45 protein-coding genes and 1 pseudogene (1 of these 46 running past the window's edge) are annotated in these 57,671 nt (G+C 62.5%); 12 read left to right on the forward strand and 34 right to left on the reverse strand.

Features of this window, described 5'->3' with window-relative positions; all coding sequences use genetic code 11:
* Positions 1–70 precede the first annotated feature (70 nt).
* The 11 genes from ureC to urtA all read right to left on the reverse strand — a co-directional run bounded on the left by ureC (position 71) and on the right by urtA (position 10,250).
* Positions 71–1,771 (reverse strand): urease subunit alpha, encoded by a 1,701-nt coding sequence (ureC, locus tag L8K08_RS17705; protein WP_145160240.1) that lies wholly within the window; start codon positions 1,769–1,771, stop codon positions 71–73.
* A gap of 118 nt (positions 1,772–1,889) precedes the next feature.
* Positions 1,890–2,195 (reverse strand): urease subunit beta, encoded by a 306-nt coding sequence (locus L8K08_RS17710; RefSeq protein WP_145160242.1) that lies wholly within the window; start codon positions 2,193–2,195, stop codon positions 1,890–1,892.
* On the reverse strand, positions 2,192–2,725 hold the full coding sequence (locus tag L8K08_RS17715) for a GNAT family N-acetyltransferase (RefSeq protein ID WP_145160245.1): 534 nt from the start codon (positions 2,723–2,725) through the stop codon (positions 2,192–2,194). Before L8K08_RS17715 ends, L8K08_RS17710 begins: the two co-directional genes overlap by 4 nt.
* Positions 2,726–2,730: 5 nt before the next feature.
* Positions 2,731–3,243: a GNAT family N-acetyltransferase gene (locus L8K08_RS17720; protein ID WP_242199021.1), complete on the reverse strand. Its 513-nt coding sequence runs from the start codon at positions 3,241–3,243 to the stop codon at positions 2,731–2,733.
* A gap of 8 nt (positions 3,244–3,251) precedes the next feature.
* Complete coding sequence (gene ureA / locus L8K08_RS17725; protein WP_003171437.1) at positions 3,252–3,554, reverse strand: urease subunit gamma; 303 nt, start codon at positions 3,552–3,554, stop codon at positions 3,252–3,254.
* A 91-nt stretch (positions 3,555–3,645) separates the two neighbouring features.
* A complete protein-coding gene (locus L8K08_RS17730) occupies positions 3,646–4,485 on the reverse strand; it encodes an urease accessory protein UreD (protein ID WP_242199024.1) in 840 nt (279 codons plus the stop codon).
* A gap of 31 nt (positions 4,486–4,516) precedes the next feature.
* Positions 4,517–5,215, reverse strand: a complete 699-nt coding sequence (gene urtE, locus L8K08_RS17735) for an urea ABC transporter ATP-binding subunit UrtE (protein WP_242199025.1) — start codon at positions 5,213–5,215, stop codon at positions 4,517–4,519.
* Positions 5,216–5,378: 163 nt separating this feature from the next.
* Positions 5,379–6,239 carry an urea ABC transporter ATP-binding protein UrtD gene (gene urtD, locus L8K08_RS17740; protein WP_145160253.1) on the reverse strand — a complete coding sequence of 287 codons (861 nt, stop codon included), beginning with the start codon at positions 6,237–6,239 and terminating at the stop codon, positions 5,379–5,381.
* Positions 6,236–7,315, reverse strand: a complete 1,080-nt coding sequence (gene urtC / locus L8K08_RS17745) for an urea ABC transporter permease subunit UrtC (protein ID WP_106577673.1) — start codon at positions 7,313–7,315, stop codon at positions 6,236–6,238. Before urtC ends, urtD begins: the two co-directional genes overlap by 4 nt.
* On the reverse strand, positions 7,315–8,817 hold the full coding sequence (urtB, locus tag L8K08_RS17750; RefSeq protein WP_242199026.1) for an urea ABC transporter permease subunit UrtB: 1,503 nt from the start codon (positions 8,815–8,817) through the stop codon (positions 7,315–7,317). Before urtB ends, urtC begins: the two co-directional genes overlap by 1 nt.
* A gap of 167 nt (positions 8,818–8,984) precedes the next feature.
* A complete protein-coding gene (gene urtA / locus L8K08_RS17755) occupies positions 8,985–10,250 on the reverse strand; it encodes an urea ABC transporter substrate-binding protein (RefSeq protein WP_145160259.1) in 1,266 nt (421 codons plus the stop codon).
* A 259-nt stretch (positions 10,251–10,509) separates the two neighbouring features.
* Between urtA and L8K08_RS17760 the strand changes: the two genes are divergently transcribed.
* The gene (locus tag L8K08_RS17760) at positions 10,510–15,084 is read left to right on the forward strand and encodes a DUF4329 domain-containing protein (RefSeq protein ID WP_242199028.1); all 4,575 of its coding nucleotides are present in this window, start codon (positions 10,510–10,512) and stop codon (positions 15,082–15,084) included.
* A gap of 7 nt (positions 15,085–15,091) precedes the next feature.
* Here the strand turns inward: L8K08_RS17760 and L8K08_RS17765 are convergent.
* The 8 genes and pseudogenes from L8K08_RS17765 to cbiE form a co-directional block, all read right to left on the reverse strand.
* Positions 15,092–15,424, reverse strand: a pseudogene (locus tag L8K08_RS17765) (iron chelate uptake ABC transporter family permease subunit); the annotation flags it as partial.
* 128 nt (positions 15,425–15,552) lie between these two features.
* Positions 15,553–16,935, reverse strand: a complete 1,383-nt coding sequence (locus tag L8K08_RS17770; RefSeq protein WP_242199030.1) for a PepSY domain-containing protein — start codon at positions 16,933–16,935, stop codon at positions 15,553–15,555.
* A gap of 116 nt (positions 16,936–17,051) precedes the next feature.
* Complete coding sequence (locus L8K08_RS17775) at positions 17,052–19,112, reverse strand: TonB-dependent copper receptor (RefSeq protein WP_242199032.1); 2,061 nt, start codon at positions 19,110–19,112, stop codon at positions 17,052–17,054.
* Positions 19,113–19,205: 93 nt separating this feature from the next.
* Positions 19,206–19,568 carry a DUF2946 domain-containing protein gene (locus L8K08_RS17780; protein ID WP_242199135.1) on the reverse strand — a complete coding sequence of 121 codons (363 nt, stop codon included), beginning with the start codon at positions 19,566–19,568 and terminating at the stop codon, positions 19,206–19,208.
* Positions 19,569–19,632: 64 nt separating this feature from the next.
* Positions 19,633–20,115, reverse strand: coding sequence for a copper chaperone PCu(A)C (locus L8K08_RS17785; RefSeq protein WP_145160267.1), 483 nt, complete (start codon positions 20,113–20,115; stop codon positions 19,633–19,635).
* Positions 20,116–20,161: 46 nt separating this feature from the next.
* Positions 20,162–20,557 carry a DUF2946 domain-containing protein gene (locus tag L8K08_RS17790; RefSeq protein ID WP_106577683.1) on the reverse strand — a complete coding sequence of 132 codons (396 nt, stop codon included), beginning with the start codon at positions 20,555–20,557 and terminating at the stop codon, positions 20,162–20,164.
* A gap of 244 nt (positions 20,558–20,801) precedes the next feature.
* Positions 20,802–21,521, reverse strand: coding sequence for a cobalt-precorrin-6A reductase (locus tag L8K08_RS17795; protein WP_242199034.1), 720 nt, complete (start codon positions 21,519–21,521; stop codon positions 20,802–20,804).
* A complete protein-coding gene (cbiE, locus tag L8K08_RS17800; RefSeq protein WP_242199036.1) occupies positions 21,518–22,723 on the reverse strand; it encodes a precorrin-6y C5,15-methyltransferase (decarboxylating) subunit CbiE in 1,206 nt (401 codons plus the stop codon). Before cbiE ends, L8K08_RS17795 begins: the two co-directional genes overlap by 4 nt.
* 38 nt (positions 22,724–22,761) lie before the next feature.
* On the opposite strand from cbiE, the gene cobG reads away from it, so the two are divergent.
* The 5 genes from cobG (at position 22,762) to L8K08_RS17825 (ending at position 28,112) form a co-directional block, all read left to right on the forward strand.
* Entirely contained in the window at positions 22,762–24,108 is a 1,347-nt protein-coding gene (cobG, locus tag L8K08_RS17805) for a precorrin-3B synthase (RefSeq protein WP_242199039.1), read from the forward strand.
* Complete coding sequence (locus L8K08_RS17810) at positions 24,101–24,727, forward strand: precorrin-8X methylmutase (RefSeq protein ID WP_242199042.1); 627 nt, start codon at positions 24,101–24,103, stop codon at positions 24,725–24,727. Before cobG ends, L8K08_RS17810 begins: the two co-directional genes overlap by 8 nt.
* Entirely contained in the window at positions 24,727–25,458 is a 732-nt protein-coding gene (locus L8K08_RS17815) for a precorrin-2 C(20)-methyltransferase (protein WP_145160278.1), read from the forward strand. The genes L8K08_RS17810 and L8K08_RS17815 overlap by 1 nt, the downstream gene beginning before the upstream one ends.
* Positions 25,458–27,095, forward strand: coding sequence for a precorrin-3B C(17)-methyltransferase (gene cobJ / locus L8K08_RS17820; protein WP_242199045.1), 1,638 nt, complete (start codon positions 25,458–25,460; stop codon positions 27,093–27,095). The genes L8K08_RS17815 and cobJ overlap by 1 nt, the downstream gene beginning before the upstream one ends.
* A 237-nt stretch (positions 27,096–27,332) precedes the next feature.
* Positions 27,333–28,112, forward strand: coding sequence for a hypothetical protein (locus L8K08_RS17825; protein ID WP_145160283.1), 780 nt, complete (start codon positions 27,333–27,335; stop codon positions 28,110–28,112).
* Here L8K08_RS17825 and L8K08_RS17830 read toward each other — a convergent pair.
* From L8K08_RS17830 to L8K08_RS17890, 13 genes are all read right to left on the reverse strand, one after another.
* Positions 28,109–28,705: a MarC family protein gene (locus L8K08_RS17830; protein ID WP_017253590.1), complete on the reverse strand. Its 597-nt coding sequence runs from the start codon at positions 28,703–28,705 to the stop codon at positions 28,109–28,111. The two genes, L8K08_RS17825 and L8K08_RS17830, sit on opposite strands and share 4 nt — an antisense overlap.
* Positions 28,706–28,869: 164 nt before the next feature.
* Positions 28,870–31,641: a hybrid sensor histidine kinase/response regulator gene (locus L8K08_RS17835; protein WP_242199049.1), complete on the reverse strand. Its 2,772-nt coding sequence runs from the start codon at positions 31,639–31,641 to the stop codon at positions 28,870–28,872.
* Positions 31,642–31,757: 116 nt separating this feature from the next.
* Positions 31,758–33,050, reverse strand: coding sequence for a phosphoribosylamine--glycine ligase (gene purD / locus L8K08_RS17840; protein ID WP_242199052.1), 1,293 nt, complete (start codon positions 33,048–33,050; stop codon positions 31,758–31,760).
* A gap of 169 nt (positions 33,051–33,219) precedes the next feature.
* Positions 33,220–34,827 carry a bifunctional phosphoribosylaminoimidazolecarboxamide formyltransferase/IMP cyclohydrolase gene (purH, locus tag L8K08_RS17845; RefSeq protein ID WP_242199054.1) on the reverse strand — a complete coding sequence of 536 codons (1,608 nt, stop codon included), beginning with the start codon at positions 34,825–34,827 and terminating at the stop codon, positions 33,220–33,222.
* 81 nt (positions 34,828–34,908) lie between these two features.
* On the reverse strand, positions 34,909–35,229 hold the full coding sequence (fis, locus tag L8K08_RS17850) for a DNA-binding transcriptional regulator Fis (RefSeq protein WP_002555375.1): 321 nt from the start codon (positions 35,227–35,229) through the stop codon (positions 34,909–34,911).
* Positions 35,226–36,239: a tRNA dihydrouridine synthase DusB gene (gene dusB, locus L8K08_RS17855; RefSeq protein WP_119737806.1), complete on the reverse strand. Its 1,014-nt coding sequence runs from the start codon at positions 36,237–36,239 to the stop codon at positions 35,226–35,228. Before dusB ends, fis begins: the two co-directional genes overlap by 4 nt.
* 185 nt (positions 36,240–36,424) lie before the next feature.
* Positions 36,425–37,684, reverse strand: coding sequence for a DUF3426 domain-containing protein (locus L8K08_RS17860; protein ID WP_242199057.1), 1,260 nt, complete (start codon positions 37,682–37,684; stop codon positions 36,425–36,427).
* Between the two features lie 30 nt (positions 37,685–37,714).
* A complete protein-coding gene (prmA, locus tag L8K08_RS17865) occupies positions 37,715–38,593 on the reverse strand; it encodes a 50S ribosomal protein L11 methyltransferase (protein ID WP_106577697.1) in 879 nt (292 codons plus the stop codon).
* A 277-nt stretch (positions 38,594–38,870) separates the two neighbouring features.
* Positions 38,871–40,232 carry an acetyl-CoA carboxylase biotin carboxylase subunit gene (accC, locus tag L8K08_RS17870; RefSeq protein ID WP_242199059.1) on the reverse strand — a complete coding sequence of 454 codons (1,362 nt, stop codon included), beginning with the start codon at positions 40,230–40,232 and terminating at the stop codon, positions 38,871–38,873.
* 17 nt (positions 40,233–40,249) lie between these two features.
* Complete coding sequence (accB, locus tag L8K08_RS17875) at positions 40,250–40,711, reverse strand: acetyl-CoA carboxylase biotin carboxyl carrier protein (RefSeq protein WP_017738537.1); 462 nt, start codon at positions 40,709–40,711, stop codon at positions 40,250–40,252.
* A 24-nt stretch (positions 40,712–40,735) separates the two neighbouring features.
* A complete protein-coding gene (gene aroQ / locus L8K08_RS17880) occupies positions 40,736–41,191 on the reverse strand; it encodes a type II 3-dehydroquinate dehydratase (protein ID WP_016972516.1) in 456 nt (151 codons plus the stop codon).
* Positions 41,192–41,488: 297 nt separating this feature from the next.
* Positions 41,489–43,450: a methyl-accepting chemotaxis protein gene (locus L8K08_RS17885; protein ID WP_242199061.1), complete on the reverse strand. Its 1,962-nt coding sequence runs from the start codon at positions 43,448–43,450 to the stop codon at positions 41,489–41,491.
* A 53-nt stretch (positions 43,451–43,503) separates the two neighbouring features.
* Positions 43,504–45,174 (reverse strand): PleD family two-component system response regulator, encoded by a 1,671-nt coding sequence (locus L8K08_RS17890; protein WP_242199063.1) that lies wholly within the window; start codon positions 45,172–45,174, stop codon positions 43,504–43,506.
* A 299-nt stretch (positions 45,175–45,473) separates the two neighbouring features.
* Here L8K08_RS17890 and L8K08_RS17895 point away from each other — a divergent pair, with 299 nt between their 5' ends.
* From L8K08_RS17895 to L8K08_RS17915, 5 genes are all read left to right on the forward strand, one after another.
* Complete coding sequence (locus tag L8K08_RS17895; RefSeq protein WP_242199065.1) at positions 45,474–46,541, forward strand: DUF2333 family protein; 1,068 nt, start codon at positions 45,474–45,476, stop codon at positions 46,539–46,541.
* A 2-nt stretch (positions 46,542–46,543) separates the two neighbouring features.
* The gene (locus L8K08_RS17900) at positions 46,544–47,080 is read left to right on the forward strand and encodes an NUDIX hydrolase (protein WP_145160305.1); all 537 of its coding nucleotides are present in this window, start codon (positions 46,544–46,546) and stop codon (positions 47,078–47,080) included.
* 182 nt (positions 47,081–47,262) lie between these two features.
* On the forward strand, positions 47,263–47,634 hold the full coding sequence (locus tag L8K08_RS17905) for a translation initiation factor Sui1 (RefSeq protein WP_005784408.1): 372 nt from the start codon (positions 47,263–47,265) through the stop codon (positions 47,632–47,634).
* A gap of 213 nt (positions 47,635–47,847) precedes the next feature.
* Positions 47,848–49,761, forward strand: coding sequence for an arginine decarboxylase (speA, locus tag L8K08_RS17910; RefSeq protein WP_145160307.1), 1,914 nt, complete (start codon positions 47,848–47,850; stop codon positions 49,759–49,761).
* Positions 49,762–49,914: 153 nt separating this feature from the next.
* Positions 49,915–50,808, forward strand: a complete 894-nt coding sequence (locus tag L8K08_RS17915) for an alpha/beta hydrolase (protein ID WP_242199067.1) — start codon at positions 49,915–49,917, stop codon at positions 50,806–50,808.
* Here L8K08_RS17915 and L8K08_RS17920 read toward each other — a convergent pair.
* On the reverse strand, positions 50,753–52,090 hold the full coding sequence (locus tag L8K08_RS17920) for an MATE family efflux transporter (RefSeq protein ID WP_242199069.1): 1,338 nt from the start codon (positions 52,088–52,090) through the stop codon (positions 50,753–50,755). The genes L8K08_RS17915 and L8K08_RS17920 overlap by 56 nt on opposite strands.
* 298 nt (positions 52,091–52,388) lie before the next feature.
* Here L8K08_RS17920 and L8K08_RS17925 point away from each other — a divergent pair, with 298 nt between their 5' ends.
* The gene (locus L8K08_RS17925) at positions 52,389–57,290 is read left to right on the forward strand and encodes an alpha-2-macroglobulin (protein ID WP_242199072.1); all 4,902 of its coding nucleotides are present in this window, start codon (positions 52,389–52,391) and stop codon (positions 57,288–57,290) included.
* Between the two features lie 138 nt (positions 57,291–57,428).
* Here the strand turns inward: L8K08_RS17925 and L8K08_RS17930 are convergent, their stop codons facing one another.
* A protein-coding gene (locus L8K08_RS17930) for a hypothetical protein (protein WP_145160315.1) crosses the window boundary here: on the reverse strand, positions 57,429–57,671 show its 3' portion. 48 nt of this gene lie beyond the right edge of the window; 243 of the gene's 291 nt are visible here — the last part of the coding sequence; its start codon lies off the right edge, out of view; it ends in the stop codon at positions 57,429–57,431.

Consider the following 57,671-nt stretch of genomic DNA (forward strand, 5'->3'; position numbering starts at 1 on the left):
TCTGTCCTCTGTCATTCCGCCGTCTCTGGCAAACGTCCACGCAGAACCCCATGACCTGGTCGCCAAGGCGTCAGAACAGGAAGTAACGCTGCGCCATTGGCAGCACGTCGGCGGGTTCGCACCACAGCAGAACGCCGTCGGCCTTGACCTGATAGGTCTGTGGGTCCACTTCGATATCCGGCAGGTAGTCGTTGTGGATCAGGTCGGTTTTCTGCACGTCGCGACACCCCTTGACCACCGCAATCTGCTTTTTCAGGCCCAGGGCTTCGGGCAATCCGGCTGCCTGCGCGGCCTGGCTGATAAAGGTCAGGCTGGTGGCATGCAACGAACTGCCGAAGCTGGCGAACATGGGGCGGTAGTGCACCGGCTGCGGCGTGGGAATTGACGCATTGGCGTCGCCCATCAGGCTTGAGGCAATCGCGCCGCCTTTGAGAATCAGGGTCGGTTTGATGCCAAAAAATGCGGGGCGCCACAGCACCAGGTCGGCCCACTTGCCGACTTCGATAGAGCCGACAATATGGCTGATGCCGTGGGTGATCGCCGGGTTGATGGTGTACTTGGCGATGTAGCGCTTGGCGCGGAAGTTGTCGTTGCCTTCGCCGTCACCCGGCAACGGGCCGCGCTGTTTTTTCATCTTGTCGGCGGTCTGCCAGGTGCGCGTGATGACTTCACCGACGCGGCCCATGGCCTGGCTGTCCGAGCTGATCATCGAGAACGCGCCGAGGTCGTGCAGGATGTCTTCGGCGGCGATGGTCTCGCGGCGGATGCGGCTTTCGGCGAAGGCCACGTCTTCGGCAATGCTGGGGTCCAGGTGATGGCAGACCATCAGCATGTCCAGGTGCTCGTCGATGGTATTGCGGGTGAACGGCCGGGTCGGGTTGGTGGAACTGGGCAGCACATTCGGGAAGCCGCAGGCCTTGATGATGTCTGGCGCGTGGCCGCCTCCGGCGCCTTCGGTGTGGTAGGTGTGAATGGTGCGGCCCTTGAGCGCGGCGAGCGTGGTTTCGACGAAGCCGGATTCATTGAGCGTGTCGCTGTGGATGGCGACCTGCACGTCATACTCGTCGGCCACGCTCAGGCAGTTATCGATGCTCGCAGGCGTGGTGCCCCAGTCTTCGTGCAGTTTCAAACCGATGGCGCCGGCCTTGACCTGTTCGATCAAGGGCTGCGGCAAACTGGCGTTGCCCTTGCCGGTGAAACCAATGTTCATCGGGAACGAGTCGCTGGCCTGAAGCATGCGCGCCAGGTGCCACGGCCCTGACGTACAGGTGGTGGCGTTGGTGCCGGTGGCCGGGCCGGTGCCGCCGCCAATCATGGTGGTGACGCCGCTGGTCAGTGCTTCTTCGATCTGCTGCGGGCAGATGAAATGCACGTGGGAGTCGATGCCGCCGGCGGTGAGGATCATGCCTTCACCGGCGATCACTTCGGTGCTGGCGCCGATGGCCATGGTCACGCCCGGCTGGATGTCCGGGTTGCCGGCTTTGCCGATCGCGTGGATGCGGCCATTCTTCAGGCCAACGTCGGCCTTGACGATGCCCCAGTGGTCGATGATCAGCGCGTTGGTGATCAGCGTGTCCACGACCTCATGGGCGAGCAACTGGCTCTGGCCCTGGCCGTCGCGGATGACTTTTCCGCCGCCGAACTTCACTTCCTCGCCATAAACAGTGAAGTCTTTTTCGACTTCGACGAACAGCTCGGTGTCCGCCAGGCGGACCTTGTCACCGACGGTGGGGCCGTACATGTCGGCGTAGGCTTGGCGGCTGATTTTCATGTGTGTGCCCTGAAATATTTGTGTTGAATGTGAAATTGCTATCGGGGGCAAGCCCCCTCCCACCTTTGATGTGTGAACGCGGTCAAAATGTGGGAGGGGGCTTGCCCCCGATGAGGCCCTAAAGGTCGCCCATGATCCGTCCGGCAAACCCAAACACCCGCCGCCCGCCGCTCAAATCCACCAACTCGATGTCGCGACTCTGCCCCGGCTCAAACCGCACCGCCGTCCCGGCCGGAATATTCAGGCGCATGCCACGGCTCGCCGCGCGGTCAAACGTCAGCGCGTCATTGGTCTCGAAAAAATGGTAATGCGAGCCCACCTGGATCGGCCGGTCGCCGCTGTTGGCCACGCTGAGGGTGACGGTACGCCGGCCGACATTCAGTTCGATATCGCCAGGCTGGATCTGATATTCACCAGGAATCATGCAGGTTGCCCCAGGGTCTTGAAGTAGATGGCGGTCGGGCTGTAGCGCCCGTCCGGGCTTTGGCAGTAGTCGGGCAATTCACCGATTTTGGTGTAGCGCAGCGACTGGTAGAAGGCTTCGGCACCGGAGCCGGCTTCGGTGTCCAGGTACAGCAGGCCGCGCTTGTGCTGGCGCGCGGCGAGTTCCAGAGTGTTCATCAATTGCTGGCCCAGGCCATGGCGGCGGGCGCTGCTGTGTACCAACAGTTTTTGCACTTCGGCGCGGTTGAGGCCATTGGCTTTCTGGCACAGCGCCAATTGCACGCTGGCGATCACCTGTTCATCGCGCACCACCACCCACAGCAGCAGGCTGGCGTCTTCGATACTGGCTTGTACGCCCTTCAGATAGTCGCGGGCCTGGGCTTCATCGAAGTCCGCCATGAAGCCGACCGACGCACCATGCTTCACCGCGTCCAGCAACAGCTCGATCAAGCCCAGGCGGTAATGGGCAAAACTTTCAGCATTCACTCGACGCAGTTGAGCCGTGTTCATCGATCTCACTCCTTGGGCGGTTCGGCGCCCGGATTCAATGTCAGTTGCATAAAGGTCAGGTCCAGCCAGCGGCCGAACTTGATGCCCACTTGCGGCATTTGCCCAGTGATGATGAAACCCTGGCGCTCGTGCAGGTGAACAGACGCCTGATTGCCGCTTTCGATGGCCGCGACCATCACGTGTTTGCCGGCGCTGCGGGCACGCTCGATCAGCGCTTGCATCAGGCGCTGGCCGAGGCCTTTGCCGCGCTGGTCATTGCGCACATACACCGAGTGCTCGACGCTGTAGCGAAAGCCTTCGAAGGGGCGCCAGTCGCCGAACGAGGCGTAGCCGGTGACTTCATCGTTTTCCACCGCCACCAGAATCGGGTACGCCTGGGCCTGACGCGCCGTGAACCAGGCCTGACGGTTGGCCAGGTCGACGGGTTGTTCGTTCCAGATCGCGGTGGTGTTGAGCACCGCGTCGTTGTAGATGGCTCGAATGGCCGGCAGGTCTTGCTCGGTTGCATCACGAATCATGATCGGCCTCACGCGATAGGCTGGTGGACGGTGACCAGCTTGGTGCCGTCGGGAAAGGTGGCTTCCACCTGGATATCCGGGATCATTTCCGGGATTCCTTCCATCACTTGCTCACGGCTGAGCAGGGTGGTGCCGTAGTGCATCAAATCGGCGACGGTGCGGCCATCGCGGGCACCTTCCATCAAGGCGGCGGAAATGTAGGCGATGGTTTCCGGGTAGTTAAGCTTCACGCCACGTGCCAGGCGGCGTTCGGCGACCAGGCCTGCGGTGAAGATCAGCAGTTTGTCTTTTTCCCGTGGGGTCAAATCCATGGTTCAAGGTCCTTCATAAACAACATTCTTAAAAACACTGAAGATCAATGTGGGAAAGGGCTTGTGTGGGAGCTGGTTCCACTTCAGATCTTCATGTGCTCCAGATTCTCGGTGAAACAGCTTCTCGCCCCAGCACCGCCGGGCGCAACAACCGCCATAAATCAATCAACCAGCCCCGTGCCAGCAGTGCTTCACTGGCCAGGCAGCGGGCCACCAGCAGCCCGGGCAGTTGGGTCAGGTCGCCGCGCACCGCATGGGGCAGGGCGCGGCAGCTTTCCAGTAACTCAGGCTCGATATCGCCAGTGAGCAACAGCGTGGCGAACACCGGTTGCCCGTCCAGCCCGATGGGCGAGTCGAGCAACCCATCGGCGCCTACAATGCGCTGGCGCTCATGCCAGAGCAACTGACCGTCGCGGCGGATATCCAGGTGCGATTGAAAGTGCCCGAGGTCGAAGCGCTCGCCACTGGCGGGGCGGCCGAGGGCGACGACATCCCAGTAGAACAGCCGGGCATCGCCTTGCAGGTCAATGCGGGTGGTGAGTTCGGCCTGGGCGGCGCTGAACACGATGGTTTCCTGGGGCAGCCATTCCAGCGTGGCGCCCGCTTCCACGGTCAATTCAAGCTGTTGAAAGGCCGGGCCGCTGGCGCGGTACCACTTGGCTGCGCCGGGGCTGGTCAATTGCGCCCAGGCACCGGCGCCAACATGGGCGCGGATGTCCAGGCGATCACCGCCGGCAATCCCGCCGGGCGGGTGCACGATGATGTGCTGGCACACCTGGGGGCCTTCGGCGTGCAGGTGCTTTTGCACGCGCAGCGGGCCGAGGTGGCGGCGCATCACCGGGCGCGTGGTGTCGCCGAAACGCGCGTAGCCGAGGTCCAGCTCGGCATGCCAGCTGGGGGTGAACAGGGCAGGGGAAACGGGCAGGTTCATGGTTGAGTGCTTATCGTCAGGACGCTACAGATTAGATGGTAACCAGCCCGCGTACACCTTCACTTTCCATATTTTCACCACGGCCTTGCTGGACGATTTCGCCGCGTGACATCACCAGGTACTGATCCGCCAGCTCGGCGGCGAAGTCATAGAACTGCTCCACCAGCAGGATCGCCATGTCGCCGCGGGCGGCGAGCTTCTTGATCACCATGCCGATTTCCTTGATCACCGACGGCTGGATGCCTTCGGTGGGTTCATCGAGGATCAACAAGCGTGGCCGGCTGGCCAGGGCGCGGCCGATTGCCAGCTGTTGCTGCTGGCCACCGGACAAATCGCCGCCACGCCGATGTTTCATTTGCAGCAAGACCGGGAACAATTCGTAGATAAATGCCGGCACTTCCTTGGCCTCGGAGCCGGGGAACCGCGACAGCCCCATCAACAGGTTTTCTTCCACGGTGAGCCGCCCGAAAATCTCGCGGCCCTGAGGCACATAGGCGATACCTGCGTGCACGCGTTGATGTGGCTTGAACCCGGTGATGGCCTTGCCTTCCCAGTTCACCGCGCCCTCTTTGGCCGGCAGCAAGCCCATCAGGCACTTGAGCAGCGTGGTCTTGCCCACACCGTTACGGCCAAGCAGGCAGGTGACTTCGCTGATCTTCACGTCAAAGGACAGCCCGCGCAGGATGTGGCTACCGCCGTAGTACTGATGCAGCGTGTCGACTTGCAGCATGTTCAAATTCTCCTCAATTCCCTTGTAGGTACCGGATCAACTGTGGGAGCTGGCTTGCCTGCGATGCAGGCAACTCGGTATGTCTGATGGCCCCGGGTGATGCCATGGCAGGCAAGCCAGCTCCCGCATTGATTCGGTTCCCACAGTAAGCGCTCTGTCTGGCTCAGCGACCGAGGTAAACCTCGATCACCCGCTCGTTTTCCTGCACCTGTGCCAGCGAGCCTTCAGCCAGCACGCTGCCCTGGTGCAGCACAGTGACGTGGTCGGCAATCGAGCCGACAAAGCCCATGTCGTGCTCTACCACCATCAGCGAATGTTTGCCCGCCAGGCGCTTGAACAGTTCGGCGGTGAATTCGGTTTCGGCATCAGTCATGCCCGCCACGGGTTCATCCAGCAGCAACAGCTGCGGGTCTTGCATGAGCAGCATGCCGATTTCCAGAAACTGCTTTTGCCCGTGTGACAGCAGGCCCGCCGGGCGCTGCGCCGAGGCGCTGAGGCGGAGGGTGTCGAGCACTTCATCGATGCGGTCTTTTTGCTCGCCACTCAAGCGGGCGCGCAGGCTGGCCCACACGGATTTATCGGTTTTCTGCGCCAGCTCCAGGTTTTCGAACACGCTGAGGGCTTCGAACACCGTGGGTTTCTGGAACTTGCGGCCGATGCCGGCCTGGGCGATCTGCACTTCGCTCATGCCTGTCAGGTCGAGGGTTTCGCCGAACCAGGCCTTGCCGTGGCTGGGGCGGGTCTTGCCAGTGATCACGTCCATCAGCGTGGTCTTACCCGCGCCGTTGGGGCCGATGATGCAGCGCAATTCGCCGACGCCGATGTAGAGGTTCAAGTCGTTGAGCGCCTTGAAACCGTCGAAGCTGACGCTGATGTCTTCCAGGGTCAGGATGGTGCCGTGGCGGGTGTTCAGGCCCTTGCCGGCGGCCTGGCCGAGGCCGATTGCATCGCGGCTGCTGCCCGCGTCTTTGTTTGGCTCAAGAATGGGTTCGAGCATAAATTCCGCCGTCGCTGTGACTCTCATTGTTCACCCCGTTTCTTCAACAGGCCGATCACGCCCTTGGGCAAATACAAGGTGACGAGGATGAACAGCGCCCCCAGAAAGAACAGCCAGTATTCCGGAAAGGCCACCGTGAACCAGCTCTTCATGCCGTTGACCACACCGGCGCCGAGCAATGGCCCGATCAGCGTGCCGCGCCCACCCAAGGCCACCCACACGGCGGCTTCGATGGAGTTGGTCGGCGACATTTCACTGGGATTGATGATGCCCACTTGCGGCACATACAACGCGCCTGCCAGGCCGCACAACACCGCGCTCAACACCCACACAAACAGCTTGAAGCCACGCGGGTCATAGCCGCAGAACATCAAGCGGTTCTCGGCATCGCGCAGGGCGGTCAGCACGCGGCCGAACTTGCTCTGCGCCAGGCGCCAGCCGGTATACAGGCTCGCGACCAGCAACACGACCGTGGCAAAAAATAGCACCGCCCGCGTGCCCGGCTCGGTAATCCCGAAGCCCAGAATGCTGCGGAAATTGGTGAAGCCGTTATTGCCACCAAACCCGGTCTCGTTGCGGAAAAACAGCAGCATCCCGGCGAAGGTCAGGGCCTGGGTCATGATTGAGAAATACACGCCCTTGATCCGCGAGCGGAAGGCGAAAAAGCCGAACACCAGCGCCAGCAACCCCGGCGCCAGCACCACCAGGCACATGGCCCAGAGGAAATGCTCGGTGCCGACCCAATACCAGGGCAGTTCGGTCCACGACAAAAAGGTCATGAACGCCGGCAGCTCATCGCCGGACGCCTGGCGCATCAGGTACATGCCCATCGCATAACCGCCGAGGGCAAAGAACAAACCGTGGCCGAGGGACAGCATCCCCGCATAGCCCCACACCAGGTCCAGGGCCAGTGCGACGATGGCGTAGCAGAGGATTTTGCCCACCAGCGTGAGGGTGTAGGCCGACACGTGCAGCGGGTTTTCCGGCGCCAGCAGCGAACACAAAGGCAACGCCAGCAGCAGGATCAGGATCACCGCGCCGACCGCTATCGTCAGCGTGGGGCCGGCCTTTTGCGTGGCCGTAAGCATCAATGGCTGGTTCATCAGTCGATCACCCGTCCTTTCAGTGCGAAGAGTCCTTGCGGGCGTTTCTGGATAAACAGAATGATCAGCGCGAGGATCAGGATCTTGCCGAGCACGGCGCCGATCTGCGGTTCGAGAATCTTGTTGGCGATGCCCAGCCCGAAGGCGGCCATCACGCTACCGGCCAACTGGCCGACACCGCCGAGCACCACCACCAGGAACGAGTCGATGATGTAGCTCTGGCCCAGGTCCGGGCCGACGTTGCCGATCTGGCTCAGGGCCACGCCACCCAGGCCGGCGATGCCGGAACCCAGGCCAAAGGCGAGCATGTCCACACGCCCGGTGGGCACGCCGCAGCAGGCGGCCATGTTGCGGTTCTGGGTAACGGCACGCACGTTGAGGCCCAGGCGCGTCTTGTTCAGCAGCAGCCAGGTCAGCACCACCACGCACAGCGCGAAGGCGATGATCACGATGCGGTTGTACGGCAGCACCAGGTTGGGCAGCACTTGAATGCCGCCCGACAGCCACTGCGGGTTGGAGACTTCGACGTTCTGCGCACCGAACACCAGGCGCACCAACTGGATCAGCATCAGGCTGATGCCCCAGGTGGCGAGCAGGGTTTCCAGCGGGCGGCCGTAGAGGTGACGAATCACTGTGCGTTCCAGGGCCATGCCGATGGCGGCGGTGACAAAAAACGCCACCGGCAGCGCGATCAGCGGGTAGAACTCGATGGCCGCAGGCACGTAGCGCTGCATCATCAGTTGCACTACGTAAGTCGAATAGGCGCCGAGCATCAGCATTTCGCCGTGGGCCATGTTGATCACGCCGAGCAGGCCGAAGGTGATCGCCAGGCCCAGGGCCGCGAGCAGCAGGATCGAGCCCAGGGACATGCCGCTGAAGGCCTGGCCGAGGATCTCGCCGACCATCAATTTGCGTTTGACCTGCGCCAGGCTGGTCTCGGCGGCGGTGTGCACGCCGGCGTCGGTTTCGACCCCAGGCGCCAGCAAGGCTTCGAGGCGCGTGCGCGCCAACGGGTCGCCGGTGCTGCCGAGCAAACGCACGGCAGCAAGGCGCACCACGGGGTCGCTGTCCACCAATTGCAGGTTGGCCAGGGCCAGGCTGAGGGCGGTGTGCACGTCCTCATTGGTTTCGGCGGCCACTTGCTGGTCGAGGAATTTAAGCTGCGCAGGCTGCGCGGTTTTTTGCAGGGTTTGCGCGGCACCCAGGCGTACCTTGGGGTCGGCGGCGAGCAACTGCTGACTGGCCTGCACGTTGTCGAGCAGGCCGCGCAGGCGGTTGTTCAGGCGCACGGTTTTGGTTTCGCCGTTGAGCGTGAGTTGACCGTGTTGCAGGGCGTCCACCAGCTCGATGCGCGCCGGGTCAGGCTGGGCGGCCCAGTCCTGCAGCAGCTTGGCTTGTTGCATCGGGTTGGCGTTGAGGAAGTCTTCGGCGTCGCTGGCGTGTGCGGCAAAAGGCAGCAACAGCAGCAAGGCCAGGAAATAGCGGTAGAGGGCAGTGGGCATAAACAAATGTCCTGATCATGCATGGACAGTGTGGGCGCGGGCTTTGTGTGGAGGCTGGCTTGCCTGCGATGGCGTCGCTGCGGTGTAACGGGTACACCGAGTTGTTGGCATCGCAGGCAAGCCAGCTCCCACACTGACCGCGCCCGACAGCTAATCTGTGGTGCGGCTTAGTTGCTCTTCACCGCGTAGTCCGGCTTCTTGTCATTGCCAGGGATGTACGGGCTCCACGGCTGCGCCCGAATTGGCTCTTCGGTCTGCCACACCACCGAGAACTGCCCGTCAGACTGAATCTCGCCGATCATCACCGGCTTGTGCAGGTGGTGGTTGGTTTTATCCATGGTCAGGGTGAAGCCCGACGGCGCGGCGAAGGTCTGGCCGGCCATGGCTTCGCGCACCTTGTCGACGTCGGTGGACTTGGCTTTCTCAACCGCCTGCGCCCACATATGGATACCGACGTAAGTGGCCTCCATCGGGTCGTTGGTCACCGCTTTATCCGCGCCCGGCAGGTTGTGGGCCTTGGCGTAAGCCTTCCAGTCCGCGACGAATTTCTTGTTCACCGGGTTCTCCACCGACTGGAAGTAGTTCCAGGCGGCGAGGTTGCCCACCAGTGGCTTGGTGTCGATGCCGCGCAGTTCTTCTTCACCCACGGAGAAGGCCACCACCGGTACGTCGGTGGCTTTCAAACCCTGGTTGGCCAGCTCTTTGTAGAACGGCACGTTGGAATCGCCATTCACGGTTGAGACCACCGCGGTCTTGCCGCCGGCGGAGAACTTCTTGATGTTGGCCACGATGGTCTGGTAATCGGCGTGGCCGAACGGGGTGTAGACCTCTTCGATATCTTTGTCGGCGACGCCTTTGGAATGCAGGAACGAGCGCAGGATTTTGTTGGTGGTGCGCGGGTACACGTAGTCGGTGCCGAGCAGGAAGAAGCGCTTGGCGCCGCCGCCTTCTTCGCTCATCAGGTATTCCACCGCCGGGATCGCCTGTTGGTTGGGCGCCGCACCGGTATAGAACACGTTCGGCGACATCTCTTCGCCTTCGTACTGCACGGGGTAGAACAGTAAACCGTTGAGTTCTTCGAACACCGGCAGCACGGATTTGCGCGACACCGAGGTCCAGCAGCCGAACACCACGGCGACTTTGTCCTGGGTCAGCAGCTGACGGCCTTTTTCAGCGAACAGCGGCCAGTTCGATGCAGGATCGACCACCACCGGCTCGAGCATCTTGCCGTTCACACCGCCCTTGGCGTTGATCTCGTCAATGGTCATCAACGCCATGTCTTTTAGCGAGGTCTCGGAGATGGCCATGGTCCCGGACAGCGAGTGCAGGATGCCGACCTTGATGGTCTCGGCGGCCTGCACGGTCCAGGTCAGCCCCATGGCGGCAATGGAGGCGGACAGGGTGAAAGCCTTGATCAAGCTGCGACGCTTCATGGTGCGATCTCCAGGAACTCAAGTTGTTATGAGGGCATTGCACAGGCTTTTGCAAAGGCTGTGCCGAGGTGCATGCGGGCGCTTGTTTGTGCGGCAGACGGACGCTGCCGGGCCGGTCGTGCGCACCAGATCGGCGCGCTGGCGGGGTGTGGGTGCACGGGGTGCGCTGAAGTGGTGCTGTGGTCGACAACTATCTAGCGCCGCCTGGAATCTCGTTGGTGCAACAGTGAGCGCTCCTCACTTTCCAAGGACTGAATGTATGCCACGTATCCCCCGAGTCGCTGCGCCGCAGCCGACCCTGCCGGTCTTGAGCCCGCCGTTTATCAGCGCGGACGATGCCGCGCGTTGGGCCTACGAACAGACCGATTACGCATCGGCCGACAAGGAATTCGGTGGCGCGATCCTCAAGCAGGGCCACCACTGGTTTGCCACAACGCCCATGGCCGACCAGCACGTCACCTTCGATCATCGGATCGTGCTGGCCACCGACGCCGACGATAATTTCATCGCCCCCGAGGGCTATACCTGCGAGGCGCTCTATCACTCCCACCCGCCGGACATGGCGCAGGTGAAGCTGCACAACCCCGGCATGAGCGATGAGCAGGCCTCGGTGTTCGTCAGTTTTTTCTCGCCTGCCGATCTGCGTTTTATCATCGAACACCGGCGTTCAGTGGCGGCGCACTATCTGTGCGGCCCCGAAGGCTCATTGCTCAAATACGTGAGCAGTGGCTCGGCGGCCGAAGTGCTATTGAGAAAGCGCATTGTCGGTGAGGAGCCATTCGCGCCCTCTGCGGACTTCGAGTCGTTGATCTGGCAGGCCGCGCAAGCCGGCGATCTGCGCGTGGTGGTGGCCAATGCTCACTGGGGAGGCGTGCGCGGACGGGTCAAGCACGGCTGGCGGATCAACACGGCCGTCACCCAGGTGACAGAGGAACAGCCGTTCTGCACGCCGGTCTTCGAGCGCGCAGAGCTGGCGCTGATGGCCGCGCGCGCGTTGTTCCCTGAAGGCTCAGCCCAGGGCTTTGTGCTGAAGCACACGCGCGGCGAAGCGTATGTGGCCACTTACCCCGAGGCCCTTGGCACGCCGTTGTTCTCTCCTGCTGCACGGTTCCCGTTGCGCGCCGATGGCCAGTTACGCCTGCCCTCCAACTTTCGACTGGAGGCTATCTACTACCGCGCCACGCCTTTGGCCGTTGACATTCCCGCACGTGAACCCTGGCTGTATTCCACTTTCTTTACCCCGGCCGAAGTGGCTGCCGCCATCACCCAGTCACGCGCGACCCTGGCGCTGCAGGACAAGACGCGTGGGCTGCATCTGTATCAGCAGGCGTCGGATGGCGCGCTGCTCAAGCTGCAAGTGCCCGGTTCTGCGACCGACCTGGCGGGCGCCGATGGTGACGACAACGGCGCCCAGGCCGCGCTGCTGGCCGGCACGCTGAGCCCGCGTGGCTATGTGCGCCGGGTGATTGCCTCAACGACGGTGTCGGTAGTGGCGGCGGGTTTGCTCTGGCGAACCCTCGGCCCGGTGGACAACCGTTCGGCGGTGCTGGACGGTTCATATCGGGCCGTGTTGAGCCGCGCCTTTATTTCGGCTCACGATGCAGCGGTGTATGCGCACGAGCAGATAGGGCGGCGACGCGAGCGTGCCTATGGCGGCTACGTGCTCAAAGACGATAAGGGACGTTTCTTTATCACCGAGCCTGAGGCAAGTGATGCCAACCCGTTTGCCCAGCTGCTGTTTTTTCCTGCGGATGGGCAAGGCCCGTTGATTGCGCCTGAGCCCTACCAGGTTTTTGGGCGTTACGGCTCGCACCCCGCGCTGTCGATGGTCGACCCCGGTTGGGTGGCGCAACGGCGCTGGAGCCGTGAAGACGCGCTGATCAACCTGCAGGTTTTTTCCGCCGATGAGATCCACGATGTGATCAGTCACGGGCAGCCGGCCTATCTGTCGGCCGCCGAGGATTGTTTACTGGCGTACACGCCCAGTTTTTCCAGCGCCGAGCAACGGCTGCTGACCCATACTGCGCCGCAACCGGGTGGCAGTTCCGCTCAGCAACGGCTGGACAGCGGGCAGGTCAAGCCTGCGCAATGGGTCATCGTGCTGGCCGAAGCCGGTGATTTGCGGGTGATCCTGGGCAACGCGTTGTGGGGCCCGCGCTCACCGGTCTATGACGACTGGACGGCGTATTTTGACTATGCGCCAAGAGTCGGCGCGCCTGACTACGCGACCTACGGCGCGCTGTTTGACAGCGCTGATGCGGCCGCTCGCAACCTTCACGCACGGGTTCATGGGCGCAACCTCGCCGAGCAGGCCTACTTCGGTTTTATTCTCAAGCACAAGGACACCGAGCAGTACCTGGCGAGCGAGGTTGCAGGCGTCGGCGACCAGAGTGCCCTGTTCAAGCTCAACCGTGTGTTTACCCCGATCGCGGGCGGCGATTTCCAGTTTCCGGACGGGTTCGTTCTGTGCGCATTGTTTCGTTCGCAGCAGTGGCAACCGGCGGGCGTGCCGGCCTCGACAGCCTGGCTGACCCGCTACTTCGTGATGCCCAAGGTGCTGTACGTCGCCCTCTATGACACCAAGCGTGCAGGCGAGAAATACAACAATGGCACCACCCTGCCGGTGTACTTCTCGACCCAGGAGGGCGCCTTGCTGCGGTACGTGTCGCTGCCGTTCAACGTGGGAAGTGGCGGCCCGGTGGACAGGCTCCTTGAGGATGATGAACGCCTGTTGGCCTCGGGCCAGAAAACGGCGCAAGCCTTTGTCCGGGACTGGGCCGACCGAGGTGAACTCAAGGTGATTCACACCAGCCAGTGCTGGGACACTCCGGGAGTGGTATCGCGTACCTGGGCCGGCTACGAGCACCTGGCTCGACGCCGATTGAGCCCGGCCTTCGCCGACGCGGATGATGCGGCGCGTTATGCCGCCGACATTATCGGCGAGGGACGCCGCCGCACCTATGGCGGGGTGCTGCTGCGGCAGGCGGATGGCATGTACGTGGCGACCGACCCATTGGCCGTGCCGCCCCAGGGTTTTGCGCTGAACTGGGTGTACCCCGATGTCGCCGTCACTGGCGGGCTTTATCCCCATGGCAGCACCATCGTTGCGCGCTACCGCTCGGTGCTTGGCGAGGAGACGCAAATGCTGGTGGCCGCCGACCAAAAGGCTATCTACCAGAGCATGCTGCCCACCGCAGTGCTGTCGAACCTGTTGCACCGTGATCCTCGAATACAGCGCGAATACCTGTTCGGGCCCCAAGGCACGATCCTGCGTTACCAGTTGACCGGCTCGGTGGAGGAAGCGGCGCTCAAAGCGCGTCTGGTGCCACTGAACCCACTGAACGGCAACCAAGTAGACACCGAGGTCGAACGCCAACTGCGCGCCGGTACCCTGCTGCCGGGTGACTTCGTCGGCCAGGTCGCCAAGGCCGGCGACCTGCGCGTCGTCAAGGGCAATGCGTTGTGGGGGTTTGCCCGGCGCTTGAGCGCGCCCTTCGTGGCGAATCTGGAGACACTGCCGGCCCTGGAGATCAAGCAGGTATTCGCCGATGCGCCGTGCAGCCCGATCTTTGCCCGCGCCGACGACGCCGTACGTTATGCACAACGATTGGCATCGCCCCGGCCAGAGGTACAGTTCGGTTACGTGCTCAAGTCCGTCAATAAAAATGCCTACATGACTACTCTGCCGCTGGTACGCGGGAATTACACGCGGCTAGAACAGGTTTTTGCCGACGGCTTGCTGCCCCAGGGCTATGGCTTGGATGGCCTGTATTTGTGCGCCTCTACCGTTGCGATTGCGCCGTCCAGCGATGCCATGGCCACCAGTTTCTTCACTCCCCAGGCGTTGGCCGGTGGCGTCGGCTTCGTCGGCAGTCTGTCCAGAAGCCGAGGCTTGCCGCTTTACCTGCTGTGTGCCGACGGTGCGCTGCTCAGCTATGTGGTCGATAAAAACGGCCGGCAATTGGCCTACGCAATGCTCAGCCAGGCGGGCGCCATCGGCCGGCGTCTGCTTGAGGGCGGCTCGACCGTCGCAAGTTTTGTCAAAGAGCTGGCTGCCAAGGGCGCGCTGGAGGTGCGAGTGCGCAGCACCGTGTGGGGCAAGGAGCAGACCGTGACGGCGCAGTGGGAGCCCAATGCCGAACCCTGGCCGTTCGAACACAACCCGCACTTGCTGTCGTTTTGCGGGCCGCTGTTCAGCCATGCCGATGACGCGGCGCGCTGGGCTCGCAAACAGGTGGGCCCATTCAAGGGCGTCGAATACCTGGGCGCGGTGCTGACCTGTCCCGGGATTACGGGGTTTGTGCCACTTGAACCCGTAGAGGACCGCCACGCCTGGCTGCAGGACACGATTGTGAAACTGTTCCGGTTCGAGCGCGCCGGGCTTGAGGTCACGGTCGCGCACCCTCTGTTCGGCTACGCCGTTAACGCCGTGCAGGCCTTCTACAAAGGCATGGCTGCTGTGCCGGACCTGCAAGCTCAGGAAGTGAAGCTGCTGAACAATTTTGTCTCCGGCAACGAGCTGAGGTCGTACCTGGATATCGTCAAGATCAACCGCCCGGTCGCCGAGAGTGTGTACTTGACGTGCCGGGGCGGCGCGCTGCTCAAGTATGTGCCCGGTTTCACGGCGGCCGAGACGCAATTGCTGAGTGCCGGTGCGTCGGTTCTGCCCAGCGCGCTGGTCAGCGGTTTGTGGGCGGCCGGCCAGCTGGCGGTGCTGGAAACCGACGCCTTCTGGACCCGCGCAGGGGTGCTGGGCAAGGCGTGGCAAGCCAACCTGCAGGCTGAACCTGATCCGCTGGACGTCGAGTACGGCCGGGACAAGGACGAACTCTGAGGTGTTATCAGCGCTTGCGCATCAGCCCGATAAAAAACAGCCCGCCAATCGCCGCCGTGGCCACGTCGACCCACACCAGGAGCACACTGCCCAGCAGCACGCACACCGGCAATAGACGCCGATGCTCGGCGCCGACCAAACGCCGGGCAATGTACGGCACCATCAGCCCGACAAAGCCGATGGAGCCGCTGATCGACACCAGCACTGCGGTCATCAACGAGGCGACCAGGAACACCTTCAACCGCACAGTGCGTGCGTTGAGGCCGAGGTTCATGGCGGTCTGTTCGCCGGCCATCAAGGCATTGAGCGGGCGCGCCATGCTCAGCAGCAACAACAGCCCTTTGCACCTAGGCAACTTGCGCTTGCATCTGCGCGATCAACGCGTTGGTGCGTCCTGCACGTCGAAGATCCTGCCCAGGTTGCGCAGGTCGTTGTAGGTGTCGTCCAGGGTGGCGCATCTCGCCTGCCTCATGCAGAACCTGAGGTGGATTCACGTTGGTTGAAAACGCGCGCCAACACCAGCCGATCCAAGGTCCACACCGCGATCAATGAAGCGCCGACCAAGGGGAAAATGATCGCCAGCGCGAGCATGATCACCATCGCGGTTTTCCACTTCGGCACGTCATGGCGCAGCGGCGGCACACCCAGGCCACCGGCAGGCCGGCGTTTCCACCAGATCACCACGCCACTCACCGCGCTGAGTAAAATCATCAGGCAGATCAGTAGCACGATGAGTTGGTTGACCCAACCGAACATCTTGCCTTCGTGCAGCATCACACCCGTTTCGGTGGCGCGCGCCAGCGTGTTGTAGTGTTCCCAGCGCACATCGGCGAGCACCTTGCCGGTGTATTGGTCCACGTGCAGGGTGGCGTCGTTGCGTGGGTCGTTGGCGAACACCGCGACGGTGAACACGCCGTCGGCGGTGCTCGGAAAGGTGATGCTGTAACCGGGCTCAACCTTGCGTGAATTGGCCAGATCGACCACCTGCTGCAAGCGCACGGTCGGCGCGGCCGGGCCCGACTGCATGGCACCGTGGTTCATGTGTTCGGCGTGGTCGCCGGACATCGGCATCGGCGTGTTTTCCATCGCCCACGGCACGGTTTGCTGGCTGGCGGTATTGAGGCTGCGCGCCTGCTGATCCGACTGCGGCACGTTGTTCCACATTGCCGCCGGAAAGCGATTCCACAACGCGGCGTATTGCTTGCCCCAGAAGCCGGTCCAGGTCATGCCGCTGAGCAGCATCACCAGTAAAAACGCCGCCCCCCAGAAACCGGCGACGGCGTGCATGTCGCGCCAGAACACGCGCCCACGCGCGTTGAACCGTGGCCACAACACCCCGGCCGACGACTTGCCGCGCGGCCACCACAGGTACAGGCCGGACACCACCAGCATCACGCCCCAACCGGCGGCGAGTTCCACCAGGCGGTCGCCGACGGTGCCGATCATCAGCTCACCGTGGAGTGCGCGGGCGATGGCTTGCAGGTTGTAGTTGGCATCCTGTTCGCCAAGCACAGTGCCGCGGTACGGGTCCACGAATACGGTCATTTCGCGGCCGTTGTCATGTATCACGAACTGCGCGCTGCTGGTGGCGTCGGCCGGTGGCAGGTATTTACTGATTTTGCCTTGGGGAAAGGCTGCCTGCGCTCGCTGTAATTGCTCGTCGGCACTCAGGGCGTGTTCGGCGCTTTGCACGGTGAGCAGCTCGCCGTACATCAGCGGGTCGAGCTGGGGTTTGAACAGGTAGATGATGCCGGTGAGGGCCAGCAGCACCATGAATGGCGCGACGAAAAGCCCGGCGTAAAAGTGCCAGCGCCAGGCCAGGTTGTAGAAGGAAATCTTTTGAGTGGTCATCGGGTGCTCCGCAAAGGATTTAAAAATTTTTGTCGGTTATGCCGCCTTCGCGAGCAAGCCCGCTCCCACATTTGAAATGCATTCCAAGTGTGGGAGCGGGCTTGCTCGCGAAGCTCTTAGAAGCTCATGTCCACCTTGGTCCAGAGCGTGCGCCCCGGTTCCTTGATGGCTTGCGGGTCGCTGGCCGGGTAGCCGAACCCGGCGTTGCCGGCCAGGTTCAAGTGCTCGGCGTAGGCCTTGCCGAACAGGTTGTCGACGCCGGTGCTGACCTTGAAGTGCTTATTGATGCGGTACGCCGCGTTCAGCGAGAACACGCCAAAGCCGCCGCTTTTGTCGAAGTCCTTGCCGACCACGTTGCCCTTGTTTTGGTCGATGCGGTTTTGCGCTGCAACCACGCGCCACAAGGCACCGGCGCTCCAGTCGTCTTCGCTGTAGGTCAGGCCGAAACGCGCGTCCAGCGGCGGCATTTGCGGCAGGGCCTTGCCGTCGCTGGTGTTCTTGCCCCAGGCATAGGCGAGGCTGGCATCGGCTTTCCAGTGGCGGGTCAACTTGTAGGCCGCGCCGAGTTCGCCGCCCATGATCCGTGCATCGACGTTACGCGCCTGGGAGGTGGTGCCCATCATGCCGGGCTTGTAGTCGAACAGGATGAAGTCGCGCACCTGGCCGACATAAGCCGAGGCCCAGGCTTCTACGTCAGCGGTTTTGTACTGCGCGCCGAAGTCGAGTTGGGTGGTCTTTTCCGGCTTCACACCCTCGAAGGCATTCACTGAACCGACCGCGCCGGTCTTAGGGGAAAACAGCTCCCAGTAATCCGGGAAACGTTCCGAATGGCCCAGCCCGGCGTAGACGGTGGTGGGGCTGTCGGCCAAGTCGTGCTCATAGCGCACAAAGCCCGACGGCAGCGTATCGGCGCGGGTGTCGTCGGCGGTCGGGTTGGGGCGGGACATCATTCCTGAACCGGTCCTCTGGCGAAAATCCTTGGCCGAGGCGCGGTCCAGGCGCGCGCCGGTGATCAGGCGATCACGGTCGGCGGCGTACCAGGTCAGTTCGCCGAACACGCCATAGTTGTGGAAGTTGGCGTCCTTGTTGCGCGGCAGGTCCTTGTAGGTGTCGATGCCCATGCTGCTGCGCTGGCGGTGTTCGTTGGTCTGCGCGTCCAGGCCGCTGATCAGTTGCACGTCGGCCCAACGCCAGGTGGCCTTGATCCGCGCGCCGAGGGTGCGGCGGTCGACGTTGGAGGCCATGGGACCTGCCATCATGCCGGTGCCGGACGGCGTGCGCAGGCTGTAGTTGTCCATCACATGGTCGGCGTAGTTGTAGTAGACCTGGGCTTCGACCTTATCCAGCACCTCGCCGATGTTGGATTTTTCGAAGCGCAGGCCCAGGCTTTCGCGCAGGAACTGCGAACCGTCCATGCCGCGCCCGGCGTAACGCGCTTCGCCATCGCCACGGCCGGCGGTGAGTTCCAGCAGGGTGTCGGCGTCGGGGGTAAAACCGACGGCGACGTCGCCGTTCCACTTGTCGTAGCGCGAGGCAACCGTGTCGTTGTTGCCGTCCTTGTAGTCATCGGCGTGTGCCTGGTTGCCGATCACGCGCACGTAGCCCAGCGGCCCGCCGGCGGCGGCATCGATGACTTTGTCGAAGCGCCCGTTGGAGCCGGCCAGCACGCTGGCGTTGACCCGCGTGCCCAGCTCGCCGAACTGCTCCGGCTCACGCTCGAACAGAATGGTGCTGGCCGACGCGCCCGGGCCCCAGAGCACGGTTTGCGGGCCTTTGATCACGGTGAGCTTGTCGTAGGTTTCCGGCGAAATGTAGGAGGTCGGTGCGTCCATCCGGCCTGGGCAGGCGCCGAGCATCATGCCGCCGTTGGTGAGGATATTCAGGCGCGAACCGAACATGCCGCGCAGCACCGGGTCGCCGTTGGTGCCGCCGTTGCGCACCAGCGCGAAGCCTGGGATGGTCTTGAGGTAGTCGCCGCCATCGCTGGCCGGCACCGGTTGGCGTGGGTCTTTGGGGTTGGTGATCACGGTCAGCGGCGAGCTGGGAGCAATCGCGGTGATCACCGTGGGGCTTAACTCATGATCATCGGCGTGTACCTGTGGCACCAACAGCGCGCCACACAGAACAGCGAAAACGGGGGTACATCCCATACGGGTGTCAGCAGAAAACCTGGACATGAAAAATTCCATCAATCATTCGTAAACAACACGGCCAGCAGCCTGCGGCTGTCTGTCTAAAGTCGGCCGGTGTGAAGTAACGCAGTGAAATGCTTACGCGGTGATGGGGGGCGCGCGGCTGCGCGCGCCGGGGAAAATGCTCTGCCGGGCATGACCCAGGCGTGGGGCGGGGGTGAGGGCGTTGGCCGGCGGCGCGGTGCCGAGGGTGACGTGAGACACGCTGCCGGGCAGGGCCGGGCAACTGAAAAGCAGGCTGCAATAGCCGCACTTTTCCCAAAGCACATGGTGCTCGTCAGGCGCTTTGCTGTGTTGCGGTGCATCGCCATGGCAGCTGGGCATGTCCATGGACATGTCCATCGACATACCGGCGTGATGATCCATCGGCATCGCTTGGGAAATCAGCGGACCGATAAAGATCATCAGCATGGCGAACAGGCTGATCCAGCTGGCGCGCATCAAACCCGGGGGCTTGCGGCGTTGCACGGATAACCTGGCGCGAGGGGCGCCCATCGAGGTTGGCCTATTGCGCGTGCATAGACTCGTGGCCAGCCGCTGGCGGCGTTTTCTGAACCGAAACTTCCACTTCAACCTTGCCGGCTTTTTCGAACGTCAGGGTCAGTGGGAATTGCTTGCCGTCGGCCAGCCGGCTGCGGTCTTTGAGGCCCAGCAGCATCACGTGATAGGCCATTGGCGCGAAGGTCAAATCCCCTTTGGCCGGCACGGCAACGCTGGGCACTTGTTGCATCTTCATCAAGTCGCCCTGCATCACATGCTCGTGCAGCTCGGCCTTATCCGCTACCGGCGTCTCGACGCCAAGTAAGCGGTCCGGCGTTTCGCCGGCGTTATGAATCACGAAATACGCAGCGACGGTCGGCGCATTCGGTGGCAGCTCCTGTGACCAGGGATCGCTGACCAGCAGGTCGCCGGCCTTGTAGTCATCGGCATTCGCAGCAACACACACCGGCAGCAACAACGCAGCCAGAAGCAGGGAAGATTTGAGCATGGCAGTTCTCCAGAACGGTTCTAAACGCAGTTCACTTGCGAAGAAATCAGACCGTTGGAGACGCGCGCGGGTTGAGGCTCGGCCATTGCTGGCGCGGGGTAGGGGCTTGCAATGAAGGCGGCGGCAGGCTCTGCGCCGCTGCAAAACGGGTGAGATACAACTGCGGCACATGCCCCGGCAAGGCCACCAAAGGCGGTGAGCCCGAGCAACACCAGCAGTGCTGCATGGTGGAGTGGTCGTCCTGCTGCGGCGCCGGAATGTCCAGCTTGCCCAGGGCAATGGTCTTCAGGCTGGCGCCATTGGAGGAGCAAAAACTGCCCCACAGCAATTGCTGAACAGGGTCGCTGGACTGTTGCATCGCACTCGCCATCGGCATGGCAAAGGCGTTGAACAGCACTGCAAAGCAGGCGATCCACACAATTGCAAAGCGTTGACGGGCCATGGCGGACAATCCGTAGGGTTAAGCGATCAGGTGCGTATTTAGCCTGATCGGTGGGGATAAGTAAAAAAGGCTGGTGTGGTTTGGTGTCGCAGTGGTTGCCTTCATGATAGTCGGGAACCACAGATTGCCAATCTTAACCCTGTGGGAGCGGGCTTGCTCGCGAAGGCGGTGTATCAGTAACGGCCAGGCTCACTGACCCACCGCCATCGCAGGCAAGCCAGCTCCCACATTGGAAAGGGGGTGTTTAGAGCGTGTTGACTGCCTGTAGCACCGCAGCCACGTCGGTGAACTCTCGATCTACCGCCGCCAACACTGGACGCTTCAAGACAAGCACCGGCATTCCCAGCTCCCGCGCCACTTCCAGCTTCGGCTCAGTGGCCGCACTGCCGCTGTTTTTGCTGATCAGCACATCAATCCCACGCCGCTCAAACAAGGCGCGCTCATCCTCAAGCAGAAACGGCCCACGGGCACCGATGACTTCGCAGCGTGCATTGCCGGGATACACATCCAGGGCGCGTAGCGTCCAGAACTGATCCGCGGGGATTTCATCGAGGTGCTGCAATGGCTCGCGCCCCAGCGTGAACAAAGGGCGCTTGAAGGGTTTCAACGCTGCCACCAGCTCGGCCCAATCACTGACTTCACGCCAGTCATCGCCTGCCTGCGGTTGCCACGCCGGGCGGCGTAACGCCCAGCAAGGGATGTCGCACAGCCGCGCCGCCTGCGCGGCGTTCCGGCTGATCTGAGCGGCATACGGATGGGTGGCGTCGAGGATCAAGCTGATATTTTCATCGCGAACAAACTGCGCCAGGCCTTCAGCCCCGCCATAACCACCGACGCGCACGTGACAGGGGAGATCGGTAGGCACGCGGCCCACACCGGCCAAACTGTAGATATGCTGCGGCCCCAGCGTGCGGGCGATGGCCAACGCTTCCGTCACGCCACCCAACAGCAGGATGCGTTTCATAGCGGCTTGACCACTTCCAACAGGGTTATTGGCAAGGCCTGGCGCCAGGTGTCGAATTCGCCCAGCGGCTGGGCCTGGGCCACGTGAATGCGGGTCAGCTCGCCGCCGTGCTCTGCGCGCCAGGCCATCAGGGTCATTTCGCTTTGCAGAGTCACGGCATTCGCCACCAAGCGGCCGCCCGGGCGCAGGTGCTGCCAGCACGTGTCGAGCACGCCATCACGGGTGACGCCGCCACCGATGAAGATTGCGTCCGGTGCTTCCAGTCCGTGCAGCACGTCCGGCGCCTTTCCACGAATCAATTGCAAACCGGGCACGCCAAGGGCGTCGCGGTTATGTTCGATCAGGCCTTGGCGGCCTGCGTCGGCTTCAATCGCCAGCGCGCGGCAGCTGGGATGGGCACGCATCCATTCGATGCCGATGGAGCCACTGCCCGCGCCTACGTCCCAGAGCAACTCGCCGGGCATCGGTGCGAGGCGGGCAAGCGTCATGGCGCGCACGTCACGCTTGGTCAGTTGGCCGTCGTGTTTGAAGGCTGAGTCCGGCAGGCCGGCGAGGCGCGACAGGCGCGGCGTGTTGGCGTCGGCCACGCAGTCAATGGCGACGAGATTCAAATCCGCAACCGAGGCGTGTGGCCAATCAACCGCCAGCCCGTCAATGCGCTGTTCATCCGCGCCGCCCACGTGTTCAAACACACTGACACGGCTGGCCCCAAACCCGGACTCAACCAACAGCGAAGCAATCGCCGCAGGGCTGCGGCCATCGTTGCTCAACACCAGCAACCGCACGCCGCTGGCCAGCTGCGCATGCAGCGCCGCCAACGGCCGCGCAACCACTGACAACGTCACCACGTCCTGCAATGGCCAGCCCAATCGCGCCGCCGCCAGCGACACCGACGACGGCGCCGGTAAAATCAGCAACTCTTCAGCCGCCACCTGCCGCGCCAGACTGGCGCCCACGCCATAGAACATCGGGTCGCCGCTGGCCAGCACGCACACAGGCTCGCCGCGTTGCGCCAACACGGGCGCCAGGGAAAACGGGCTCGGCCACAACTGCCGCTCACCACGAATACACACCGGCAACAGGTCCAACTGACGCTGGCCGCCTATAATCCGGGAGGCGCGCAACAGGGCGTGCCGGGCGTTTCTGCCCAGCCCCTTGAAGCCGTCTTCACCGATGCCTACTACCGTCAGCCAGGGCGACATATCAATTCCTTGAACGACATCCGACGGGCAGGCTTTTCATGCCGCCGGACAAAGCAGGCATAATACCGCGCCTTTACCCGTCAACCGGTAGCCCCGTGAACCCAACACCTGCTCTGAACACCTTGCGCCCCTCGGCTTGTCCGGGGTTGCTGCGTATTGTCCAGGCGTTGGATGGCGGCATTTGTCGGATCAAACTGGCCGGTGGCGCCATCACTGCCGCCCAGGCGATGGCCGTGGCGGATGCGGCCCAGGCCTACGCCGGTGGAGTGATCGAGGCCACCAACCGCGCCAATCTGCAGATTCGCGGGATTGGTGCCGAGCAGCAGGCCTTGATCGCCGCGCTGCTGGCCGCAGGCCTTGGCCCGAACAACGCGGCTGGCGATGATGTGCGCAACCTGATGCTCAGCCCCAGCGCCGGTATCGACACGCAGATGTTGATCGACACCCGACCGTTGGCCGGGCAGATCCTCGCCACCTTGCAAAACCATCCACGTTTCCATGAGTTGTCGGCCAAGTTCGCCGTGCAGCTCGATGGCGGTGAAGCCCTGGCGATGCTCGAGCATCACCACGACCTGTGGTTGTCGGCGTTTGAGCGCGATGGCGAAACATTATTGGCCTTCGGCCTGGCCGGTTGCCCTGGGTTGGATGCGCCATTGGCGGCCGTGCCCCTGGAGCAAGGTCATGCTCTGGTCGTTGCAGTGCTGGAGCTGTTTCTCGACGTGGCGACGCCCACGCAAACCCGTATGCGTCATCTGGCTGTGGATAACTTACTGGCCCGTCTGAGCCTGCCGCTGCTGCCGGTGGAGGGCTTCAAGCGCCCGGCCAGTGGGGCTTTACTGCACTTGGGCAGTTATCCACAGCGGCAAAAAGATCAATTCTACGTCGCCGCCGTTGCACCGCTGGGTCGCCTGGATTCAACCATGCTCAAAGGCGCCGCGCAGTTGGCCTTGGAGTTCGGCGACGGCACTTTACGTTTCACGCCATGGCAGGGCGTGCTGCTGCCCAACATTAACAGCCACGGCGCAGTGACTGAACGTCTGGCGCACCTGGGTTTTCTCTGCTCAGTCGACCAACCCCTGGCGCGCCTGATTGCCTGCACCGGCTCAAGCGGCTGTGGCAAAGGCCTGGCCGACACCAAGGCCGACGCCCTGCAATTGGCCGCGCTGCAACCTGGCGTTGAGGTGCACCTGTCCGGTTGCCCACGCTCCTGCGCGGCTGCGCACACCGCGCCGGTCACGTTGCTGGCAGTGAGCCCCGGCCACTACGACGTCTATTTTCGCGATGCAGCCCAGCCAGGTTTCGGCCGGCTGCACGCGCGCACTCTTTCCATTGAAGCGGCGGGCGCCCTGTTACGCGCACGCTCACGGAGCAACACCGATGATTGATTACATCCGCGACGGTCAGGAGATCTATCGCAACTCCTTCGCCATTATTCGCGCGGAAGCCAAGTTGGACCGCATCCCGGCTGATTTGGAAAAACTCGCGGTGCGGGTGATCCATGCCTGCGGCATGGTCGAGGCCATCGATGGCCTGCAGTTCTCCGAAGGCGCAGGCAAGGCCGGGCGCGATGCGCTGGCCGCCGGTGCGCCGATTCTGTGCGATGCGCGGATGGTCTCCGAAGGCGTAACCCGTGTGCGCCTGCCGGCCAACAATGAGGTGATCTGCACCCTGCGCGATGACAGCGTGCCGGACCTGGCGCGTGCGTTGGGCAACACCCGTTCCGCTGCCGCGCTGGAGCTGTGGCGCCCGCACCTGGAAGGCAGCGTGGTGGTGATCGGCAACGCGCCGACCGCGCTGTTCTACCTGCTGGAGATGCTCGATGCCGGCGCGCCAAAACCTGCATTGATCCTGGGCTTCCCGGTCGGGTTTGTCGGCGCTGCCGAGTCCAAGGCCATGCTGGCGGCCGACAGCCGTGGCGTGCCGTTCGTGATCATGCAAGGGCGTCTGGGCGGCAGTGCGATGGCGGCCGCTGCGGTCAACGCCTTGGCCACGGAGGTCGAGTAATGCAGGCACGTGGACGTTTGATCGGCCTGGGCGTGGGCCCCGGCGACCCGGAACTGATCACCCTCAAGGCCCTGCGCCTGCTGCGCGAATCGCCGGTGGTGGCCTACTTCGTGGCCAAGGGCAAGAAGGGCAATGCGTTCGGCATCATCGAAGACCACCTGGTCGCGCAGCAGACCCTGATGCCGCTGGTGTACCCGGTGACCACCGAAGTGTTGCCGGCGCCGCTGTCCTACGAGCAAGTCATCAGCGACTTCTACGACACGGCCAGCCTGGACGTGGCCGCGCACCTGGACGCCGGCCGCGACGTGGCGGTGATCTGCGAAGGTGACCCGTTCTTCTATGGGTCCTACATGTACCTGCACGATCGCCTGGCCGAGCGCTATGACGCCCAGGTGATTCCCGGCGTGTGTTCGATGCTCGGCGGCGCCTCGGTACTCGGCGCGCCGCTGGTGTATCGCAATCAGAGCCTGTCGGTGCTCTCGGGCGTGCTGCCCCATGACGACCTCAAGCGTCGCCTGGCGGATGCCGATGCGGCGGTAATCATGAAGCTGGGGCGTAACTTCCCCAAGGTGCGCCAGGTGCTGGAAGAACTCGGCCTGGCCGAGCGCGCGCTGTACGTAGAGCGCGCGACCATGGCCAACCAGAAAATCGTGCCGCTGGATCAGGTCGACCCGGCGTCTTCGCCGTACTTCTCGCTGATCATCGTGCCCGGCGAAAGGTGGCAAGGTTGATGCGCCCGGCGATTGTCATTCTGGGCCAGGGCAGCCTGGTCACGGCGCGCACGATTGCGCAGGTTTACCCCGGCGCGCTGATCCACGGCTTGGCCGGGCGCGTTGAAGGCGCCGACCAGACCTACAGCGAGTTCGGCGCTACCCTGCGCCAGCTGTATCAACAGGGCACGCCGCTGATTGCGCTGTGCGCTGCCGGCATCGTGATCCGCACCCTGGCGCCGCTGCTGCTGGAAAAGGGCGAGGAACCCGCCGTGCTGGCCGTGGCGGAAGACGGCAGCGCCGTGGTGCCGTTGCTCGGCGGCCTCGGTGGCGTGAACGTGATGGCGCGCGACATTGCCGCCGCGTTGGGCGTGCCTGCCGCGATCACCACCAGTGGCGAGTTGCGGTTCGGCACCTGCCTGCTCAACCCGCCGGCCGGTTATCAGCTGGCGGATCTGGAGCTGGGCAAGCGTTTTGTCTCGGACCTGCTGGCCGGCGAAAGCGTGCGCATCGAAGGCGCGGCGCCGTGGCTGGCTCAGGCCAATCTGCCGCAGGATCAGCAGGCGCGTCTGGCGATTCATGTGGGCAGCGCCGAGCGCGTGCCTGCCGCCAACGAATTGCTGATTTACTCGCAGAACGTGTGCGTCACCTGCAAGCCCGGCGCGCACTTGGCTGAGCGTGTGCGGGCGGTATTGCACGACGCAGGTATTGCCGTTCAATCCCTGGCCTGCGTGTTGGCCAGCGATACACAGATGGCCGAACCTTCGCTGCACGAGGCTGCGCTGGCGTTGAATGTGCCGCTGTTGTTTTCCGGCGTCACGCAAGAGGCGGAGATTGTCATCAGCGTCGCCGAGCAGCCCCTGGACCTGGCGCAAGTCGGGCGCCCGCGCGGCCGTCTGGCGGTGATTGGCCTGGGCCCTGGCGCCGCCGAGTTGATGGTGCCGGCGGTCAAGGCTGAACTGGCGCGCTGCACCGATGTGCTCGGTTACGAAACCTATGTGCGCATGGCCGGGCCATTTCGTGACGACCAAGTGCAGCACTGCACCGATAACCGCGAAGAAATGCAGCGTGCGCGCCATGCCTTCGAGTTGGCCGCGCAAGGGCGTTCAGTTGTGGTGGTATCGTCCGGTGACCCCGGCGTATTCGCCATGGCGGCTGCGGTGATCGAGGCCTTGCATGAGTCGAGTGACCCGGCCTGGCATCAGGTTGACCTGCAGATTCTGCCAGGCGTCTCGGCGTCGCTTGCCACCGCTGCGCAGGCGGGTGCGCCGCTGGGGCATGACTTTTGTGTGATGTCGCTGTCGGACAACCTCAAGCCCTGGTCGATCATCGAAAAGCGCCTGGACCTTGCGTCCCAGGCCGACTTGGCGCTGGCGTTCTACAACCCGATCTCGCGTTCGCGGCCGTGGCAATTGGGGCGCGCGCTGGAAATCGTTGCGCTGCACCGCACGCCTGAAACGCCGGTGGTGCTGGGGCGCGATATCGGTCGCCCAGGCCAGACACTGCGTGTCACCACGCTTGGGCAACTGACGCCCGAACAGGTGGATATGCGCACCATGGTGCTGATCGGCTCGTCCACCACGTGCGTATTCCCGCGCGCCGGTGGCGGCGCCTGGGTGTACACGCCGCGCTGGTATGGCGAAAAACCCGCCTCCTGAAAACGGCCTGTCGCACGCCGGAAAGCTCCGAGTAACGCTGGGTTAACGCCCGCCGTTATTCGGGGCTTTTTCTTTTTTTATCGACGAAATCCGGAAGGGCCCAAGGGCCGCCCAGCAATCGTTGGGTGGCGTAGCTCGCCGCATGCCGGCAAGTGATGTTTGTGGTCTGGAAAGCGCGCTCGCGGCTGGACTAGTGTGAACACACGCCCCATGTGGGGTGCCTGTGGAGAACTGAAAATGGAGCGACAGCACCGAAGGATCAACAGCGTAAAGAGACGCAAGTTGATTGCCGCCTACAAGTTGCCGGGAGCGCCGGGTGTACAGACCTCTGCGCCGATGGGCACGGACGATGACAGCAACGCGGCGGTGGTGAACAACGGCGTGATCTCGTTTATCGAGGGGATGTCCGCCCCGAATCGCGAATACGTTCGCAAGAGCTATTTGCTTGCGAGCAGCTACGTCAGCGATGTGTTGAAGGTTCAACGCGGCACCGAAGCCTGGTACGACGAATTTATCAAGGTGATGGTCAGTCTGGGCTGGCTGCCGGTGCGCAGCCGCTTCGAGCGGGTCACGCGCTCGGGCAAAGGCCTGACCGTGCAACTGGCGGCACTGAACATCATTGCGGCGATGCTGGCCTCGACGTCGCTGGCAGGACCTTTGCTCACCGCACTGCCCAAGCTGGCGGCGGATGCGTTAGAGGCGTTGAAGCAGCAACCCGCGACGTTCGACCTGTTCAAACGCAATAGCACGGTGCATCAGGGCGGTGATTTCGGCCTGGCCTCCTGCGCCGAAACCGAGGGAGAAGTGATGATGGTGCTGGTGACCTACAGCAGCCACGGTGTGAGCAAGCAGGTCGGCTTGCCCTTTCTGGAATGGGACAGCGCCTCGTTCGAGGCCTTCAGCGGGCAAACCTGCCTGGTGCTCAATACCGCGGTGGTCAACGAAACGACGCTCCAGCTGATGCGTGAGAGCGCCGGTGACAAGGTCCAGCTGGCCATCGCCAAGTACCGTATCTAGGGCACCAGATAACCGCGTACGCCGGTAAAGATGATCTGCGCGGCGAGGGCGCACACGAACAACCCCATCAACCGGCTGACAATCTGCAAGCCCTGGTCGCCCAGAATGCGTTCGATGCGGTTGGACAGGTACAGCACCACGCCCACCGTGAGGCTGGCCAGGGCAATGCTGAGGATGGCCATGATCTTGTCATCCCAGTGCGGCTGGCTCACGCCCATCACCAGCAGCGCACCGATGGTGCCCGGGCCGACGGTGAGCGGGATGGTCAGCGGCACGATGGTCACGTCCTGCTGCACGTTGTCGGTCTGTACCGCCGACTTGCCCTGGGCCATGCCCAGCGCCGAGATGAACAGCACGCTGCCGGCGCCGATGCGAAAAGCGTCCACGGTGATGCCGAACACGCTGAAAATCACCCGCCCGAACAGGTACAGCAACACGCTCGACACCAGCGTTGCCAGTGCTACTTTCCAGGCCAATCGCCGCCGCTCCTTGCTGGAATAACCACGGGTCAGGCTGATAAAACAGGACAGCACGAAGAACGGGCTGTAGAGCACCAGCATCTTCAGGTAAACGCTGAATAACACGTGGAGCATGAGGGCGGCTCGCGGGCGGGGAAAGTGGGCAGAGTCTATCAGGCGACACAGGTCAAATGTGGGAGCTGGCTTGCCGGCGATAGCGGTGGATCAGACAAAAAGTGTGTGATTGACACACCGCCATCGCCGGCAAGCCAGCTCCCACAGGAGACTGCATTTCACGGTCAGGAAGGCGCGTGTTCAGGTCGTTGCTGGCGCTGCGCCACCCAGAACTCCACCAGCTCGCGCAATTGCGACAACTCCACCGGTTTGGCCATATGCCCATCCATCCCGGCCTGGCGCGCGCGCTCTTTATGTTCCGAAAGGATATGCGCGGTCAGTGCGACCACCGGCGTTCGAATGCGTTGGTGGCTGACTTCCCACGCGCGCAATTGCTGGGTGGCGGAAAAACCATCGAGGATCGGCATTTCACAGTCCATCAGCACCAGGTCGTAACGCTGAGCCTTCATCGCCTCAAGGGCTTCTTCGCCATTGCTGGCGGTGTCCGGGTTGAGGTTGAGCTTGCCGAGCATGCCGCGGATCACTTTGGTGGAGATGCTGTTGTCTTCGGCCACCAGGATGCGGAAGTCGGCCGGCACGGTCACCGCTGCCGGCGCGCTGATGGCCGCGCGCGGCTGCACCACGCCCTTGCTGCGCTGAGTCAGTTCATCGGCCAGCGTGGTCTTGAGCGTGTAGCCGGCGACCGGCTTGGCGAGGATGCGCTTGATCCCGCAGTTGCGCGCGATGATCTTGCTCGGCGCGTTGCTGATACCGGTGAGCATGATCAGCAGGATGTCGTGGTTCAGGCTCGGGTCTTCCTTGATCTTGGCGGCCAGTTGCATACCGGTCATGCCGGGCATGTTCTGGTCCAGCAGGACCACGTCGAAGTAGTCGCGCAGGTGCGCCTTGGTGCGCAGCAACGCCAGGGCTTCTTTGCCGGACGGCACGGCGCTGACGTTCAAGCCCCAGGCCGTGCATTGCTGTACCAGCACTTTGCGGCAGGTGTCGTTGTCGTCGACCACCAGCACCCGTGCGCCTTTGAGCGGGCCGTCGAGGTCGGAGGTCGGGTGCTCCAGGCGTTCCGGGTCCAGCGGCAGGGTCAACCACAAGGTGCTGCCCTGATGGCTGCCGCTTTTGATGCCGAACTCGCCATTCATCAACAGGATCAGTTGTCGCGCGATCACCAGGCCCAGGTGGCCGCTCAAGCGCGTGGCCGAGAGGAAGTTCTTGCTGTGCAGTTCGCTGTGCAGCAACGCGTCGCGCTCGGCGGCTTCCATCGGCAGGCCGCTGTCTTGCACGGCGATGCGCAGGCGCGGCTTGGTGCTGCGTTCGTCGAGTGCAACGACGATCAGCACTTCACCTTCGTCGGTCTTTTGCAGGGCATTTTCCAGCAGGCTCAACAACGCCTGGCGCAGACGCGTCGGGTCACCGCTGATCACGCGTGGCACCTGAGGCTGGATAAAGCTGATCAGTTCGACGTTCTGTTGCTCGGCCTTGGCGCGGAAGATACTCAGGCAGTCTTCGATCAATGCGTTGAGGTCGAACTGCACGTCGTCCAGCTCGATCTGCCCGGACTCCAGCTTGGAGATGTCGAGGATCTCGTTGATCAACGTCAGCAGTTCGTTCCCGGCGCTGTGGATGGTCTGCACGTAGTCACGCTGCTTGACCGACAGCGGCGTGCCCAGCAGCAGCTCGGTCATGCCCAGCACGCCGTTCATGGGGGTGCGGATTTCGTGGCTGATCTTCGCCAGGAACTCGGCTTTGGCGGCGATCTCGGCATTGCTGGCCGCCAGGTCGCGGCTGAGGCTGAAGCGCGCTTCGACAATTGCGCGCTGGCGTTCGCCCAGGGCCAGGCTCATCAGCAGGCCGCTGAGGCAGATAAAACCGAGCAGCGTGACGATCAAGCCTTGCGGTGCCACCAGCGTCAGGCCGAGCAGGGCAGGCAGGATGATCAGTGTGCCGATGTTGAACACCACCATGCCCGCCACGAACAAACGTGCTGGCCGGTAGCCTTTCTGCCAGTGGTAGGCCGAGACAAACAGCATGCTCAGACCGGCCAGGGCCACCAGGGCGTAAGTGATGATGTTCAGCGGCAAGGTGTTGACGAACAGCAGCAGCAGGCCGCACAGCACGATCAGCAGGATGTCGGCCATCAACAGTTTGTTCAGCAGGTGCGGGCCCAGCGGCATGAAGAACCGATAGGCGAACATCAGCCCGCACGGCGCGGTCAGCAGCAGGGCGAGGTAGGCGCCCGGGGTCTGGACAGCATGCCAGTTCGGCAGCCACGGCCCCACCAGGTTGAGCAACAGTGCCAGGCTCAACATCAAGAGCAACTCGCAGGCCGCCAGCCACAGGCTGCTGCGCGAGCGGTGGTAGGCGAAGCGCGTGAGGTTGTGCAGGATCAGCATCAGCAGGCAGCCGAACAACAGGCCGTAGATCAGCGTCTGGTTCTGGTCGGCGGCAGCCAGTACGGCCGGTTCCAGGGTGATGTAGGGGCGCAGTTCGTGTTCCGACACCAGACGCAGGTACACCTCGAGGGGTTTCTGGCTCTGGGGCATCGGCAGCATGAAATCACTGCTGGGCAGCGGGCGTTCCGCCTGCGGCTGGTGGGTGCCGGTACTTTGTTGCTCCACCAGGGTGTCGCCGTCCAGTACATAGAGGCTCAGGTGGGACAGGTCGGGGGCAAATACCCGCAGCACTTGCTCGTGCTTGCCAGGTTGCAGCTTGAAACGTACCCACAACGCACCGTCCGGCTCGGCCGCGGTAATCCGGTCCAGTTCGATGGGGCTAAATTGATTGGTGTAACGGGCGGAGCGGATATCGCTCAGTTGCAGGTCGGCCTGTTCATCAAGCAATACTGCCCATCCACTGCCTTGCGCGGCGGCCTGGGCCGGGAACAAGCAGAGCAGGGTCAGCAGACTGACTGTGAAACCTATGGCGATCCTGAGCCAGCGCACGGCGAAATCCCTTCGTAGGTTGATTGCACGGGTTAACTATGCGCGGGGCGACGTGGGTACGGCAAGGGCCAAAGGCCCTTGCCTAACCGAACGGATAGCGACTGGAGGGCAGCTGCTTATTGGTTCTCGCCACGTTCACGGGCAATGGCGCGGTAGCCGATGTCCGTGCGGTAGAAGCAACCTTTCCAGTCGATTTTCGCGGCCAGCTTGTACGCCTGTTGCTGCGCGGCGTCGACACTGGCACCCATTGCGGTGGCGCACAATACACGGCCACCTGCGGTTACAACCTTGCCGTCCTTGAGCGCGGTGCCCGCATGGAACACCTTGCCTTCCAGCGTAGCAGCTGCGTCGAGGCCTTCAATCACGTCGCCCTTGGTGTAGTCGCCAGGGTAACCACCGGCCGCCAGCACAATGCCAACGCTCGGACGCGGGTCCCATTGCGCTTCAACCTTGTCCAGCGCCTGGGCCAGGGCCGCTTCCACCAGCAGCACCAGGCTCGATTGCAGACGCAGCATCACCGGTTGGGTTTCCGGATCACCAAAGCGGCAGTTGAACTCGATGACTTTCGGGTTACCGGCTTTGTCGATCATCAGGCCGGCGTACAGGAAGCCGGTGTATACATTGCCTTCGTCGGCCATGCCGCGCACGGTCGGCCAGATCACCAGGTCCATCACGCGCTTGTGTACCTCGGCGGTGACCACTGGGGCAGGGGAGTAAGCACCCATGCCGCCGGTGTTCGGGCCGCTATCGCCGTCGCCGACGCGTTTGTGGTCCTGGCTGGTGGCCATCGGCAGTACGTTCTTGCCGTCGACCATCACGATAAAGCTGGCTTCTTCGCCGTCGAGGAACTCCTCGATGACCACGCGCGAACCGGCGTCACCAAATGCGTTGCCGGCGAGCATGTCGCGCACCGCCTCTTCGGCTTCTTGCAGGGTCATCGCCACGATCACGCCTTTACCGGCGGCCAGGCCGTCGGCCTTGATGACGATCGGTGCACCTTTTTCACGCAGGTAAGCCAGGGCCGGCTCGATCTCGGTGAAGTTCTGGTAGTCGGCAGTCGGAATCTTGTGGCGTGCCAAAAAGTCCTTGGTGAAGGCTTTCGAGCCTTCCAGTTGGGCTGCGCCGGCGGTCGGGCCGAAGCAGTCCAAGCCGCGGCTGCGGAACAGGTCCACGACGCCGGCCACCAATGGCACTTCCGGACCGACGATGGTCAGGGACACGTTCTTCTCGGCGAAATCAGCCAGCTGCTCAAGGGCCAACACGTCGATGGCGACGTTTTCGCACTTGGCTTCAATGGCGGTGCCGGCGTTGCCGGGTGCGACGAATACTTTCTGGACGCGCGGGTCTTGGGCAACTTTCCAGGCCAGGGCGTGTTCACGGCCACCGCTGCCAATGATCAAAACATTCATTTCAAAAACCTCGGATGACGCAAATTCTGGGAGCACTGTGGGCCGCTTTTCTGTGGGAGCTGGCTTGCCTGCGATAGCATCACCTCGGTGTACTTGATACACCGAGGCGCCCGCATCGCAGGCAAGCCAGCTCCCACAGAGGGCCAGTGCCCGCTTGGGATCAAATCTGTCAGTGGCGGAAGTGGCGCATGCCGGTGAAGACCATGGCGATGCCAGCCTCATCAGCGGCGGCGATCACTTCGGCGTCACGCATCGAGCCGCCCGGTTGGATCACCGCGGTAACGCCAGCCTTGGCCGCATTGTCCAGGCCGTCACGGAACGGGAAGAACGCGTCGGAAGCCATCACCGAACCGGCTACCTGCAAGCCGGCGTGCTCAGCCTTGATCGCAGCGATACGCGCCGAGTTCACGCGGCTCATCTGGCCGGCGCCGACACCGATGGTCTGGCGGTTCTTGGCGTAGACAATGGCGTTGGATTTAACGTACTTGGCGACTTTCCAGGCAAAGATCAGGTCGTTGATTTCCTGCTCGGTCGGGGCGCGCTTGGTCACCACTTTGAGGTCGGCGCTGCCGATCATGCCGATGTCGCGGCTCTGTACCAGCAAGCCGCCGTTGACGCGTTTGTAGTCCCAGGCAGCAGCACGGTCAGCCGACCACTCGCCACAGGCCAGCAGGCGCACGTTGGCTTTGGCAGCGACGATGGCGCGGGCTTCTTCGCTCACGGACGGGGCGATGATCACTTCAACGAACTGACGCTCGACGATGGCTTTTGCGGTTTCAGCATCCAGCTCGCGGTTGAAGGCGATGATGCCGCCGAAGGCAGATTCGGTGTCGGTGGCGTAGGCCAGTTCGTACGCCTGGCGGATACCGCCTTCAGCGTCCGGGCTTACGGCCACGCCGCACGGGTTGGCGTGCTTGACGATCACGCAGGCCGGCTTGACGAAGCTCTTCACACATTCCAGCGCGGCGTCGGTGTCGGCCACGTTGTTGTAGGACAGCTCTTTGCCTTGCAGTTGGGTCGCGGTGGCGATGCCGACTTCAGCAGGTTTGGCCTCAACGTAGAACGCCGCGCTCTGGTGCGGGTTCTCGCCGTAGCGCATTTCCTGGGCCTTGATGAACTGGCTGTTGAAGGTGCGCGGGAACTGGCTGCGGCCCTCTGTGCTCAGGGTTTCGGCGGCCTGGTTCACGGTGCCCATGTAGTTGGCGATCATGCCGTCGTAGGCGGCGGTGTGTTCGAACGCCTTGAGCATCAGGTCGAAACGCTGGGCGTACGTCAGGCCGCCGGCTTTGAGGCTTTCCAACACGTTGGCGTAGTCGCTGGCGTTAACCACGATGGCCACGTCTTTGTGGTTCTTGGCTGCCGAGCGAACCATGGTCGGGCCGCCGATATCGATGTTTTCGATGGCGGTCGGCAGGTCGCAACCTGGCTTGTTGATGGTGGCTTCGAACGGATAAAGGTTAACGGCCACCAGGTCGATCGGCTTGATGCCGTGCTCGGTCATGATGGCGTCGTCGATACCGCGACGACCGAGGATCCCGCCGTGGATTTTCGGGTGCAGGGTCTTGACCCGACCGTCCATCATTTCTGCGAAACCGGTGTAGTCCGCGACTTCTACTGCGGCCACACCGTTGTCCTGCAGCAGTTTGAAGGTCCCGCCCGTGGAGAGGATTTCCACACCCAGGGCTTCCAGCTCCCGGGCAAATTCGAGGATCCCGGTCTTGTCGGAAACACTGATCAAGGCGCGGCGGATCGGCAGGCGGGTAGTCTGGTCGGTCATTTCAATTTCCATCAAAAGCAAAGGAGTCAGCAAAAAAGGCGACCGGTTTTACGCGGGCGCCTTTCTGGTTTGATTGAATGCTTACAGCAAATCGTACTGCTTGAGCTTTTTGCGCAAGGTGCCACGGTTGAGGCCCAGCAGCTCACTGGCTTTGGTCTGGTTGCCCTTGACGTAGTTCATCACGCTTTCGAGCAAGGGCGCCTCGACTTCGGAGAGCACCAGGTTGTACACGTCCGTGACGGAAGCGCCCTCTAGGTGGGCGAAATAATTGTGCAGCGCCTTCTCGACACTCCCGCGAAGGGTCTGGCCTTCTTCGCTCGGCGTGTTGAGGTGCTGTTTCAAATTGACGTTGTCGCTCACGGGTGTTGTTCCACTCACTAAAGTCTCGGTCATCATCGTCATGCGGCCACCCCCTCTCCGTCCCCTGTCCCCAGGCTCTTGTAACGCTCGCTGAAGAACTCACGAACGTTGGCGCACTGTGCTTCCGTATCATCCAAACGATTGAAGTGGGCGCGAAACTCCCTGGCGCCCGGCAAGGTTGCGAGATACCAGCCGACATGCTTGCGAGCAATGCGTACTCCCATCACGTCTCCATAGAAGGCGTGCAGGGCGGCCAGATGCTCTAGCAGAATACGTTCCACCTCGATCAGCTCCGGTGCCGGCATGACTTCGCCAGTACGCAGAAAGTGCTCGATCTCACGAAAAATCCATGGCCGCCCCTGGGCGGCCCGGCCAATCAACAAGCCATCGGCGCCGGTTGCGTGCAGCACGCGCCGGGCTTTCTCGGCTGAGTCGATGTCGCCATTGGCAAAGACCGGGATCGACACCGCCTGCTTGATCGCGGCAATGGTGTCGTACTCGGCTTCACCGGTGTAAAGGTCGGCGCGGGTGCGGCCATGCACCGCCAGCGCTGTAATGCCTGCCTGTTCGGCGATCTTCGCCACCGTCAGGCCGTTCTTGTTGTCCCGGTCCCAGCCGGTACGAATCTTCAGGGTGACCGGCACATCCACTGCGGCGACAACGGCCTGCAGGATCTCGGCTACCAATTGCTCATCTTTCAACAGGGCGGAACCGGCGGCCTTGTTGCAGACCTTCTTGGCCGGGCAGCCCATGTTGATGTCGATGATTTGTGCGCCCAACTCCACGTTGGCCCGGGCCGCGTCCGCGAGCATCTGTGCATCGCCACCGGCGATCTGTACCGAGCGCGGCTCGGGATCACCTTCGTGGATCATGCGCATCCGCGATTTGCGGGTGTTCCACAAGCTCATGTCGCTGGTGACCATTTCAGAGACTACTAGACCCGCGCCCAAACGCTTGCACAGCTGACGAAAGGGCTGGTCGGTGACGCCCGCCATTGGGGCGAGGATCAAGCCGTTTTGCAATGTATATGGGCCGATGCGTACCGCCGACATAGGACTTCCCTGTTGTGGGGCCGGATCATTAGAGTTCGAAAAAGGGTTGGCATGATACCCGCTCTCGATGACTGGATAAAGGCTGAATTGGATAAAATCTGAACAGTTATTTCTTTATCGCGGTCGGTTTGGTTGCGCAGCGCCCAGTCAATTATCTGCCGTCAAACCTCGGCGTGCGCGGCGCCTCACTCGGGCGAGTGGAAACTCAGGCTGTAATTCACGGCTTTATTGCCTGGATCGAGGATATCCAGGGAAATATGGATGGGTGTCTGCGAAGGCATTTCGCTCACCCCGGCCAGCTCACCACTGAGGTATTCGGCCGGTTTGAAGCGACGACTGGCAATCAGGCCGCCGTTCAAATCGGCAAAGCGCAGTTCCAGCAGCGGGAAGGGCTGCGAGAACGTCGCGCGGTTATAGATGATTGCGTCCACCACCAGCGCCCCGGCGAACTCGGGATTGCTGCGCACCACCAGGTTGCTGCTCTTGATGTGGGCAATATCGACCCGTGATGGCACGGTGCAACCGAGGGTTGGGCACAGTTGCTGGAACCACGGGCGATAGGCGTCCTGGCGAGCCAGGTCGTCGAATTGATAGGCGATGTACTGGCCCGCCAGGCCCGCGGCGGCCAGCAGCACGAGGAGTATCCAGAGGAGGCGACGGCCCCAGCTCGTCGGACGTTTCTGCGCATACAGGTGCAGCGGGTCGTCTTCCAGGTCCTGGAGTACATCGTCGTGAACGCTGGTTTCCGTGCGCGCACGCTTGCGCCGCGGTTGCGGGCGGTCTTCGGGTTCCGGCGCATCCGCCGCCGCCGTCAGCGGCGTGAACGGCGGGTCGAGGTCGTCATCGTCGTCGTCAGGTGGAGAACGCAGCGGTGGCTCATCGTCGATATCGTCGATGTTGAACGACATCGATGGCTCGGTGCGCTGCTTGGTCGCAGGCATCCTGGCCGGTTCAGGCGCGTCTTCGCTTGGTTGGGTGCGCTCTTCGGGCGGCTCGCTGAACAGGCTGGCGGCCCATTTTTCTTCTTCGGCCTTGACGGTGTCGCGGCTGGCGCTGAGGGCATCTTCCTTTTGCCGGCGCTCGCTGCTCGCCTGGCGACGCTCCGCGCCGGGCGGTTGCGTGTGTTGAATCTCGCGGCGTTCAAGCTTGGCCAGTTCTTCGTCCAGGTCCAGGTTGTCCAGGTCCAGCTCTTCGGCGGTCCACTGTTTCTGGCTGATGGCCCGCGGTGCCTGGGGCACTGGCTCAACGGCGTGTTCGGCGACGCCTGGCTGCTCGGGTTCCGGCGCCGAGGTGCTGGCGCGCTGCTCCAGCAATTGGCGCGCGGCATTGAACACTTGCAGGCACGAGCCGCAGCGAACCACGCCACGGGCCACACTCAATTGAGCGTGGCTGACGCGAAAGCGCGCTTGGCAATGCGGGCACTGGGTGACGAAACTGTCGGTCATGCGGCCATCCGATTCAGGCAAGCGCTCATTCTAGCGCCGACGACCGCTGATGCGTACCCAGCCATCACGGTTGGCGATCGGATCCAGATCGAAATCCGCGGCATAGGCCGCAGCCACGTCTTCACCTTGTTCGGCAAGAATGCCCGACAGCGCCAGGCGACCCCCTGGCTTGACCAGGCTCGACAGTTGCGGAGCCAGGGAAACCAAAGGGCCGGCGAGGATATTCGCCACCAGCACATCGGCCTGCACCTGGGGCAATTGCTCCGGCAGGTAGAGGGGGAATTTGCCTTCAGGGATGTTGTTGCGCCCGGCGTTATCGCGGGAGGCTTCCAGGGCTTGTACGTCGATGTCGGTGCCGACGGCTTCCTTGGCGCCCAGCAGCAGGGCGGCAATTGCCAGGATCCCCGAGCCGCAGCCGAAGTCCAGCACGTTGCAGTCGGTCAGGTCCTGGCCGTCCAGCCATTCCAGGCACAGGGCGGTGGTCGGGTGGGTGCCGGTGCCGAACGCCAGGCCCGGGTCGAGCAGCAGGTTGACGGCATCCGGCTCAGGTGCGGCGTGCCAGCTCGGTACGATCCACAGACGCTGGCCAAAGCGCATCGGCTGGAAGTTGTCCATCCAGCTGCGTTCCCAGTCCTGGTCTTCGATCACTTCGCTGTGGTGCTCGGGCAGCGGGCCGCCGGTGAGCAACTCCATATGGGCCAGCACGGCGGCGGCATCGGTGCCGTCTTCGAACAGGGCCAGCAAGTGGGTGTGCGACCACAGCGGCGTGGTGTTGAGTTCGGGTTCGAAGATCGGTTGGTCTTCGGCGTCCATGAACGTCACCGAGACGGCGCCGACTTCAAGAAAAGCGTCTTCGTAGGTTTCGGCTTGTTCTGGGCTGATGGCGAGACGGACTTGCAGCCAAGGCATGGCGGGCACCTTTGAAAAAAATGAGTGTGCGACGGCGGGGTCGCGAAAGCGCGCAAGTTTACGCGAGCGAACAGCAGAAGACGACTGTGCTGAATGAACACGGACCGAATGTGGGAGGGGGCTTGCCCCCGATTGCGGCGTGTCAGTCTCAGTATCTGTAACTGATCCACCGCTATCGGGGGCAAGCCCCCTCCCACATTTGGACTATGGGCATCTTCAGAATAGAGGGCTCAGAAACAACAAAGCCGCCCGAAGGCGGCTTTGTTGGGTGGAGCACTTACTGGTTGGCCAGTTTGTGTTCCAGGTAGTGAATGTTCACACCACCTTCGCAGAAGCCTTCATCACGCACCAGATCCCGATGCAGCGGGATGTTGGTCTTGATGCCGTCTACCACGATTTCGTCCAGGGCGTTACGCATGCGGGCCATGGCCTCGTCGCGAGTGGCGCCCCAGGTGATCAGCTTGCCGATCAGCGAGTCGTAGTTGGACGGAACCTTGTAGCCGCTGTACAGGTGCGAATCGACGCGAACGCCGTTGCCGCCCGGAGCATGGAAATGCTTGACCAGGCCTGGACTCGGGATAAAGGTTTTCGGGTCTTCGGCATTGATCCGGCACTCCAGGGAGTGGCCGTGGATCTTCACGTCGTCCTGGGTAAACGACAGCGTGTTGCCAGCGGCGATGCTCAGCATCTCCTTGACGATGTCGATACCGGTAACCATCTCCGACACCGGGTGCTCTACCTGCACACGAGTGTTCATCTCGATGAAGTAGAAGCGGCCGTTCTCGTAGAGGAACTCGAACGTACCGGCGCCACGGTAGTTGATGTCGATGCACGCCTTGACGCAACGAGCCAGTACTTCCTGGCGCGCGGTTTCATCCAGGCCGGGTGCAGGCGCTTCTTCCAGTACCTTTTGGTGACGGCGCTGCAGCGAGCAATCGCGGTCGCCCAGGTGGATGGCGTGGCCCTGGCCGTCGGACAGTACCTGCACTTCCACGTGACGTGGGTTGGTCAGGTACTTCTCCAGGTAGACCATCGGGTTGCCGAACCAGGCAGCCGCTTCGGAGCGGGTCTGCTTGGCGGCTTCGATCAGGTCTTCTTCCTTGTGCACCACGCGCATGCCGCGACCACCACCGCCACCGGCGGCCTTGATGATCACCGGGTAACCGACTTCGCGACCAATGCGCAGCGCGGTTGCCTCGTCTCCAGGCAGTGGGCCATCGGAGCCTGGAACGGTTGGCACGCCGGCAGCGATCATGGCGTCCTTGGCCGATACCTTGTCGCCCATCAGGCGAATGGTTTCGGCTTTCGGGCCAATGAAGGCAAACCCGGATTTTTCCACTTGTTCGGCGAAGTCGGCGTTTTCCGCAAGGAAGCCGTAGCCTGGGTGGATGCCATCAGCGCCGGTCACTTCAGCGGCCGCGATGATGTTGGAGACCTTCAGGTACGAGTTGGTCGCCAGTGGCGGGCCGATGCAGATGCTCTCGTCCGCCAGTTTCACGTGCATCAATTCGGTATCGGCCGTCGAGTAAACAGCGACGGTCTTGATGCCCTCTTCCTTACAGGCGCGCAGGATACGCAGCGCGATCTCGCCGCGGTTGGCGATCAGGACTTTTTGCAGTTTCTTCGCAGGTTTCAACATCGAAGGCGCTCCGCGGTTCAAACGATGGTGAACAGCGGCTGGTCGTACTCAACCGGCTGACCGTTTTCTACCAGGATGGATTCGATGACGCCGGCTTTTTCAGCGGTGATGTGGTTCATCATCTTCATCGCTTCAACGATGCAGATGGTGTCGCCCACTTTCACGGTTGCGCCGACTTCAACGAAGGCTGGCGAGGTCGGTGCCGGGGTGCGGTAGAACGTACCGACCATTGGCGACTTGACCACGAAGCCGTTCAGTACAGGCGCGGCAGGTGCGGCTGGAGCAGCGGCAGCAGGTGCGGCGGCTGGCGCAGCAGCGGCCGGAGCCGGTGCTTGCATCTGAGGTGCGTAGAACTGTTGAGCCGGGGTCTTGCTGTGACGGCTGATCCGTACGGACTCTTCGCCTTCCTTGATTTCCAGCTCGTCGATACCGGATTCTTCCAGCAGTTCGATCAGTTTCTTAACTTTACGGATATCCATGAATCATCAACTCCCAAGGGTCGGTCAGGGGCGCTTGGCCGGTTGTTCAATGTGTTCCAGGGCGGCCTCCAGGGCCAGTCGGTAACCGCTGGCGCCAAGGCCGCAGATCACGCCTACTGCTACGTCGGAGAAGTAGGAGTGATGGCGGAAAGCTTCGCGTTTGTGCACATTGGACAAATGCACTTCGATGAATGGGATGCTCACCGCCAGCAGCGCGTCACGTAATGCAACACTCGTGTGCGTAAAAGCGGCGGGATTGATCAGGATAAAGTCCACGCCTTCGCCGCGCGCGGCATGGATGCGATCAATCAATTCGTACTCGGCATTGCTTTGCAGGTAGAGCAAATGGTGGCCGGCCTCACGCGCCCGTCGTTCAAGATCGAGGTTGATCTGATCGAGGGTGACTGCCCCGTAGACGCCCGGTTCGCGGGTGCCGAGCAGGTTCAGGTTGGGTCCGTGAAGAACCAGTAAGGTCGCCATCGGCTGTTCCTTGTTATTGATGTGGGTACGTCAGAACCCGGCGACTATGCCGCAAAGCCTTTGTGACTGTCCAGTTCTATGCAGTAGGCAGCACGATTAGCGATGATTGCGCAAAATTTGTGACTGGGGTGCAGTATTCAGTCATTGGCAACACTGTCTTGAAGACTGTGGATGTCAAATGTGGGAGGGGGCTTACCCCCGATGCGCTGCATCAGGCAACACATGCAGTGAGTGACACACTGTCATCGGGGGCAAGCCCCCTCCCACTTTTTGCTCTCCATATGGCAGGAGATGGGCTCAAACCCGGAACGCCTGAACCGCCGTATTGAGCTGCCCACCCAGCACCAGCAGGTGTTCGCCCTGGCGGCGGCCCTGGCCGATGCGCAGCAGATTATCCTCCCCCAGCTGGTGAATCCGCTCGCTGTTGTCGCGAATCTCACTGACGGCGCCACTCTGCTGCGCGGTCACATCGGCGATGCGCACCGACGTGTCGGAAATGGTCTGGATTGCCCCGACGATTTCATCCAGCGCGCCATCCGCTGCCTGGGCTTGCTGGGCGGTGGCCTCGGCGTGCTCGACCTGAGTGCGCATGCCTTGCACCGACTGGTGGGCGGCGGTTTGCAGGCCGGCGATCAGGCTCTGGATTTCGGCCGTGGCGCCGGCGGTGCGTTGCGCCAGCGAGCGCACCTCATCGGCAACCACGGCAAACCCGCGTCCGGCCTCACCGGCCCGTGCAGCCTCGATGGCGGCATTGAGCGCGAGCAGGTTGGTCTGGTCGGCAATCGCGCGAATCACCGTCAGCACGCCACCGATGGTGGCAGACTCTTCGGCGAGTTTTTCGATCATCTGCGCGTTTTGCTGCACCTCGCCCACCAGGGCATGCAGCCCGGTCAGGCTCAGGCCGATCACCCGCTGGCCCTGTTCCACCGCCTGGCCCGCACTGCGGCTGGCGCCGGCCGCCTGACTGGCATCGCCGGCGACTTGCTGGATGGTCGCCTCCAGTTCACCCAGCGAATCACGGATCTGCGCCGTATCGCCGGCCTGGCGCTCGGCGCCGTCGTGCAGCCCGCTGCTCAGTTCGGCGAGGGCGCGGCTGCTGCCGGCGACTTCTTCGGCATTGCCGCGAATGGTGCCCACCAAGTCCACCAGGTAAGCGCGCAAGCGGTTAAGCGAGGCCTCGATGTCGTGCAGTTCGCGGTTGGTCTTGCCCAAGGCGATCGACTGGCTGAAGTCGCCTTCGGCCCAGGTGGACAAGGCTGGTGCGAGGTTGGTCAGTACCCTTGCCAGCCGTCGTTGCAGCGTGTCGATCAGCAGTGCGATGAGCAAAATCAGCCCGATCATCACACCTTGCATCAGGCGCACTTCGCCCTGGATTCTGGCGTGTTGCGCGCGAACAACAGGTTCCAGGCCGGCGATGGCTTGCTGCACGGCAGCAATCTTCACATGCGTGCTGTCGGCCAGTGCAGTGCGCAGCTGGATCTGATCGCGAGTGCGTTTGAGTTCGGCAGGGTAGCGGGTCAGCAGGCTGTTGAGTTCACGTTTGAGGTCCACGCCGGTGTCTTGCGCTTCGGCTTTTTCGCTGCTTTCCAGGCCCAGCATGGCGGAGAAATCATCCGCGCTGGACGCGGCGCTGGCCTTTACGCCCAGCAGCGGTAACTGCGCCAACAGGTCGGCCTGCGTGCGGATGCTGGCAACTTCGCGCTCCACCTCATCGGCCAGCTCTGCGCGCCCGCTGCTCACCAGCTTGTCGCGGGCCAGAGACAGTTTGCCCAAGTGTTGGGACGCGGCCAGCAGCGGCGGCAAGTAGCGTGCAGCGTCGGGTGAAGTGACGCCCGTGGCGTACTGGCTCAATTGCTCCAGGTTCGCGCCCAGCTCACGTTCGGCTTGCAGCAGCAGGGCTTGCGGGTCGCCGGCCAGTTTGCCGGCGGCCAGCAGGTCGGTTTTGCTGAACGTGTCCAGCTCGACCAGGCTGGGGCGCAGGTTCTGCGCGAGGTCCGCTGGCAGTTCGTCGAGGTGCTGCAGGAGGTTTTCCAGGCTCTGGCCGGCACTGCTCAAACGCAACGCGTCGCCGCTGGCCAGGTAGTCGTCGATATTGCGCGCGGCCTGATTCTGAAATGTCTGCGACAGGCCAAGGTAGCGCTCCATCAGCAAATAAGGCTGTTCCAGTGCCCGTTGCGACCACCATAGCGTCGCGCCAAGGGCCAGGCACACGGCCACCAGCAGAAGGGTATTCAAATTGGTCAGCAGCTTCAGGCGCATGCGTGGTTTCAACCGACAGCAAAAGATAAGTGCCTGAAGTTATTGCGTTTCCATTACAGAGTTATGACGGAATCGGTGGATTCCGGTGAAAAGATGGCACTTTGCTTTGATGTGCGCGCAGCGTGTACGCGGTTGCGTCCGGTGTCCTTGGCGCGGTACAGCGCCTCGTCTGCCTGAGCGGCCATCATCAAGCTGTCGGAACCGTCGCACAGCTCCACCAGCCCGGCGCTGAAGGTGCACCACAAATCCTGCGGCTGGGCCGGGTAGTGAATTTCGGCAAACCGCCCACGGATTTCATCCAGCACTTTGCGGGCCGATTCCAGGTCGGTGTCGGGCATCACGATGGCAAATTCTTCACCGCCGTAGCGGCCGATGTAGTCGGTCTTGCGCAAGCGCTGCTTGAGAAACAGCGCCAGGCTCTTGATCACGCGGTCGCCCATCGGGTGGCCGTGGCTGTCGTTGACCCGCTTGAAGTGGTCAATGTCGAGCATGGCAAAGCTCAGCGGCTTGTTCTCGCGGCGCGCGCGGAAGCTGCAGTCTTCGAGCAGTTGCAGAATATGGGTGTGGTTGTACAGCCCGGTCAGGCTGTCACGCACCATTCGTGCCTTGAGGTTGCGCGCGCGGGCAGCGCGGTTGCGCACGGTGGTGATCAGGTGGCGCGGCTTGATCGGCTTGGTGAGGAAGTCGTCGCCGCCTTCGCTCATGGCGTCCAGTTGCTTGTCCAGGTCGTCTTCGGCCGACAGGTAGATGATCGGCACGCTGACGTAACGGTCATTGTGGCGGATCACCTTGGCCAGTTCGGTACCGGTACAGGCGGGCATGTACATGTCGAGGATGATCAAATCCGGCTGGAAGTCCGCCAGTTCGGCCATCGCCTGGATCGGCTCGATCAAGGTGCGCGTGACCATGCCGGCGCTGTTGAGCAGGCGCTCGGTGTGCAGCGCCTGAGCGCGTGAGTCGTCGATGATCAGCACCTTATAGGGCTCGTACTGCGCGACGCAGGTCAGCACCTCGATCTTTTCCAAAAGGCTTGAGGCCTCAAGCGTGCCAGTGAGAAATTCCTGGCCGCCGGCGCGCACGGCGGCCAGGCGCGTCGGGGTGTCGGTTTCGTGCAGGCTGAAAAACAGCAGCGGCAGCTTTTGCTCCAGGCCTTCCTGGGCTTCGGCGGCGAGCTTGAGGCCCAGGCCGGCACCGCAGAAATCCACATCCATCACGATGGCCGACGGCAGGCGCTCGGCCAGGGACGCGCGAAAGGCTGCCACGCTGTCCAGCGACTGGGCGCTCATGCCAAAAAATTCAAGCTGCTTGGCCAGGCGCTCGGCGCGGTCGTGATCGGCCAGCATCACGTAGATCGGCTTGCGCATGGGGGGCAGGAAGGTTTGTTCCAGCTGGTCGCCCTGGCGCAGGCCGGTGCGGGACAGGCGCTGCATCAGGCGGTTGAGTTCGGTGATCACCTGGCTGCTCAGGCGGCCGCGATTTTCATCCACCGCCTTGAGGGACTCGCCAATTTGCCGCGCCAGCTGGCCGTGTTCCGGCTGCTCGAAACGCTCGGCAAAGCGCAGCAGGCGCAGGTTGGCTTCGCTGAGTTCGGATAAATCGGTGTTCGACCATTCGCTGCGTTGCAGGCGTTGCCAGATCTCAAGAATTTGACGTGCCTGATGAATTACCCGCTGGGCAAAATGGTGCTTGAGACGCTCACGGCTGGGGTCTTCTGGCTCGGTCATATCCTGACTACTAGTTAGGGTGCATGCAGAGGTCGACTGATGGCTCTATGCTAGCACCTCTTTTCTCTCACATGAGTGTCTTGCGTCAATTAAGTAGCGGTCTGGGCCATTCAGTTTTTGACCTGATGGTCGCGCTGCGTAAAAAGCGTGCTTCATTTATAGTCGAACATCCCCTGCGCGCCACTTTCGGTTAAAAGCCCCGCGCCGATGGGCACGATGGGGTAGGGTTGTGGTCGGAGTGTTTGAACGCACCCGGACAAATGACGTGCATGAACTCAAGTGATTGAAAGGATATCGCCATGCTGGACTGGAAAAACCGCGCAGGCAGTGCCAAAGGCCCCGCCCCTGAGCCCAAGTCGGCCAACCGTAGTTACTTTCGCAACCTGCTGATGAGCAAAGCCTTGCTCAGCATGCTGGGTTTGTACCTGTTGGTGACCGGCGCCCTGGGTTGGTACTGGAGCGAAGAGCCGGCGCTGTTTCCGGTCCAGCAAAATGCCCAGCTTGCCGCCGAGAAGGAAGGCAAGCAGATGGTGGTGGGCTACACCACCGTCGAAACCCTCAAGACCGTGGTCGGCACCTTGCTGAACAAGCCCGGTGGCTACATTTCCAACGACCGTTTCCCGCCGGGCCTGTGGATGGACAACATGCCGAGCTGGGAATATGGCGTGCTGGTGCAAGTGCGTGACCTGACCCGTGCCCTGCGTAAAGACTTCGCCCGCTCCCAGTCGCAGTCGGCCGAAGACGCTGACTTGGCCAAGGCCGAGCCGCGTTTCAACTTCGATAACAAAAGCTGGGTGCTGCCCTCCAGCGAGTCGGAGTACCAGGAAGGCATCAACTCCCTGAGCCGCTATGAAGCGCGCCTGTCGGACCCGAACCAACGCGGCGCGCTGTTCTATGCGCGTGCCGACAACCTGAACAACTGGCTGGGTGACGTCGCGACCCGCTTGGGTTCGCTGTCGCAACGCCTGTCGGCCAGTGTTGGCCGGGTGAAACTGAACACCGCACTGAAAACCGAAGCCCTGGCGCCGGGTGAAGTGCCGCAGGTCGACGAAGAAGTGGTGGAAACCCCATGGATGCAGATCGACAACGTGTTCTACGAGGCCCGCGGCCAGGCCTGGGCCTTGTCCCACTTGTTGCGTGCCATTGAAGTCGACTTTGCCGACGTGCTGGCCAAGAAAAACGCCACCGTCAGCGTGCGCCAGATCATTCGTGAGCTGGAGGCCTCGCAGGAGCCGGTGTGGAGCCCTATGATTCTGAACGGCAGTGGCTTTGGCGTCCTCGCCAACCACTCGCTGGTCATGGCCAACTATATTTCCCGGGCAAACGCTGCAGTTATAGATTTGCGTCAGCTCCTCAACCAGGGGTGATGATGGACGCTTCTCAAAAGGAGGCCGCGCATCGCGCGGCCTCCGACGCTGAACTGATCGACTGGGTCGACGAGCAGGACAACCTGCTCGGTACCCTGGTGCGATCCGACCTGCGCCAACGTGGCCTGATCGGCCGTTGCACCTTTATCTTCCTGTTCAACGCTGCCGGTGAGTTGTGTGTGCATCGGCGCACCCTGAGCAAAGCCATGTACCCGGGTTTTTGGGACACCGCGGCGGGCGGCATGGTGGCGGCCGGCGAGAGCTACGCCGATTCGGCGGCCCGTGAGCTGGAAGAAGAGCTTGGCGTTGCGGGCGTGGAGCTGGTCGAGCATGACCATTTCTACTTTGAGGATGGCGACAGCCGGCTGTGGTGCAAATCCTACTCCGCTGTCTGGGATGGCCCGTTGCGCCTGCAGCCGGAAGAGGTGATGGAAGCGCGGTTTTTGCCCATTGAAATTGTCCTGCAGGAAGCCGAACAAAAGCCTTACTGCCCGGACGCTCAAGAGGGCTTGCGGCGCTATCTGGCCTTGCGTCGCTAAAGTTGCATAAATTGGCGCTATTTGGCTCTTAGCAAGTCGGCTTTTTGCCGTTACACTGCGCGACTTTTCACCCGAACCACCTTTGCGGTTCGGTAGCGCTGCCCCTGCCTGAGTGGGGCTTCGCGGTCGGTAATGCTCCTGGGGAGCGCCGATCAGTCTTTGTCCTCCCAAGAGGATTGCCGGTGGCCAAAAAAGCCGCATCCTTCGCCGCCCTTGGTGGCCTGGTATTTTCCACCGACGCAGGTCGACACTGCCCGGACTGTCGTCAGCCCGTGGATTCGTGCACCTGCAAACAGACCCTGATTCCTGAAGGCGACGGTATTGCGCGCGTGCGACGCGAGAGCAAAGGCCGTGGCGGCAAGACGGTGACCACCATCACCGGCGTGCCGCTGGCCGAAGATGCCCTGAAGGAACTGGCTACCACGCTGAAAAAGCGCTGTGGCACCGGTGGCGCGTTGAAAGACGGCGTTATCGAGATCCAGGGCGATCACGTCGAGTTGCTGTTGGCCGAGCTGATCAAGCTGGGTTACAAGGCGAAGAAGTCCGGCGGCTAGCAGCCTCTGTGAAACCCACCCCGATCGCCGGTTTGCTGAACGCGAACTGTCGTCTCCATGGTTTTCACAGAGCCTGTTCCTGACCGGTGTCTAAACTCTGTCCTGCGAGTGGGGTCTACCTTCCTTACAGGCAAATCGTCATTTTCATTCTTTAGACTTCGCCAGCCTTACAAGAAGGGTGTGGTGATCTTCGACTTTATATAGGGGACTTCGATGTCCGTACGACGCACACGCAAAGACGATGGCAGCCAATGGACAGTTGCGGACAGCCGCAGTGTTTACGGGATTCGCCATTGGGGGGCCGGGTATTTCGCGATCAATGAAGCCGGTCGCGTTGAAGTCCGTCCGAACGGCCCGAACAGCACGCCTGTCGATCTGTACGAACAAGTTGACGAGCTGCGCAAAAGCGGCCTGTCCTTGCCGCTGCTGGTGCGCTTCCCCGACATCCTGCAAGACCGCGTGCGCCAGCTGACCGGTGCGTTCGACGCGAACATCGAGCGCCTGGAATACCAGAGCAAGTACACCGCGCTGTACCCGATCAAGGTGAACCAGCAGGAAGCGGTGATCGAGAACATCATCGCCACCCAGAACGTTTCCATCGGCCTGGAAGCCGGCTCCAAGCCTGAGCTGCTGGCCGTGCTGGCCCTGGCACCGAAAGGCGGCACCATCGTCTGCAACGGTTACAAAGACCGTGAGTTCATCCGCCTCGCGCTGATGGGCCAGAAGCTGGGCCACAACGTGTTCATCGTGATCGAGAAAGAATCCGAAGTGGCGCTGGTGATCGAAGAGGCGGCCAACCTCAAGGTCAAGCCACAGGTTGGCCTGCGCGTGCGGTTGTCGTCCCTGGCGTCGAGCAAATGGGCAGACACCGGTGGCGAAAAGTCCAAGTTCGGTTTGTCGGCGGCGCAATTGCTGTCGGTGGTCGAGCGCTTCCGCGCTGCCGGCCTGGATCAGGGCATCCGCCTGCTGCACTTTCACATGGGTTCGCAGATCGCCAACCTGGCCGACTACCAGCACGGGTTCAAGGAAGCCATTCGTTACTACGGCGAACTGCGCAACCTCGGTTTGCCGGTGGACCACATCGACGTCGGCGGCGGCCTGGGCGTGGACTACGACGGTACCCACTCGCGTAACGCCAGCTCGATCAACTACGACATGGACGACTACGCCGGCGTGGTCGTGGGCATGCTCAAGGAATTCTGCGACGCGCAGAGCCTGCCGCACCCGCATATCTTCTCCGAAAGCGGCCGTTCCCTGACCGCGCACCACGCCATGCTGGTGGTGCAAGTCACCGACGTCGAGAAACACAACGACGAAATCCCCCTGATCGAGAACAAGGAAAACCTGCCGGAAACCGTGCAGTGGCTGGTGGACCTGCTGGGCCCGACCGACATTGAGATGGTCACCGAAACTTACTGGCGCGCTACGCACTACATGAGCGACGTGGCCACCCAGTACGCCGACGGCAAACTGACCCTGGCCGAAAAAGCCCTGGCCGAACAGTGCTACTTCGCCGTGTGCCGTCGCCTGCACAACTCCTTGAAAGCCCGCCAGCGTTCGCACCGCCAAGTGCTCGACGAACTCAACGACAAGCTGGCCGACAAGTACATCTGCAACTTCTCGGTGTTCCAGAGCCTGCCGGACACCTGGGCGATTGGCCAGGTCCTGCCGATTCTGCCGCTGCACCGTCTCGACGAAGAGCCTCTGCGCCGCGCCGTGCTGCAAGACCTGACCTGCGACTCCGACGGCAAGATCAAGCAATACGTCGACGAGCAGAGCATCGAAACCAGCCTGCCGGTGCACGCCTTGAACGAAGGTGAAGACTACTTGCTGGGCATTTTCCTGGTGGGCGCTTACCAGGAAATCCTGGGCGACATGCACAACCTGTTCGGCGACACCGACTCGGTGAACATCTACCAGCGCGAAGACGGTTCGGTGTACAGCGCCGGGATCGAGACCCACGACACCATCGAAGACATGCTGCGCTATGTGCACTTGTCGCCGGAAGAGTTGATGACGCACTACCGTGACAAGTGCGCGAGCGCGAAGATCAGTGCGTCGGAGCGTACGCAATTCCTCGACGCGTTGCGTCTTGGTTTGACGCGTTCTTCGTACCTGTCGTCGTGATCTAAGCTGATAGCAATCTAATGTGGGAGCGGGCTTGCTCGCGAAGGCGGTACATCAGTCACACATGTGTTAACTGACCCACCGCTTTCGCGAGCAAGCTGCTCCCACATTTGGATCTTCATTTGGCAGCACCTTCCGTGTGGGGTCTGAACGATGTCGAGCAAATGGCTGCAAGCCTTCACCCTGGCATTCGCCGCATTCCTGGCGGCCTGCTCGCCCATCAAAGTGCTCAACGCACTCACGCCTTCCGACACCTTCACCAAAACCTCCTCCATTGCCTACGGCGATGACCCGCGCCAAACACTCGATGTCTACCGTCCGATCAAGGCATTGCCCAATACCCCGGTCGTGGTGTTTTTCTACGGCGGCAGCTGGAACAGCGGCGCCAAGGATGACTACGGTTTTGTCGGCGAAGCCCTGGCTTCCCGCGGCATCGTGGTGGTGATCGCCGACTACCGGCTCTACCCGCAAGTGCGCTACCCCTCGTTTCTGCAGGACAACGCCCAGGCCGTCGCCTGGACCTATCAACACATTGCCAACTACGGCGCCGACCCCAGGCAGCTGTACCTGATGGGGCACAGCTCCGGCGCCTACAACGCGTCGATGCTGGCGCTGGATCCGCGCTGGCTTAAAGAGGTGAACCTGTCGCCCGCAATGCTCAAAGGCTGGATCGGCCTGGCCGGGCCGTACGACTTCCTGCCGATTGAAAACCCTGACGTGAAGCCGGTGTTTTTCTTTCCTGACTCGCCGCCGGATTCCCAGCCGATCAACCACGTCAGCCACGCTGCGCCGCCGAGTCTGTTGATCGCGTCGGTGAGCGACACGCTGGTCAACCCCACGCGCAATACCGGTGGGTTGGCGAAAAAACTGCGCGCAGCGGATGTGCCGGTTGAAGCGTTTTACTTCACCAAGACCAGCCACGCGACACTGGTGGCGTCTATCGCTCGGCCCTTACGCTGGCTGGCGCCGGTACTGGACCGCGTCACGGCCTTTATCCAAGCCACTGATTCTGCCGATTCAAGTGCCAGGCAATCGCCCACAAAGTAAGGCTGCGCAGGGCCATGAACAGCAGGAAAGTAAGCCACAGGCCGTGGTTGCCGTACGGCTGCAGTGCCCAGGCGAAGGGCAGCAGCATCGCCACGGTGAGCAGCATGCCGTTGCGCATTTCCCGCGCGCGGGTGGCGCCGATAAACAGGCCGTCGAGTAAGTAGCTCCACACCGCAATCAACGGCAGCACCGCCAGATACGGCAAGTAGATGTCGGCGGTTTCGCGCACGCTGGGGATGTCGGTTTGCATGGCGATAAACAGATGGCCGGCAAAGGTGAACAGCAGCGCGAATCCGACACTGGCGATCAGTGACCAGCCGCAGGCAACCACCAGCGAACGGCGCAGCGCCTGCCGATCATGGGCGCCGATGGCATGCCCGCACAGGGCTTCGACCGCGTGGGCCAGACCGTCCAGGGCATGGGCGGTCAGCAGCAGGCCATTGAGCAGCAGCGCGTTGGCTGCCACGGTGGCGTCGCCCAATCGTGCGCCTTGCACCGTGATCATGAAAAACACCGATTGCAGGGCGAGGCTGCGGATGAAAATGTCGCGGTTCACCGCCAGCAACGGGCGCCAGCTTTGCCAAACCTTGAGCGCGGCCCAGGCGATATGCCCGGGGTAGGCGCGCAGGGCGTTTTGCGTCAGGGCCAGGCCGAGCAGGGCGCCGGTCCATTCGGCGATGACCGAGGCACGTGCGGAGCCGACCACGCCCCACTCCAGGCCCAGGACGAACCACAGGTTCAAGGCGATGTTGACCAGGTTGGTGGTCAACAGAATCGCCAGCGGCGCGCGGGCGTTTTGCGTGCCCAGGAACCAGCCGACCAAGGCGTAGCTGGCCAGGGCGGCAGGCAGGCCGAACAGGCGCGTGTGGAAAAACTCGCGGGTCAGCTGATTGAGTTCGGGAGAGGGTTGCATCCACTCCAACGCCAAGTGGCTCAGCGGAATGCCGACGGTGCCCAGCAACATCGCCAACCCCAATGCCAGCAGCAGGCCTTGCAGCAGGATTTGCCGCAGCGCCGCGCCGTCATTGCGCCCGGCGGCTTGGGCGGCGAACCCGGTGGAGCCCATGCGCAAAAAACCCATGGCCCAGGCGAGGAAGGTGTACAGGCTGGCACCGACGGCCACGGCGCCCAACTGGTGGGCGTGGGGCAGGTGGCCGACGACCATGCTGTCGACCAGGGCCACCAGCGGCACCGAAATATTTGACAGGATCATCGGCGCGGCCAGCGCCCAGACGCGACGGTGGGTGGGGCGGTGGCGCCAGTCGGTGAGCAGGGAAGTCATTTGGGCTCCTTTGGGGGGCGGTATTGTAACTGGCCCCCCGCTGCACCGCAGAACCAATGTGGGAGCGGGCTTGCTCGCGAAAGCGGTGTATCAGTGAGGGGTATGTTCACTGACCCACTGCATTCGCGAGCAAGCCCGCTCCCACATTTTGAGCTGCGTTGCTTGTGGGATTTGGCTTGGAGTGATCAGGGGCCAGAACCAAAGCACCCTCCGTCGGTCAATGTGACCAGCCCCTCATCGGCCCCACTCAGGCTGATATATAGTTCACCCCTCGGACCCCTCTCACGACGAGTGCCCCATGCTTAACAAAGGACTGTTCCTGGCCTGCGCGCTGGCCCTGCTGAGCGCCTGCGATTCCTCCGATAAACCGGCTGCCCCGACCGCGCCTGCGGCGGCGACGGTTGCACCCAAACCGGCGAAAGCGGCGGTGGATGTGGCAGCGCTGAAACAGCGTTATGCCGGCCGTGAGTTGAGCGTGGTGGACGTGTCCGAAGTCCAGTTGGACGGGGCCAGCACGCTGTCGGTGAGCTTTTCCATCCCGTTGGACCCCGAGCAGAAATTCGCCGACAAAGTCCACTTGGTGGACAGCAAGTCCGGCAAGGTCGATGGCGCCTGGGAACTGTCCGATAACCTGATGGAGCTGCGCCTGCGCCACCTCGAGCCGCAGCGCAAACTGGTGCTGACCGTCGACGCCGGAGTCAAGGCGGTCAACGACAACAAGCTCGCCGCCGAGTACACCGCGCGCCTGGAAACCCGTGACCTGCAAGCCACGGTCGGCTTTGCCAGCCGCGGCACGTTATTGCCGACGCGCCTGGCCGAAGGCCTGCCGGTGATTGCGCTGAACGTTGACAAGATCGACGTCGAATTTTTCCGTATCAAGCCCGAATTGCTGCCCTCGTTCCTCGCGCAGTGGGGGCGTAACACCAGCCTGCAGAGTTATGAGTCGCGCGAACTGTTACCGATGGCCGACCTGGTCTACGGCGGCCGCTTCGACCTGAACCCGGCGCGCAATACGCGCGAAACCCTGTTGCTGCCGATCGCCGGCCTCAAGCAATTGCAGCAGCCGGGTGTGTACCTGGCGGTGATGCGCGCCTCGGGCACCTACAACTATTCGCAACCGGCCACGCTGTTCACGTTGAGTGATATCGGCCTGTCGGTGCACCGCTATGCCAATCGCCTGGATGTGTTCACCCAGGCGCTCGAAGGCGGCAAGGCGCTGGAGGGCGTGGACCTCGAAGTGCTGGATGCCGAAGGCCGTGTGCTGGGCCAGGGCAAGACCGAAAAAGGGGGCGATGCCGAGTTGCCGTTGCCGAAAAAAGCCCAGGTGTTGCTGGCCAAGCTTGGCGAACAAACCAGCCTGCTGCGTCTGGACAGCGCCGCGCTGGACCTGGCCGAGTTTGATATCGGCGGCCAGCCGGCGCACCCGCTGCAGTTTTTTGTGTTCGGCCCACGTGACCTGTATCGCCCGGGTGAAACCGTGCTGCTCAACGCCCTGTTGCGCGACAAGGATGGCAATGCCGTCAAGCCGCAACCGGTGAGCGTGGAGGTGCGCCGGCCGGATGAGCAGGTCAGCCGCAAGTTCGTGTGGGATGCCGATGCGTCTGGCCTCTATCAATACCAACTGCAGTTGGCCGGTGAAGCGCCGACCGGGCGTTGGCAACTGGTGTTCAACCTCGGCGACGGCAAGCCGCAGCTGTATGAATTTCTCGTCGAAGACTTCTTGCCCGAGCGCCTAGCGCTGGAGCTCAAGGGCAGTGACACAGCCTTGAGCCCGGCGGATAACCCGGTGATTCACGTCAATGGTCGCTACCTCTACGGCGCACCGGCATCGGGCAACCGCGTCAGCGGGCAAGTGTATGTGCGCCCGTTGCGCGAGGCAGTCAAATCGCTGCCGGGCTACCAGTTCGGCTCGGTCACCGAAGAGGAACTGAGTCAGGATTTCGAGCTGGACGAAAGCGTGCTCGACGCCAAGGGTCAGGAAGACCTGACCCTGGAAAGCAAATGGGCCGAAGCCAAATCACCCCTGCAATTGATCGTGCAGGCCAGCCTGCAAGAGTCAGGTGGGCGCCCGATCACTCGGCGCCTGGTGCAGCCGATCTGGCCGGCCGAGCAACTGCCGGGTCTGCGTGGCTTGTTCGACGGCAAGGAAACCAACGGCGATGGCCCAGCAGAATTCGAAGTGCTGCTTGCCAACCAGGACGGGCAGAAACTCGCCGCGCAAAACCTCAAGGTGCGCCTGGTGCGTGAGCGCCGCGACTACTACTGGAACTACTCGGAAAGCGACGGCTGGAGTTACCACTTCAACGAGAAATTCCTCAACCTCGACGAACAGACCCTGAACATCAAGGCTGGCGACACCGCCAAGGTCAGCTTCCAGGTCGAGTGGGGCCCGTACCGTGTCGAGGTCGAAGACCCGCAAACCGGGCTGGTCAGCAGCCTGCGTTTCTGGGCCGGCTACCAGGCCCAGGACAACACCGAAGGCGGCGCCGTGCGCCCGGACCAAGTCAAATTGGCGCTGGATAAACCGGCGTATGGCGATGGCGATACCGCCAATGTCACCGTTACGCCACCGGCGGCCGGTAAAGGCTACCTGCTGGTGGAATCCAGTGAAGGGCCGCTGTGGTGGCAGGAAATCGATGTGCCGGCCGAAGGCAAAAGCTTCGCCGTGAAGCTTGACCCGAAATGGTCGCGCCATGACCTGTACGTCAGCGCGCTGGTGATTCGTCCGGGTGAGCGCAAAGCCAATATCACGCCTAAAAGGGCCGTGGGTTTGCTGCACCTGCCATTGGATCGCACCCAGCGCAAACTCGGCCTGACCCTCACCGCGCCGGAAAAAATGCGCCCCAAACAACCGCTGACGGTGAAAATCGCCGCCAAGAACGCCGACGGCAGCGTGCCCAAACAGGTGCATGTGCTGCTGGCGGCCGTGGACGTGGGCATCCTCAATATCACCGAATACCCGACGCCGGACCCGTACTCCAGCCTGTTTGGTCGCAAGGCTTATGGCGTGGACCAGTTCGACATCTACGGCCAGTTGATCGAGGCCGGCCAGGGTCGTTTGGCCAGCCTGGCGTTCGGTGGTGATGCTGCGCTGGCCAAGGGCGGCAAACGCCCGGACACCAGCGTGACCATTGTGGCGTTGCAGAGCGCGCCGGTGACCTTGAATGAACAGGGCGAGGGCGAAGTCAGCGTCAATATCCCCGACTTCAATGGCGAATTGCGCCTGATGGCCCAAGCCTGGAGCGATGATCGGTATGGCATGGCCGAAGGCAAGACGGTGATTGCCGCGCCGCTGATTGCCGAGCTGTCGGCGCCGCGCTTTCTCGCCGGTGGTGACCAGACCACGTTAGCGCTGGACCTGTCCAACCTGTCGGGCAACGCGCAGAAACTCGATGTGCAATTGAGCACCGAAGGCCAGCTGGAGTTGGTCAACAGCGGCGCGCAGTCTGTTGAACTCAAGCAAGGCCAGCGCACCACCTTGCGCATCCCGGTCAAAGCCTGGGGCGGGCTAGGGCAGGGCAAGGTCAAGGTCACGGTAAACGGCCTGGACCTGCCGGGGGAAAACCTGCCGCCGTTCAGCCGCGAGTGGACCCTGGGCGTGCGCCCGGCCTACCCGGCGCTGCTCAAGCATTACCGCGCAGTGCTTAAGGATCAGCCGTGGAGCTTGCCGGTCGGCAGTCTGGATCAGTTCGATACCTCGGGGCGCGAAGCGCTGCTGAGCCTGTCGAGCCGGCCGCCGCTGAACCTCGGCGCGCAGATCAGTGCTCTCAAGGCGTACCCCTATGGCTGCCTGGAGCAGACCGCCAGCGGCCTGTATCCGTCGCTGTATGCCGACGCTGCCCTGCTCAAGCGCCTGGGCGTCAAGGGCGAGTCGGACAGTGAACGCAAACGCAAGATCGAGCTCGGCATCGAGCGCCTGCTGGGCATGCAGCGCTACAACGGCAGCTTTGGTTTGTGGGGCGCCGACGGCGAAGAGGAATATTGGCTGACTGCTTACGTCACCGACTTCCTGCTGCGCGCCCGCGACCAGGGCTTTGCCGTGCCGCCTGAAGCGCTGAAGAAAGCCAGCGAGCGCCTGCTGCGTTATGTGCAGGAACGCAACCTGATCGAAGTGGATTACAGCGACAACGCCGACCACACCCGCTTTGCCGTGCAGGCCTACGCCGGCATGGTGCTGGCACGCAGTCAGCAAGCGCCGTTGGGCGCGTTGCGCAGTATCTTCGAGCGCCGCAGCGAGGCGCGCTCCGGGTTGCCGTTGGTGCAGTTGTCCATTGCCCTGCAAAAAATGGGCGACCAGCCACGTGCCGATCAAGCCTTGCTTGCCGGCCTGGCGGCGCAACGCGATGCCAACGAGTGGCTGGCCGACTACGGCAGCCCGCTGCGTGACCAGGCGATGATCCTGGCTTTGCTTGAAGAAAACGACTTGGCCAAGGGCAAGCGCGAGGAGCGTTTGTTTACGCTCTCGGACCAGTTGGCCGCCAGCCCTTATCTCTCGACCCAGGAACGTAATTCACTGTTCCTGGCCGGGCGCCTCGGGTTCTCACAGCTGGAATCGAACTGGCAGGTGTCGCTGACCGGCAGTGGCGGTGTGCAAACGTTGAACAACCAACAGTCGACGCTGGCGCTGGATGGCAAGCAGCTGTCCAGCGACCTGACCCTGAGCAATCAGGGCGAGGCGCCGGTTTACCAGCAACTGACGATCTCCGGTTACCCCCAAGTGCCACCGGCACCGGGCGGCGACAACCTGAGTATCCGTCGCGAATACCTGGGCATGAATGGCCAGCCGTTGAACCTGCATAACGTCAACAGTGGCGACCTGGTGCTGGTGCATGTAGCGGTCAGCGCCAAGCAGCGGGTGCCGGACGCGTTGGTGGTTGACCTGTTGCCGGCTGGGCTGGAGCTGGAAAACCAGAACCTGGCACAAAGTGCAGCCAGCCTGGAAAACGCCAGCAGCCAGGTGAAGGAGTGGCGCGAGTCGATGCAGAACGCGTCGCTCAAGCACCAGGAGTTCCGCGATGACCGCTATGTGGCGGCGATGAATCTTGAGGGTTATGGCGCCACCACGCACTTGTTGTACCTGGCGCGGGCGGTGACGCCGGGGACTTATCGCGTGCCGCCGCCGCAGGTGGAGTCGATGTATCGGCCGAACTGGCAGGCGGTGGGGGAGACGCCGGCGGATTTGGTGATCAAGGGGCGCTGATACCTGGCGGTAGGATGGGGTTCAAATGTGGGGGCTGGCTTGCCTGCGATGGCGGTGGGTCAGCCGGCACGTTTGGTGGCTGATAGATCGCTATCGCAGGCAAGCCAGCTCCCACAGGGGATTGGGGGGGCTTGGGGTTTAGTGCACAACCCAGCTGAGTAGCCAGAGGCCGAGCATTAGCCAGATGACGCCCAGGATGATCGAGGCGCGCATGAAGGCGCGAACGGCCGAATACAGGAAGAGCAGGCCGATGATCAGGGTGATGATGCTGATGATCGAGGTGTCCATGCCCAGTGCGCGGGACATGCCATTGACGAAGTCGCCACCGGCATGGGTGAGCATATTGAACAGCCCACTGAAGAATTCGACGATGTAGTGGAT

Origin of the sequence: Pseudomonas sp. TREG-RG-20F-10-E-6-01 (genome assembly GCF_022662455.1) — a bacterium.
In the GTDB taxonomy this organism is placed as follows: Bacteria; Pseudomonadota; Gammaproteobacteria; order Pseudomonadales; family Pseudomonadaceae; genus Aquipseudomonas.

What these genes read in the sequence shown, in the direction of transcription:
- ureC (WP_145160240.1), bottom strand. Translation starts at nt 1,771, where the DNA reads ATGAAAATCAGCCGCCAAGCCTACGCCGACATGTACGGCCCCACCGTC.
- L8K08_RS17710 (WP_145160242.1), bottom strand. Translation starts at nt 2,195, where the DNA reads ATGATTCCTGGTGAATATCAGATCCAGCCTGGCGATATCGAACTGAAT.
- L8K08_RS17715 (WP_145160245.1), bottom strand. Translation starts at nt 2,725, where the DNA reads ATGAACACGGCTCAACTGCGTCGAGTGAATGCTGAAAGTTTTGCCCAT.
- L8K08_RS17720 (WP_242199021.1), bottom strand. Translation starts at nt 3,243, where the DNA reads ATGATTCGTGATGCAACCGAGCAAGACCTGCCGGCCATTCGAGCCATC.
- ureA (WP_003171437.1), bottom strand. Translation starts at nt 3,554, where the DNA reads ATGGATTTGACCCCACGGGAAAAAGACAAACTGCTGATCTTCACCGCA.
- L8K08_RS17730 (WP_242199024.1), bottom strand. Translation starts at nt 4,485, where the DNA reads ATGAACCTGCCCGTTTCCCCTGCCCTGTTCACCCCCAGCTGGCATGCC.
- urtE (WP_242199025.1), bottom strand. Translation starts at nt 5,215, where the DNA reads ATGCTGCAAGTCGACACGCTGCATCAGTACTACGGCGGTAGCCACATC.
- urtD (WP_145160253.1), bottom strand. Translation starts at nt 6,239, where the DNA reads ATGAGAGTCACAGCGACGGCGGAATTTATGCTCGAACCCATTCTTGAG.
- urtC (WP_106577673.1), bottom strand. Translation starts at nt 7,315, where the DNA reads ATGAACCAGCCATTGATGCTTACGGCCACGCAAAAGGCCGGCCCCACG.
- urtB (WP_242199026.1), bottom strand. Translation starts at nt 8,817, where the DNA reads ATGCCCACTGCCCTCTACCGCTATTTCCTGGCCTTGCTGCTGTTGCTG.
- urtA (WP_145160259.1), bottom strand. Translation starts at nt 10,250, where the DNA reads ATGAAGCGTCGCAGCTTGATCAAGGCTTTCACCCTGTCCGCCTCCATT.
- L8K08_RS17760 (WP_242199028.1), top strand. Translation starts at nt 10,510, where the DNA reads ATGCCACGTATCCCCCGAGTCGCTGCGCCGCAGCCGACCCTGCCGGTC.
- L8K08_RS17770 (WP_242199030.1), bottom strand. Translation starts at nt 16,935, where the DNA reads ATGACCACTCAAAAGATTTCCTTCTACAACCTGGCCTGGCGCTGGCAC.
- L8K08_RS17775 (WP_242199032.1), bottom strand. Translation starts at nt 19,112, where the DNA reads ATGTCCAGGTTTTCTGCTGACACCCGTATGGGATGTACCCCCGTTTTC.
- L8K08_RS17780 (WP_242199135.1), bottom strand. Translation starts at nt 19,568, where the DNA reads ATGCGCGCCAGCTGGATCAGCCTGTTCGCCATGCTGATGATCTTTATC.
- L8K08_RS17785 (WP_145160267.1), bottom strand. Translation starts at nt 20,115, where the DNA reads ATGCTCAAATCTTCCCTGCTTCTGGCTGCGTTGTTGCTGCCGGTGTGT.
- L8K08_RS17790 (WP_106577683.1), bottom strand. Translation starts at nt 20,557, where the DNA reads ATGGCCCGTCAACGCTTTGCAATTGTGTGGATCGCCTGCTTTGCAGTG.
- L8K08_RS17795 (WP_242199034.1), bottom strand. Translation starts at nt 21,521, where the DNA reads ATGAAACGCATCCTGCTGTTGGGTGGCGTGACGGAAGCGTTGGCCATC.
- cbiE (WP_242199036.1), bottom strand. Translation starts at nt 22,723, where the DNA reads ATGTCGCCCTGGCTGACGGTAGTAGGCATCGGTGAAGACGGCTTCAAG.
- cobG (WP_242199039.1), top strand. Translation starts at nt 22,762, where the DNA reads ATGCCGCCGGACAAAGCAGGCATAATACCGCGCCTTTACCCGTCAACC.
- L8K08_RS17810 (WP_242199042.1), top strand. Translation starts at nt 24,101, where the DNA reads ATGATTGATTACATCCGCGACGGTCAGGAGATCTATCGCAACTCCTTC.
- L8K08_RS17815 (WP_145160278.1), top strand. Translation starts at nt 24,727, where the DNA reads ATGCAGGCACGTGGACGTTTGATCGGCCTGGGCGTGGGCCCCGGCGAC.
- cobJ (WP_242199045.1), top strand. Translation starts at nt 25,458, where the DNA reads ATGCGCCCGGCGATTGTCATTCTGGGCCAGGGCAGCCTGGTCACGGCG.
- L8K08_RS17825 (WP_145160283.1), top strand. Translation starts at nt 27,333, where the DNA reads ATGGAGCGACAGCACCGAAGGATCAACAGCGTAAAGAGACGCAAGTTG.
- L8K08_RS17830 (WP_017253590.1), bottom strand. Translation starts at nt 28,705, where the DNA reads ATGCTCCACGTGTTATTCAGCGTTTACCTGAAGATGCTGGTGCTCTAC.
- purD (WP_242199052.1), bottom strand. Translation starts at nt 33,050, where the DNA reads ATGAATGTTTTGATCATTGGCAGCGGTGGCCGTGAACACGCCCTGGCC.
- purH (WP_242199054.1), bottom strand. Translation starts at nt 34,827, where the DNA reads ATGACCGACCAGACTACCCGCCTGCCGATCCGCCGCGCCTTGATCAGT.
- fis (WP_002555375.1), bottom strand. Translation starts at nt 35,229, where the DNA reads ATGACGATGATGACCGAGACTTTAGTGAGTGGAACAACACCCGTGAGC.
- dusB (WP_119737806.1), bottom strand. Translation starts at nt 36,239, where the DNA reads ATGTCGGCGGTACGCATCGGCCCATATACATTGCAAAACGGCTTGATC.
- L8K08_RS17860 (WP_242199057.1), bottom strand. Translation starts at nt 37,684, where the DNA reads ATGACCGACAGTTTCGTCACCCAGTGCCCGCATTGCCAAGCGCGCTTT.
- prmA (WP_106577697.1), bottom strand. Translation starts at nt 38,593, where the DNA reads ATGCCTTGGCTGCAAGTCCGTCTCGCCATCAGCCCAGAACAAGCCGAA.
- accC (WP_242199059.1), bottom strand. Translation starts at nt 40,232, where the DNA reads ATGTTGAAACCTGCGAAGAAACTGCAAAAAGTCCTGATCGCCAACCGC.
- accB (WP_017738537.1), bottom strand. Translation starts at nt 40,711, where the DNA reads ATGGATATCCGTAAAGTTAAGAAACTGATCGAACTGCTGGAAGAATCC.
- aroQ (WP_016972516.1), bottom strand. Translation starts at nt 41,191, where the DNA reads ATGGCGACCTTACTGGTTCTTCACGGACCCAACCTGAACCTGCTCGGC.
- L8K08_RS17885 (WP_242199061.1), bottom strand. Translation starts at nt 43,450, where the DNA reads ATGCGCCTGAAGCTGCTGACCAATTTGAATACCCTTCTGCTGGTGGCC.
- L8K08_RS17890 (WP_242199063.1), bottom strand. Translation starts at nt 45,174, where the DNA reads ATGACCGAGCCAGAAGACCCCAGCCGTGAGCGTCTCAAGCACCATTTT.
- L8K08_RS17895 (WP_242199065.1), top strand. Translation starts at nt 45,474, where the DNA reads ATGCTGGACTGGAAAAACCGCGCAGGCAGTGCCAAAGGCCCCGCCCCT.
- L8K08_RS17900 (WP_145160305.1), top strand. Translation starts at nt 46,544, where the DNA reads ATGGACGCTTCTCAAAAGGAGGCCGCGCATCGCGCGGCCTCCGACGCT.
- speA (WP_145160307.1), top strand. Translation starts at nt 47,848, where the DNA reads ATGTCCGTACGACGCACACGCAAAGACGATGGCAGCCAATGGACAGTT.
- L8K08_RS17915 (WP_242199067.1), top strand. Translation starts at nt 49,915, where the DNA reads ATGTCGAGCAAATGGCTGCAAGCCTTCACCCTGGCATTCGCCGCATTC.
- L8K08_RS17920 (WP_242199069.1), bottom strand. Translation starts at nt 52,090, where the DNA reads ATGACTTCCCTGCTCACCGACTGGCGCCACCGCCCCACCCACCGTCGC.
- L8K08_RS17925 (WP_242199072.1), top strand. Translation starts at nt 52,389, where the DNA reads ATGCTTAACAAAGGACTGTTCCTGGCCTGCGCGCTGGCCCTGCTGAGC.